Source organism: Streptomyces sp. NBC_01460 (genome assembly GCF_036227405.1).
In the GTDB taxonomy this organism is placed as follows: Bacteria; Actinomycetota; Actinomycetes; order Streptomycetales; family Streptomycetaceae; genus Streptomyces.
The window spans coordinates 4633356-4689927 of sequence record NZ_CP109473.1 but is presented as its reverse complement, the minus strand read 5'-3'; the positions used below and the strand labels follow the sequence as shown (position 1 = coordinate 4689927).

The 56572-nt window shown below is 71.9% G+C and carries 53 protein-coding genes, 1 tRNA gene and 1 riboswitch (1 of these 55 running past the window's edge); of the genes, 22 read left to right on the top strand and 32 right to left on the bottom strand.

The genetic code is table 11. The features are described from left to right. Window positions 1-647, bottom strand: partial view of an MFS transporter gene (locus OG488_RS21040; RefSeq protein ID WP_329231378.1) — the beginning only. The gene continues 787 nt to the left of window position 1, outside the view; only the first 647 of its 1434 coding nucleotides appear in the window; the start codon lies at window positions 645-647; its stop codon lies off the left edge, out of view. A gap of 109 nt (window positions 648-756) precedes the next feature. On the opposite strand from OG488_RS21040, the gene OG488_RS21035 reads away from it, so the two are divergent. After that, the gene (locus tag OG488_RS21035; protein WP_329231376.1) at window positions 757-1350 is read left to right on the top strand and encodes a TetR/AcrR family transcriptional regulator; all 594 of its coding nucleotides are present in this window, start codon (window positions 757-759) and stop codon (window positions 1348-1350) included. A gap of 41 nt (window positions 1351-1391) precedes the next feature. Next, window positions 1392-2330 (top strand): SDR family NAD(P)-dependent oxidoreductase, encoded by a 939-nt coding sequence (locus OG488_RS21030; RefSeq protein ID WP_329238874.1) that lies wholly within the window; start codon window positions 1392-1394, stop codon window positions 2328-2330. A 136-nt stretch (window positions 2331-2466) separates the two neighbouring features. Here OG488_RS21030 and groL read toward each other — a convergent pair whose 3' ends face one another. The 4 genes from groL to thrC all read right to left on the bottom strand — a co-directional run bounded on the left by groL (window position 2467) and on the right by thrC (window position 6680). After that, window positions 2467-4089: a chaperonin GroEL gene (groL, locus tag OG488_RS21025; protein WP_329231375.1), complete on the bottom strand. Its 1623-nt coding sequence runs from the start codon at window positions 4087-4089 to the stop codon at window positions 2467-2469. Window positions 4090-4420: 331 nt separating this feature from the next. Continuing rightward, window positions 4421-4627 (bottom strand): cold-shock protein, encoded by a 207-nt coding sequence (locus OG488_RS21020; RefSeq protein ID WP_003967346.1) that lies wholly within the window; start codon window positions 4625-4627, stop codon window positions 4421-4423. Between the two features lie 450 nt (window positions 4628-5077). Beyond that, complete coding sequence (locus OG488_RS21015) at window positions 5078-5353, bottom strand: MoaD/ThiS family protein (RefSeq protein WP_329231372.1); 276 nt, start codon at window positions 5351-5353, stop codon at window positions 5078-5080. Window positions 5354-5381: 28 nt separating this feature from the next. Next, window positions 5382-6680 carry a threonine synthase gene (gene thrC / locus OG488_RS21010; protein WP_329231370.1) on the bottom strand — a complete coding sequence of 433 codons (1299 nt, stop codon included), beginning with the start codon at window positions 6678-6680 and terminating at the stop codon, window positions 5382-5384. Between the two features lie 18 nt (window positions 6681-6698). Continuing rightward, a riboswitch (SAM riboswitch) is annotated at window positions 6699-6826 on the bottom strand. A 153-nt stretch (window positions 6827-6979) separates the two neighbouring features. Between thrC and OG488_RS21005 the strand changes: the two genes are divergently transcribed. Both OG488_RS21005 and OG488_RS21000 read left to right on the top strand, forming a co-directional pair. After that, window positions 6980-7930 carry a glucosyl-3-phosphoglycerate synthase gene (locus tag OG488_RS21005; protein ID WP_329238872.1) on the top strand — a complete coding sequence of 317 codons (951 nt, stop codon included), beginning with the start codon at window positions 6980-6982 and terminating at the stop codon, window positions 7928-7930. 69 nt (window positions 7931-7999) lie between these two features. Next, window positions 8000-9391 carry an alpha,alpha-trehalose-phosphate synthase (UDP-forming) gene (locus OG488_RS21000; protein WP_329231368.1) on the top strand — a complete coding sequence of 464 codons (1392 nt, stop codon included), beginning with the start codon at window positions 8000-8002 and terminating at the stop codon, window positions 9389-9391. Here the strand turns inward: OG488_RS21000 and otsB are convergent. The 3 genes from otsB to OG488_RS20985 all read right to left on the bottom strand — a co-directional run bounded on the left by otsB (window position 9378) and on the right by OG488_RS20985 (window position 11852). Further along, window positions 9378-10226: a trehalose-phosphatase gene (otsB, locus tag OG488_RS20995; protein WP_329231367.1), complete on the bottom strand. Its 849-nt coding sequence runs from the start codon at window positions 10224-10226 to the stop codon at window positions 9378-9380. The genes OG488_RS21000 and otsB overlap by 14 nt on opposite strands. Window positions 10227-10299: 73 nt before the next feature. Beyond that, the gene (locus tag OG488_RS20990) at window positions 10300-10560 is read right to left on the bottom strand and encodes a DUF3263 domain-containing protein (protein WP_329231365.1); all 261 of its coding nucleotides are present in this window, start codon (window positions 10558-10560) and stop codon (window positions 10300-10302) included. 14 nt (window positions 10561-10574) lie between these two features. After that, window positions 10575-11852 carry an ABC transporter substrate-binding protein gene (locus tag OG488_RS20985; protein WP_329231363.1) on the bottom strand — a complete coding sequence of 426 codons (1278 nt, stop codon included), beginning with the start codon at window positions 11850-11852 and terminating at the stop codon, window positions 10575-10577. Between the two features lie 188 nt (window positions 11853-12040). Here OG488_RS20985 and OG488_RS20980 point away from each other — a divergent pair, with 188 nt between their 5' ends. From OG488_RS20980 to OG488_RS20970, 3 genes are all read left to right on the top strand, one after another. Further along, window positions 12041-12973 carry an ROK family protein gene (locus tag OG488_RS20980; RefSeq protein ID WP_329231361.1) on the top strand — a complete coding sequence of 311 codons (933 nt, stop codon included), beginning with the start codon at window positions 12041-12043 and terminating at the stop codon, window positions 12971-12973. After that, window positions 12973-14127, top strand: a complete 1155-nt coding sequence (gene nagA / locus OG488_RS20975; protein WP_329231359.1) for an N-acetylglucosamine-6-phosphate deacetylase — start codon at window positions 12973-12975, stop codon at window positions 14125-14127. Before OG488_RS20980 ends, nagA begins: the two co-directional genes overlap by 1 nt. Before the next feature lie 150 nt (window positions 14128-14277). Then, on the top strand, window positions 14278-15210 hold the full coding sequence (locus OG488_RS20970; RefSeq protein ID WP_329231358.1) for a 1-phosphofructokinase family hexose kinase: 933 nt from the start codon (window positions 14278-14280) through the stop codon (window positions 15208-15210). 73 nt (window positions 15211-15283) lie between these two features. On the opposite strand, the gene OG488_RS20965 is transcribed toward OG488_RS20970, so the two are convergent. After that, a complete protein-coding gene (locus OG488_RS20965) occupies window positions 15284-16279 on the bottom strand; it encodes a carbohydrate-binding protein (protein ID WP_329231357.1) in 996 nt (331 codons plus the stop codon). 132 nt (window positions 16280-16411) lie between these two features. Beyond that, complete coding sequence (cdgB, locus tag OG488_RS20960; RefSeq protein ID WP_329231355.1) at window positions 16412-18064, bottom strand: diguanylate cyclase CdgB; 1653 nt, start codon at window positions 18062-18064, stop codon at window positions 16412-16414. A 347-nt stretch (window positions 18065-18411) separates the two neighbouring features. Between cdgB and OG488_RS20955 the strand changes: the two genes are divergently transcribed. After that, on the top strand, window positions 18412-18918 hold the full coding sequence (locus tag OG488_RS20955) for a flavin reductase family protein (RefSeq protein ID WP_329231353.1): 507 nt from the start codon (window positions 18412-18414) through the stop codon (window positions 18916-18918). A gap of 200 nt (window positions 18919-19118) precedes the next feature. Here the strand turns inward: OG488_RS20955 and arfB are convergent, their stop codons facing one another. Continuing rightward, on the bottom strand, window positions 19119-19553 hold the full coding sequence (arfB, locus tag OG488_RS20950) for an alternative ribosome rescue aminoacyl-tRNA hydrolase ArfB (RefSeq protein ID WP_205018118.1): 435 nt from the start codon (window positions 19551-19553) through the stop codon (window positions 19119-19121). 172 nt (window positions 19554-19725) lie between these two features. On the opposite strand from arfB, the gene OG488_RS20945 reads away from it, so the two are divergent. The 3 genes from OG488_RS20945 to OG488_RS20935 all read left to right on the top strand — a co-directional run bounded on the left by OG488_RS20945 (window position 19726) and on the right by OG488_RS20935 (window position 23716). Beyond that, a complete protein-coding gene (locus OG488_RS20945; RefSeq protein WP_329231352.1) occupies window positions 19726-20301 on the top strand; it encodes a TerD family protein in 576 nt (191 codons plus the stop codon). Window positions 20302-20477: 176 nt separating this feature from the next. After that, window positions 20478-21977 carry a hypothetical protein gene (locus tag OG488_RS20940; RefSeq protein WP_329231350.1) on the top strand — a complete coding sequence of 500 codons (1500 nt, stop codon included), beginning with the start codon at window positions 20478-20480 and terminating at the stop codon, window positions 21975-21977. A 149-nt stretch (window positions 21978-22126) separates the two neighbouring features. Further along, the gene (locus OG488_RS20935) at window positions 22127-23716 is read left to right on the top strand and encodes a M4 family metallopeptidase (RefSeq protein WP_329231349.1); all 1590 of its coding nucleotides are present in this window, start codon (window positions 22127-22129) and stop codon (window positions 23714-23716) included. Between the two features lie 65 nt (window positions 23717-23781). Here the strand turns inward: OG488_RS20935 and OG488_RS20930 are convergent, their stop codons facing one another. Both OG488_RS20930 and OG488_RS20925 read right to left on the bottom strand, forming a co-directional pair. Beyond that, window positions 23782-25203 (bottom strand): M1 family metallopeptidase, encoded by a 1422-nt coding sequence (locus OG488_RS20930; RefSeq protein ID WP_329231348.1) that lies wholly within the window; start codon window positions 25201-25203, stop codon window positions 23782-23784. Between the two features lie 85 nt (window positions 25204-25288). After that, window positions 25289-25846, bottom strand: coding sequence for a GlcG/HbpS family heme-binding protein (locus OG488_RS20925; protein ID WP_329231346.1), 558 nt, complete (start codon window positions 25844-25846; stop codon window positions 25289-25291). Between the two features lie 395 nt (window positions 25847-26241). Between OG488_RS20925 and OG488_RS20920 the strand changes: the two genes are divergently transcribed. The 3 genes from OG488_RS20920 to OG488_RS20910 all read left to right on the top strand — a co-directional run bounded on the left by OG488_RS20920 (window position 26242) and on the right by OG488_RS20910 (window position 28719). Beyond that, window positions 26242-27495 (top strand): sensor histidine kinase, encoded by a 1254-nt coding sequence (locus tag OG488_RS20920; RefSeq protein ID WP_329231344.1) that lies wholly within the window; start codon window positions 26242-26244, stop codon window positions 27493-27495. After that, entirely contained in the window at window positions 27492-28127 is a 636-nt protein-coding gene (locus OG488_RS20915; RefSeq protein ID WP_329231342.1) for a response regulator transcription factor, read from the top strand. The genes OG488_RS20920 and OG488_RS20915 overlap by 4 nt, the downstream gene beginning before the upstream one ends. A gap of 94 nt (window positions 28128-28221) precedes the next feature. Next, window positions 28222-28719 carry a hypothetical protein gene (locus OG488_RS20910; RefSeq protein ID WP_329231340.1) on the top strand — a complete coding sequence of 166 codons (498 nt, stop codon included), beginning with the start codon at window positions 28222-28224 and terminating at the stop codon, window positions 28717-28719. 55 nt (window positions 28720-28774) lie between these two features. On the opposite strand, the gene OG488_RS20905 is transcribed toward OG488_RS20910, so the two are convergent. Beyond that, entirely contained in the window at window positions 28775-29473 is a 699-nt protein-coding gene (locus tag OG488_RS20905) for a pentapeptide repeat-containing protein (protein WP_329231339.1), read from the bottom strand. A gap of 123 nt (window positions 29474-29596) precedes the next feature. Between OG488_RS20905 and OG488_RS20900 the strand changes: the two genes are divergently transcribed. Continuing rightward, a complete protein-coding gene (locus OG488_RS20900) occupies window positions 29597-30586 on the top strand; it encodes a zinc-binding dehydrogenase (protein WP_329231337.1) in 990 nt (329 codons plus the stop codon). 12 nt (window positions 30587-30598) lie between these two features. On the opposite strand, the gene OG488_RS20895 is transcribed toward OG488_RS20900, so the two are convergent. Next, entirely contained in the window at window positions 30599-31075 is a 477-nt protein-coding gene (locus OG488_RS20895; RefSeq protein WP_329231336.1) for a GNAT family N-acetyltransferase, read from the bottom strand. 37 nt (window positions 31076-31112) lie between these two features. Next, window positions 31113-32021 (bottom strand): aminoglycoside phosphotransferase family protein, encoded by a 909-nt coding sequence (locus OG488_RS20890; protein WP_329231334.1) that lies wholly within the window; start codon window positions 32019-32021, stop codon window positions 31113-31115. Window positions 32022-32084: 63 nt separating this feature from the next. Between OG488_RS20890 and OG488_RS20885 the strand changes: the two genes are divergently transcribed. After that, window positions 32085-33476, top strand: coding sequence for an NAD(P)/FAD-dependent oxidoreductase (locus tag OG488_RS20885; RefSeq protein WP_329231333.1), 1392 nt, complete (start codon window positions 32085-32087; stop codon window positions 33474-33476). 124 nt (window positions 33477-33600) lie between these two features. Here the strand turns inward: OG488_RS20885 and OG488_RS20880 are convergent, their stop codons facing one another. Next, window positions 33601-33759, bottom strand: coding sequence for a hypothetical protein (locus OG488_RS20880; RefSeq protein ID WP_329231332.1), 159 nt, complete (start codon window positions 33757-33759; stop codon window positions 33601-33603). 369 nt (window positions 33760-34128) lie between these two features. Between OG488_RS20880 and OG488_RS20875 the strand changes: the two genes are divergently transcribed. Both OG488_RS20875 and OG488_RS20870 read left to right on the top strand, forming a co-directional pair. Continuing rightward, entirely contained in the window at window positions 34129-34824 is a 696-nt protein-coding gene (locus tag OG488_RS20875; RefSeq protein ID WP_329231330.1) for a TNT domain-containing protein, read from the top strand. Between the two features lie 76 nt (window positions 34825-34900). Then, window positions 34901-35266 carry a hypothetical protein gene (locus OG488_RS20870; RefSeq protein ID WP_329231328.1) on the top strand — a complete coding sequence of 122 codons (366 nt, stop codon included), beginning with the start codon at window positions 34901-34903 and terminating at the stop codon, window positions 35264-35266. Between the two features lie 61 nt (window positions 35267-35327). Here OG488_RS20870 and OG488_RS20865 read toward each other — a convergent pair whose 3' ends face one another. Both OG488_RS20865 and OG488_RS20860 read right to left on the bottom strand, forming a co-directional pair. Then, window positions 35328-35834 (bottom strand): pyridoxamine 5'-phosphate oxidase family protein, encoded by a 507-nt coding sequence (locus OG488_RS20865; RefSeq protein ID WP_329231326.1) that lies wholly within the window; start codon window positions 35832-35834, stop codon window positions 35328-35330. 84 nt (window positions 35835-35918) lie between these two features. Further along, complete coding sequence (locus OG488_RS20860; RefSeq protein ID WP_329231325.1) at window positions 35919-37388, bottom strand: MFS transporter; 1470 nt, start codon at window positions 37386-37388, stop codon at window positions 35919-35921. Between the two features lie 170 nt (window positions 37389-37558). Here OG488_RS20860 and OG488_RS20855 point away from each other — a divergent pair, with 170 nt between their 5' ends. After that, the gene (locus OG488_RS20855) at window positions 37559-38482 is read left to right on the top strand and encodes a LysR family transcriptional regulator (RefSeq protein ID WP_329231323.1); all 924 of its coding nucleotides are present in this window, start codon (window positions 37559-37561) and stop codon (window positions 38480-38482) included. A gap of 99 nt (window positions 38483-38581) precedes the next feature. On the opposite strand, the gene OG488_RS20850 is transcribed toward OG488_RS20855, so the two are convergent. The 3 genes from OG488_RS20850 to OG488_RS20840 all read right to left on the bottom strand — a co-directional run bounded on the left by OG488_RS20850 (window position 38582) and on the right by OG488_RS20840 (window position 41225). Further along, window positions 38582-40039, bottom strand: coding sequence for an FG-GAP repeat protein (locus OG488_RS20850; protein WP_329231322.1), 1458 nt, complete (start codon window positions 40037-40039; stop codon window positions 38582-38584). A 436-nt stretch (window positions 40040-40475) separates the two neighbouring features. Continuing rightward, window positions 40476-40985, bottom strand: a complete 510-nt coding sequence (locus OG488_RS20845; RefSeq protein WP_329238869.1) for an NUDIX hydrolase — start codon at window positions 40983-40985, stop codon at window positions 40476-40478. Window positions 40986-41150: 165 nt separating this feature from the next. After that, a tRNA-Thr gene (locus OG488_RS20840) sits at window positions 41151-41225 on the bottom strand. Between the two features lie 177 nt (window positions 41226-41402). On the opposite strand from OG488_RS20840, the gene OG488_RS20835 reads away from it, so the two are divergent. The 3 genes from OG488_RS20835 to OG488_RS20825 all read left to right on the top strand — a co-directional run bounded on the left by OG488_RS20835 (window position 41403) and on the right by OG488_RS20825 (window position 43960). Then, window positions 41403-42539, top strand: coding sequence for an ABC transporter ATP-binding protein (locus OG488_RS20835; RefSeq protein ID WP_329231320.1), 1137 nt, complete (start codon window positions 41403-41405; stop codon window positions 42537-42539). A gap of 241 nt (window positions 42540-42780) precedes the next feature. After that, window positions 42781-43194 carry a hypothetical protein gene (locus tag OG488_RS20830; RefSeq protein WP_329231318.1) on the top strand — a complete coding sequence of 138 codons (414 nt, stop codon included), beginning with the start codon at window positions 42781-42783 and terminating at the stop codon, window positions 43192-43194. A 46-nt stretch (window positions 43195-43240) separates the two neighbouring features. Beyond that, a complete protein-coding gene (locus OG488_RS20825; protein WP_329231316.1) occupies window positions 43241-43960 on the top strand; it encodes a nucleotidyltransferase family protein in 720 nt (239 codons plus the stop codon). A 128-nt stretch (window positions 43961-44088) separates the two neighbouring features. Here the strand turns inward: OG488_RS20825 and OG488_RS20820 are convergent, their stop codons facing one another. The 10 genes from OG488_RS20820 to OG488_RS20775 form a co-directional block, all read right to left on the bottom strand. Further along, the gene (locus OG488_RS20820) at window positions 44089-45681 is read right to left on the bottom strand and encodes a DoxX family protein (RefSeq protein ID WP_329238866.1); all 1593 of its coding nucleotides are present in this window, start codon (window positions 45679-45681) and stop codon (window positions 44089-44091) included. A gap of 688 nt (window positions 45682-46369) precedes the next feature. Then, a complete protein-coding gene (gene rlmB / locus OG488_RS20815; RefSeq protein ID WP_329231314.1) occupies window positions 46370-47326 on the bottom strand; it encodes a 23S rRNA (guanosine(2251)-2'-O)-methyltransferase RlmB in 957 nt (318 codons plus the stop codon). A 105-nt stretch (window positions 47327-47431) separates the two neighbouring features. Further along, on the bottom strand, window positions 47432-48832 hold the full coding sequence (cysS, locus tag OG488_RS20810) for a cysteine--tRNA ligase (protein WP_329231312.1): 1401 nt from the start codon (window positions 48830-48832) through the stop codon (window positions 47432-47434). Window positions 48833-48892: 60 nt separating this feature from the next. Then, window positions 48893-50149, bottom strand: a complete 1257-nt coding sequence (locus OG488_RS20805) for an MFS transporter (protein WP_329231310.1) — start codon at window positions 50147-50149, stop codon at window positions 48893-48895. After that, window positions 50146-51858 (bottom strand): ABC transporter permease subunit, encoded by a 1713-nt coding sequence (locus OG488_RS20800; protein ID WP_329231308.1) that lies wholly within the window; start codon window positions 51856-51858, stop codon window positions 50146-50148. Before OG488_RS20800 ends, OG488_RS20805 begins: the two co-directional genes overlap by 4 nt. Before the next feature lie 4 nt (window positions 51859-51862). Then, window positions 51863-53380: an ABC transporter substrate-binding protein gene (locus OG488_RS20795; RefSeq protein ID WP_329231306.1), complete on the bottom strand. Its 1518-nt coding sequence runs from the start codon at window positions 53378-53380 to the stop codon at window positions 51863-51865. Window positions 53381-53407: 27 nt separating this feature from the next. Beyond that, window positions 53408-54001: a GNAT family N-acetyltransferase gene (locus OG488_RS20790; RefSeq protein WP_329238863.1), complete on the bottom strand. Its 594-nt coding sequence runs from the start codon at window positions 53999-54001 to the stop codon at window positions 53408-53410. Between the two features lie 174 nt (window positions 54002-54175). Further along, the gene (gene ispF, locus OG488_RS20785) at window positions 54176-54691 is read right to left on the bottom strand and encodes a 2-C-methyl-D-erythritol 2,4-cyclodiphosphate synthase (protein ID WP_329231304.1); all 516 of its coding nucleotides are present in this window, start codon (window positions 54689-54691) and stop codon (window positions 54176-54178) included. Then, on the bottom strand, window positions 54681-55445 hold the full coding sequence (ispD, locus tag OG488_RS20780; RefSeq protein WP_329231303.1) for a 2-C-methyl-D-erythritol 4-phosphate cytidylyltransferase: 765 nt from the start codon (window positions 55443-55445) through the stop codon (window positions 54681-54683). The genes ispF and ispD overlap by 11 nt, the downstream gene beginning before the upstream one ends. A gap of 396 nt (window positions 55446-55841) precedes the next feature. After that, window positions 55842-56324: a CarD family transcriptional regulator gene (locus OG488_RS20775; RefSeq protein WP_006380568.1), complete on the bottom strand. Its 483-nt coding sequence runs from the start codon at window positions 56322-56324 to the stop codon at window positions 55842-55844. Window positions 56325-56572: the final 248 nt, after the last annotated feature.

The following is a 56572-nucleotide window of genomic DNA, read 5'->3' as shown; positions in this document are numbered from 1 at the left end:
GCCCCGTCCACGGTGACGGCCGGGTCGGCGTTGTCGCGGGGCAGGATCCGGGCGGCCAGGACGACGCCGACGGTACCCAGGAGCAGGTTGACCAGGAAGATCGGCCGCCAGGACAGCCCGGCGAAGTCGGCGTCGATGACGAACCCGGCCAGAACCGGGCCACCGATCGTGGCGATGCCCAGCAGCGGACCGAACAGGTTGAACGACGTACGTCGCATGTCGGGCGTGAAGTGGCGGGTGATGATCGCCATGCCCTGGGGGATGAGGAGCGCACCGAAGGCGCCCTGCAGGATCCGGGCGGAGATCATCACGCCGGATCCTCCGGCCAGCCCACAGGCCGCCGAGGCGAGGGTGAAGCCGCTCATGCCGATCAGGAAGAGGCGGCGCTGTCCGTAGCGGTCGCCGAGGCGTCCGCCGATGACGAGCAGGACGCCCATGGCCAGGGCGTAGGACGCTCCGAGCCATTTGATCAGGCCGTCGCCGCCGCCGACGTCGCCCACGATCGTGGGCGCCGCGATGTTGGTGACGGTCGCGTCGATCATGTCGAGCGCGTCGGCGAGCAGGACCAGGAGCAGGACGGCCCACATCGCGAGCTTGCCCAGCCGTGCCGCTCCCGTCGGAGGCCCGGTTTCCGTGGTGATGGTCATGACGACTCCAAGACTGAACAGTATGGGATTTACGACTCAGACTGAAACACAACTATGGCCAAAACTGCAATGAGTAGGGTTTTGAAGTACGTGGTGCTATCTTTCCGTCATGGCGACCACTGGAGCCGCGCCCGGCAGGCGCGAACGCAAGAAGGCGGCAACCCGCAAGGCCCTGGCCGACGCGGCCCTGGAGCTCTTCCTGGAGCACGGCTACGAGAAGGTGACGATCGCCCAGATCGCCGAGGCCGCGGACACCGCGACCACGACCCTGTTCGCGCACTTCCCGGCGGGCAAGGAAGCCCTGATCCTCGACGACAGCGGGGAGCGGGAGGCATCCCTGGTCGACGCGGTCCGCAACCGGCCCGAAGGCAGCTCGCCCCTGGACGCCCTGCACGCCTTCTTCGCCGGCCGTGCCCCCTTCGCCGACGAACGCGACCTGCCCGAGCGCTACCGGCGCGCGGCAGAACTGATCATGGACACTCCCGCGCTGTGGCCCTACGCACGTCAGGTCTGGGTGGCCTGTCAGGAGCCGCTCGCCCGCCTGCTCGCGGAGGCCGCCGGCCGGAGCGAGCCCGACGAATCCCACCGCCTCCTGGCCCGCTACGTGCTGGAGACCCCCGACCTGGCATCGAGCCGCCCCGACCGCAAGGCCGCCCTCGCCGAGGCGTTCCGCCGCCTCCACATGGGCTGGCCCGAACTCTGACACCGCCCCCGCCGCCGCCTGCGGACCCCACCGGCGGCCCCCTGCAAGGAGCCCCCGTGGCCTGGAACGTACACAAGCCCCCGCGCGCCGACGGCACCACCGTGCTGGTGACCGGCGGCAACGCCGGCATCGGCTACTTCGTCGCCGAGCAGCTCGCCGCCGCCGGAGCAACCGTCATCATCGGCAGCCGCAACCCTGCGAAAGCCGCCGCCGCCGTGGAAGCCCTCACCGCCCGCGTCAGCGGGTCCCGTGTGCGGCACATACCCCTGGACCTGGCCGACCTCGCCTCCCTGAGGGCGTCCGCCGGCCGGCTGGACACCGACGCCCTGGACGCCGTGGTCCTCAACGCGGGCATCGCACTGGACGAACCGCCCCGCGAGCAGAACCACCACGGCCACGAACTCATGTTCGCCACCAACCACCTCGGCCACTTCGCCCTGGTGCACTGGCTGGCCCCCTGGCTGGAGGCGGCTCCGGCGGCCCGGATCATCACCATGGGCAGCTTCGCCGCCCGCTCCGAGCGCCTCGACCTCGACGACCTGCAATCCGTACGCGACTACGACCCCAAGCGCACCTACGGCCGCTCCAAACTCGCCCAGATGGCCTTCGCCCTCGAACTCGACCGCCGGCTGCGCGCCGCGGGCAGCACCTGCATGAGCGTGATCGCCCATCCCGGCGGCGCCCTGGACGCCCTCACCCCGCCCCGGCCCGGCATCCACCAGCGCTCCGGACCCCGACAACTCCTGGCCCTCCCCGCGAGAGCCCTTCTCCAGGGCAAGGACGCCGGCGCCTGGCCCGCCGTCCGGGCCACCCTCGACCCGGACGTCCGAGGCGGCCAGCTGTGGGGCCCCAGCAGGTTCGGCCTCAGCGGCAAGCCCCACCTCGAAACACCCCACCCCCACATGGCCGACCGGCCCACCGGCCAAGCCCTCTGGGCAGCGAGCACCCGACTGACCGGCGTGGCCCCCTTCACCCCCTGACGCTCCACAGCAGCGGTCGTCGATGGCGCGGAGCGGGGCGCCACGGCGCACGACGACGCCGGCCCCCGGGAAGGAATCCCGGGGGCCGGCGTCGTACAGGTACTGCGGGTACTGCCAGGAGCTGCTGATCCGAGGATCAGAAGTCCATGTCACCGCCCGGCATGCCGCCCGGAGCGGCCGCAGAGGCCTTCTCCGGCTTGTCGGCGATGACGGCCTCGGTGGTGAGGAAGAGCGCGGCGATGGACGCGGCGTTCTGCAGGGCGGAGCGCGTGACCTTCGCCGGGTCGATGATGCCCTCGGCGATCATGTCGACGTACTCGCCGGTCGCGGCGTTGAGGCCGTGACCGATCGGCAGGTTGCGCACCTTCTCGACGATGACGCCACCCTCGAGACCACCGTTGACGGCGATCTGCTTGAGCGGGGCCTCCAGCGCGAGCTTCACGGCGTTGGCGCCCGTGGCCTCGTCACCGGTCAGGTCGAGCTTCTCGAAGACGGCCGTGGCCTGGAGCAGAGCCACGCCACCACCGGCGACGATGCCCTCCTCGACGGCGGCCTTGGCGTTGCGCACCGCGTCCTCGATGCGGTGCTTGCGCTCCTTGAGCTCCACCTCGGTGGCGGCGCCGGCCTTGATGACGGCCACGCCGCCGGCCAGCTTCGCGAGACGCTCCTGGAGCTTCTCGCGGTCGTAGTCCGAGTCGGAGTTCTCGATCTCGGCGCGGATCTGCTTGACGCGACCCTGAACCTGGTCGCTGTCACCGCCGCCGTCGACGATCGTCGTCTCGTCCTTGGTGATGACGACCTTGCGGGCGGTGCCGAGCAGGTCCAGGCCGGCGTTCTCCAGCTTGAGACCGACCTCCTCGGAGATGACGGTGCCACCGGTGAGGATGGCGATGTCGCCGAGCATGGCCTTGCGGCGGTCACCGAAGCCCGGAGCCTTGACGGCGACGGACTTGAAGGTGCCACGGATCTTGTTGACGACCAGCGTCGACAGCGCCTCGCCCTCGACGTCCTCCGCGATGATCAGCAGGGGCTTGCCCGACTGCATGACCTTCTCGAGCAGCGGAAGGAGGTCCTTCACGTTGCTGATCTTGGAGTTGACGATGAGGATGTACGGGTCGTCGAACGACGACTCCATGCGCTCCATGTCGGTGGCGAAGTACGCCGAGATGTAGCCCTTGTCGAAGCGCATACCCTCGGTGAGCTCGAGCTCCAGACCGAAGGTCTGGGACTCCTCGACGGTGATGACGCCTTCCTTGCCGACCTTGTCCATCGCCTCGGCGATCTTGGCGCCGATCTCGGTGTCGGCAGCGGAGATGGAGGCCGTCGAAGCGATCTGCTCCTTGGTCTCCACGTCCTTCGCCTGCTCCAGCAGAGCGGCGGAGACGGCCTCGACGGCCTTCTCGATGCCACGCTTGAGAGCCATCGGGTTGGCACCCGCGGCGACGTTGCGCAGGCCCTCGCGGACGAGCGCCTGGGCGAGAACGGTGGCGGTGGTCGTACCGTCGCCGGCGACGTCGTCCGTCTTCTTGGCGACCTCCTTGACCAGCTCCGCACCGATCTTCTCGTACGGGTCCTCGAGCTCGATCTCCTTGGCGATGGAAACACCATCGTTGGTGATCGTGGGCGCGCCCCACTTCTTCTCGAGGACGACGTTACGGCCCTTGGGGCCGAGGGTGACCTTGACGGCGTCGGCGAGCTGGTTCATCCCGCGCTCGAGACCGCGCCGTGCCTCCTCGTCGAACGCGATGATCTTGGCCATGTGAAGTGGTCCTCCCGGACAGGGGTGGATTTCTCCGGACCGAGAGGCGCCCGCGACGGACGGCCAGCGTGCTCAGTGGTTCCTTGCCCCACTGGGCCTGCGGGCCTCACCGGCCCGGTCCAAGTTTCTGTCACTCTCACCTGGAGAGTGCTAACGCCAATGATTAGCACTCGACCCCTGCGAGTGCAAGCGTCGTCCTCGGGATGTGGACAACCACCGGGGGCGAACAGAGGAGCGACAGGGCAGGCCGGGGACGCACGAGAGGCCCGCACCCCGGTGGGGGTACGGACCTCTCGCGCGTGAGTAGTGTCGTTGGCCGACCGCGCCGAGCTCAGCCGACGGCGAGCTTGACCATGTCCGCCTGCGGCCCCTTCTGGCCCTGCGAGATCTCGAATTCAACTCGCTGACCCTCTTCGAGGGTGCGGTACCCGTCCATCTGGATCGCGCTGTAGTGGACGAAAACATCCGCACCACCGTCGACCGCGATGAAGCCGTACCCCTTCTCCGCGTTGAACCACTTGACGGTGCCCTGAGCCATGCCTAACTCCCCTATTACTGGCCCTTGCACGAGCACCGCACTTCGCGGGCCCGGGTCAGAACTCACCCTCCGACAGGAGAGGGTGGCGTGCGCCGGAACGCGTCGACCGCGGCCGAATGTATCTGCCCAACTGCCCTCTGCAACAGGTCAATCGGACGAGAATTCTGGGCGCACGCGAGCGCACGGATAGGCGGAATTCATGGGATTCCAGGGCAAGTCGGGCCTGACAAAGGCCACTTATGCCTCAAGGGGTTCACGTACTTTGGCTACTTCTTGTCGCGGCCAGGCGCATTCTCATATGCGGGCGGCGCGGGTAGCTGCGGGGACTTCCCCAACTGTACCGCGCTCAACCATGCAGAATGCCCCCCTCCGCTTCTCTCGCGGAGGGGGGCATTCTGCTCACTCTGTGGAACCGGGCGGCCGAGCCGGCCCGTATCGCGCCTGCGGCGGTCAGCCTCCGGCGACGGCCGGGATGATGGAGACGCCGGCGCCGTCCGGGGTGGCCGCGTCCAGACCGCCCTCGAAGCGCACGTCGTCGTCGTTGACGTACACGTTGACGAAGCGGCGCAGCTTGCCCTGGTCGTCGAGGACACGGGCGCCGATGCCCGGGTGGTTCTGCTCCAGGGACGCGATGACCTCGGAGAGGATCGCGCCCTCCGCCGAGACCTCGGCCTGACCGTCCGTGTAGGTGCGGAGGATGGTGGGGATACGGACCTTGACGCTCATGTGGGTGCCTTCCTTCGGTCTCGGGTGGTCAGTTGGCGGCGGCGAGGCCCGCGTCGCGGAACGCGTCCAGGCTGGGCCGGATCGTCGCCGACAGGCCGGTCGTGGGGGCGACCGCGTCGAGCGTCTTGAGGCCGTCACCGGTGTTCAGGACCACGGTTGTCAGCGTCGGGTCGAGCAGGCCGGCGTCGATCAGCTTCTTCGTGACGCCGACGGTCACACCGCCCGCGGTCTCCGCGAAGATGCCCTCGGTCCGGGCCAGCAGCTTGATCGCGTCGACGACCTGCTCGTCATTGACGTCCTCCACGGCACCGCCGGTGCGCCGGGCGATGTCCAGGACGTACGGGCCGTCGGCCGGGTTGCCGATCGCCAGGGACTTGGCGATGGTGTTCGGCTTCTGGGGCCGCACGACGTCGTGGCCGGCCTTGAAGGCGGTGGAGACCGGGGAGCAGCCCTCGGCCTGGGCACCGAAGATCTTGTACGGCTTGTCCTCGACGAGGCCGAGCTTGATCAGCTCCTGCAGACCCTTGTCGATCTTCGTGAGCTGCGAGCCGGACGCGATCGGGATGACGAGCTGGTCGGGCAGCTCCCAGCCGAGCTGCTCACAGATCTCGTACGCCAGGGTCTTGGAGCCCTCGCCGTAGTACGGCCGGAGGTTGACGTTGACGAAGCCCCAGCCCTCGCCGAGCGGGTCGCCGATGAGCTCCGAGCAGAAGCGGTTGACGTCGTCGTAATTGCCCTCGATGCCGACCAGCTCGCCGCCGTACACCGCGGCCATGACGACCTTGCCCTGCTCCAGGTCGTGCGGGATGAACACGCAGGAGCGGAAGCCGGCGCGAGCGGCGGCGGCACCCACCGCGCCGGCGAGGTTGCCGGTGGAGGAGCAGGAGAGTGTGGTGAATCCGAAGGCGCGGGCGGCCTCGACGGCGATGGCGACGACACGGTCCTTGAAGGAGTGCGTCGGGTTGCCGGAGTCGTCCTTGACGTACAGGCCGCCGGTCACACCCAGCTCGCGGGCGAGGTTGTCGGCCTTGACCAGCTTCGTGAAGCCGGGGTTGATGTTGGGCTTGTCCGCGACGTCGGAGGGGACCGGCAGCAGCGGCGCGTAGCGCCAGATGTTGTTCGGACCCTCGGCGATTCGCTTCTTCAGCTCTTCGGGGGAGCCGCTCGGCAGGTCGTACGCCACTTCGAGCGGCCCGAAACAGGACGCACAGGCGAAAATGGGTCCGAGCTCGAAACGCTCGCCGCACTCGCGGCAGGAAAGCGCCGCGGCGGGACCGAGGTCCACGGCGGAAGAATTGGTGTTCGCTGCAACTGTCTGCACGGCCATGATGGCGGAGGCCCTTTCTCCTCATCTTCCTTGCGACGTATTTCGCCACAAGACGGAATTGGCACCTTCCCCACCGTGACCTCGCGGTCGGCAGGAGGGTTGCCGGGACTTCAACGGGCCGTTCCCTCAGTCCCTCTGGATGAGCGCTATGGCACCGGACCATGGATCCGGGCGTTTATTCGCGGACCGACCCCGACATGCGAGGGTCATCCGCGTTGTTCAAGACTGTAACCGAAGCACCGGACGGTTGAGATAGACGTCCGAACCGCGAGATGGATCACATACAGGGAGTATCGACCGTGCTGGAAGAGGTGGAACGCTGGCTGACCAGGCGTTCCTGGTCGGCTGCCGACCGCCCGCTGGACCGCCTCACGGCAGCGCGGGCGACGGATCCGCACCGCGCGCGGGTGAGCGTCGTCCTGCCCGCGCTGGACGAGGAGGCGACGGTCGGGGCGATCGTCGCGGAGATCCGGCGCGAGCTGATGGAGAAGGTCCCGCTCGTCGACGAGCTGGTGGTGATCGACTCCGGATCCACCGACGCCACCGCCGAGGAGGCGCGCCGGGCCGGCGCCCGGGTCGTGCACCGCGACGCGATCCTCCCCCGGATCCCCGCCCTGCCGGGCAAGGGCGAGGTCCTGTGGCGCTCGCTGCTGGTGACCAGCGGCGAGATCGTCTGCTTCGTCGACGCGGACCTGAAGGACTTCTCCGCGGACTTCGTCTCCGGCATCGTCGGACCGCTGCTGACCGACCCCTCGGTGCACTTCGTCAAGGCCATGTACGACCGCCCGCTCGGCGACGCGGCAGGACAGGGCGGCCGGGTGACCGAGCTGGTGGCCCGCCCGCTGCTCAATCTGCACTGGCCGCGGCTGGCCGGCTTCGTCCAGCCGCTGGGCGGCGAGTACGCGGTGCGGCGCTCCCTGCTGGAGCGGCTCCCCTTCCCCGTCGGTTACGGAGTGGAGCTCGCCCTGCTCGTCGACGCGCTGCACACGGTCGGCCTGGACGCGCTGGCGCAGGTCGACGTCGGTGTCCGCAGGCACCGCCACCAGGACGGCCAGGCCCTCGGCCGGATGTCGGCCGCGATCTACCGCACGGCGCAGCTGCGGCTCTCCCGGGGACCGCTCGTACGGCCCGAGCTCGTCCAGTTCGAGCGAGGACCCGGCGGTTTCGTCCCGCGCACCCACGCGGTGGACACCGAGGAGCGGCCGCCGATGCGGGACATCGCGGAGTACGCCTCCCGGGACGCGGCGTGACGCTTCTCCCGCCCGGCTCCACACCCGCTTCACGTTTGGCGGCTTCCCGAACGGGCTAGGTTCGGGTACATGGTCTCCGAGCACGCTGCCCAGGTCCTCGTCGCGTCCAATCGCGGCCCGGTGTCGTACGCACGGCGGGAGGACGGCACGCTCGACTCGAAACGGGGCGGGGGCGGGCTGGTCTCCGGCCTCAGCGCCGTCGACGACAAGCTGTGGGTGTGCGCCGCCCTCAGCGACGGCGACCGCGAGGCGGTGCGGCGCGGGGTGTCCGAGCCCGGCGTCCGGATGCTCGACATCGACGCGGAGGTCCACGCGGACGCGTACAACGGCATCGCGAACTCGGTGCTCTGGTTCGTCCACCACATGATCTACCAGACGCCGGTGGAGCCCGTCTTCGACGCGGAGTTCCGCCGCCAGTGGGCCTCCTACGAGGCGTACAACCGGGCCTTCGCCGAGGCGCTCGCCGAGGAGGCGGCCGAGGGCGCCGCCGTCCTCGTGCAGGACTACCACCTCTCGCTGGTCCCCGGCATCCTGCGCGAGCTCCGCCCCGACCTGCGGATCGGCCACTTCTCGCACACCCCCTGGGCGCCCGTCGACTACTTCCGGCTGCTTCCCGACGACATCGGCGAGCAGCTGCTCAAGGGCATCCTGGGTGCCGACCGCGCCGCGTTCCTGACCCGCCGCTGGGCCGACGCCTTCATCAGCTGCTGCACGGAGATCCTCGGCGGCACCGGCCACACCCGGATCGGGGTGCACGGACTGGGCGCCGACGCGGACTTCCTGCGCCGCCGCTCCCGCGAGGACGACGTGGACGAGCGCATGGAGATCCTCCGGGGCCAGGTGGGCGCGGACCGGCGCACGATCGTGCGGGTGGACCGCACCGAGCTCTCCAAGAACATCGTCCGCGGTCTGCACGCCTACCGGGCCCTCCTGGAGGAGCGCCCCGAGTGGCGCGAGCGCGTGGTGCACGTCGCCTTCGCCTACCCCTCACGGCAGGACCTCTCGGTCTACCGCGACTACACGGCCGAGGTCCAGCGGGTCGCCGACAGCATCAACGCGGAGTACGGCACGAAGGGCTGGACCCCGGTCCTGCTCCACGTCGACGACGACTTCGCCCGCTCCCTGGCGGCGTACCGGCTGGCGGACGTGGCGCTGGTCAACCCGATCCGCGACGGCATGAACCTGGTCGCCAAGGAGGTCCCGGTCGTCTCCGACCACGGCGTCGCGCTCGTGCTGTCCCGCGAGGCGGGGGCCTACGAGGAGCTGGGCGAGGACGCGATCGTGGTCAACCCGTACGACGTGTCGGCCACGGCGGCGGCGCTGCACGAGGCGCTGACGATGGACGCCGACGAGCGGGGCGCCCGCACGAAGCGCCTGGCCGCCGCCGCGACGGCGCTCCCGCCGCAGCAGTGGTTCCTGGACCAGCTGGACGCGCTGCGGGACGCCCCTAGCCCTGGGTGAGGTGCTGGGCGAGGGAGTGGAGCAGGTCCGCCACCGCTGCCGGGCCCGGGAGCACCAGGTCGGCGCGCTCGGCGAGTTCGGGGACCTCGGTGCCGCTGCAGACGAGCAGGCCCGCGACGCCCTCGGTGCGGAGCTTCTCGACGGCGGCGTACGCGGCGAGGTCGCCGAGGTCGTCACCGGCGTACAGCACCGCCTCGGCGCCGACCTCCTTCACGTAGCCCTCCAGCGCCACGCCCTTGTCCATGCCGGACGGGCGCAGCTCCAGGACCAGCCGACCCGGTTCGACGATCAGGCCGTGGCGCGCGGCGAGGCCGGCCAGCGGGGCGCGCAGGGCCTCGAAGGCGGCCTGCGGGTCGGCGGCGCGGCGGGTGTGCACGGCGACCGCGCGGCCCTTCTCCTCGATCCAGGTGCCGCTGTCGGCGCCCGCCTCCGCCAGCACGGCGGGGAGCTCCGCCCGGACGGCTTCGACGCCGGGGTCCTGGGCGGGGGCGTGGGCGGACCCGGTGGCGGCGTCCCAGCGTTCGGCGCCGTAGTGCCCGAGGACGACGAGGCGGTCCAGGCCACGCGCCCCGGCGAAGCCGCCGTACCGCACGGCGGTGTAGGCCGGCCGGCCGGTGATCACGGCGACCGCGGCGACCCGGGGGGCGAGCGCGGAGAGGGCCGGAACCACCCGGGGGTCGGCGCGCGACTGCTCCGGGTCCGGGACGATGTCGGCGAGCGTGCCGTCGAAGTCCAGCGCGACCACCGCGCGGCCGGGGCGGGCGAGGAGTGCGGCGAGGCCTTCGCGGCCGGCCTGGGTGGACGGGGACGGGAGGGGGTGTGCCGGGTTGCCCATGCGGGTGAGCGTAGCGGGCGGGCCGCCCGGCCGCGCGGCTTCCCGCCCCGGGGCACCGGCCCCGGACAGGGCCTCAGCGGCGGCCGCGCCTCGCTTCGCGGACCCGGCGCAGGCGGTTGACCGTGACCGGGTCCTCCTCCAGCGCGCGGCGGTCGTCCAGGAGTGCGTTGAGCAGCTGGTAGTAGCGGACCGGTGAGATGCCCAGCTCCTCCCGGATCGCCCGCTCCTTGGCGCCGGGGCCCGCCCAGGAGCGCCGCTCCAGGGCCAGGACCGCACGGTCCTGGCCGGAGAGCGGGGCGGTGGGGTCAGCGGGGTCGGGCGGGCCGGCGGTCATGCCGACCAACCTACCTACTCCGCGCTCTCCGCCTGCCGGGCCTTGGCCGCGATCTCCACGAGCACGCCCTCCGGGTTGCCGCCGGGCTCGACCGCGGAGCCGATCCTCTCCTTGACCGTCTCGCTGACCTGCGCCCACGACGTCTTGCCGAAGGGGGGCAGCTGCGAGTTCGGCAGCGCCGTCAGGAACGCGTGGAGCGACTTGTGCTTGCTGTCGGCCTCCATCGCGGCGGACGCGCTGCTGGTCACGGGGAGCAGGTCGTACTGGTCGGCGAAGGCCGTCACGTTGTCGTCCTTGTAGGCGAAGTCGAGGAACTTGCCTATCTGCGTCCGGTGGCCGTTCTGCTTGAAGCCCATCATCCAGTCGGCCACGCCCATGGAGCCCTTGGTCGGCCCGTCCACCCCGGGCAGCGGGACCATGCCGACGTCGACGCCGTTCTTCTCGGCCTCCTGCATCAGGGTCGGGTGGCCGTTGAGCATGCCGACCTCACCCTTGGTGAACGCGTCGAAGGCCTTCGCCCGGTCGAGCTTCGCGGGGGCGACTGGGCCGGTGAGGCCCTTGCCGACGAGGTTGTTCGTCAGCCAGCGGAAGGTCGCGATGTTGGCCGGGGAGTCGATGTCGTAGTTGCCGACCTCGTCCGTGTAGCCGCCGCCCCCGCTGAGCAGCCACATCAGGGTCTCGGCCTGGGACTCCTCCTGGCCGAGCGGCAGGGCGAAGGGGTACGTGACGCCGCGCTGCTTCAGCGTGGTGGCGTCGGCCTGGATGTCGTCCCAGGTCTGCGGGGCGCCGAGGCCCGCCTTGGCGAAGAGGTCCTTGTTGTAGAAGAGGAGCCGGGTGCTGGCCACGAACGGCAGGCCGTACAGGTTGCCGTCGACCTGGCCCGCGTCGGTGAGCGAGGGAAGGAAGTTGGACCCGGTGCGGATGGCTATCATCTCGTCGGCCGTGTAGAGCTTGCCCGCCTCGGCGTAGTCGGCGTACGCCCCGATCTGCGCGATGTCGGGGGCCTTTCCGGCCTTCACCATCTCGGCGACCTTGCGGTCGACGTCCTTCCAGGAGTAGACGCTGACCTCGACCTTGATGCCGGGGTTGTCCTCCTCGAACTTCCCGGCGACGTCGTCCCAGTACTTCTGGGAGCTGTTCTCCGCACCGGTGCCGTAGTCGGCCGCGACCATCCGCAGGGTGACGTCGCCGGAACCGGTGTCCGAACCACACCCCGACAACGCCGCCGTCATACCGAGTGCGGCCACCGCCGCGGTCAGACCCACAAAGCGCCGCTGCACAGCCCTGTCCATCCCTACATTGTCCGACGTGGATGTCATCGCTCCGGCGATGAACCCGCGATCCTGCCTCACGTCCGCACGGAGGTCTACACCACCGGTGTATCGATTCGGCAATCTAGCAGGGCCGTTTTGTATGGGTGCTCAACAAACCTCGATAGTGGACTAGACCTTTTAGGGGTCGACGGGCGAAACTGTCTTCCGTGAGACACGTCATCGCCCTCGATGTGGGCGGCACAGGAATGAAGGCCGCTCTGGTCGGGGCCGACGGCACCCTGCTCCACGAGGCGCGCCGGGCCACCGGCAGGGACCGCGGCGCCGAGGCAGTCGTGGAGACGATCCTGGGCTTCGCCGCGGATCTGTACGCCTACGGCGAGGAGCACCTCGGCGAAGGCGCCGTGGCCGCCGGGGTCGCCGTGCCCGGCATCATCGACGCGGAACGCGGGATCGCCGTCTACGCCGCCAACCTGGGCTGGCGCGACGTGCCCCTGCGGAAGCTGCTCGGCGAACGGCTCGGCGGCATCCCCGTCGCGCTCGGCCACGACGTCAGGACCGGCGGCCTCGCCGAGGGACGGATCGGGGCCGGCCGGGGCGCGGACCGCTTCCTGTTCGTGCCCCTGGGCACCGGGATCGCCGGCGCCATAGGCATCGCGGGCACCATCGAGGCGGGCGCCCACGGCTACGCGGGCGAGATCGGCCACGTCGTGGTCCGGCCGGACGGCCCGGACTGCGGCTGCGGGCAGCGCGGCTGCCTGGAGACCCTCGCCTCGGCCTCCGCCGTCTCCCGGGCCTGGGCCACCGCGTCCGGCGACCCCGATGCGGACGCCGCGGACTGCGCGAAGGCCGTCGCCTCCGGCGACCCGGCCGCCCTGCGCGTCTGGGCGGACGCCGTCGACGCGCTCGCCGCGGGCCTGGTCACCGCCCTCACTCTGCTGGACCCCCGCACGCTCATCATCGGTGGCGGTCTTGCCGAGGCAGGGGAAACCTTGTTCACACCACTGCGTGCGGCTGTCGAGGAACGGGTCACGTTCCAGAAGCTGCCTCACATCGTCCCGGCGGCCCTCGGGGACACCGCCGGATGCCTGGGCGCAGGGCTGCTCGCCTGGGATCTACTCTCCACGGAGGTATCCGCCTGATGGCCGGACGCGCAGACAGCACGGTTCTCGCAGGTGCCCGGGTGGTGCTTCCCACCGGGACCGTCGAGAACGGCCGGGTGATCGTCGAGGGCACCCGGATCGCCGGCAGCACGCCGGAGGGCGCCCGGACCGTCGACCTCTCGGGCCACTGGGTGGTCCCCGGATTCGTGGACATGCACAACCACGGCGGCGGCGGCGCGTCCTTCGCCACCGGCACCGCCGAGGACGTCCTGGCCGGAGTACGGACGCACCGCGAGCACGGCACGACGACCGTCGTCGCCTCCACCGTCACCGGCGAGATGGACTTCCTGGCCCGACAGGCGGGGATCCTCTCCGAGCTGGTCGAACAGGGCGAGCTCGCCGGGATCCACTTCGAGGGCCCCTTCATCTCCCCGTGCCGCAAGGGCGCCCACAGCGAGGGGCTGCTCCGCGACCCCGACCCCGCCGAGGTCCGCAAGCTCCTCGACGCGGCGCGCGGCAGCGCCAGGATGGTCACCCTCGCCACCGAACTCCCGGGCGGCATCGAGTCCGTACGGCTGCTCGCCGAGCACGGAGTGATCGCCGCCGTCGGCCACACGGATGCGACGTACGAGCAGACCGTCGAGGCGATCGACGCGGGCGCCACCGTCGCCACGCACCTCTTCAACGCGATGCCCGCCCTCGGCCACCGCGCCCCGGGCCCCATCGCGGCGCTCCTGGAGGACGAGCGCGTCACCGTCGAGCTGATCAACGACGGCACGCACCTGCACCACGCCGCCCTGGAACTCGCCTACCACCACGCGGGCGCCGACCGGGTCGCGCTGATCACCGACGCCATGGACGCGGCCGGTGCCGGCGACGGCCACTACGAGCTCGGACCGCTCGCGGTCGAGGTCAAGGACGGCGTCGCGCGTCTGGTCGAGGGCGGCTCGATCGCGGGCTCCACCCTCACCCTGGACACCGCGTTCCGCAGGTCCGTGACGATCGACAGGATCCCCGTCGACGACGTCGTCCGGTCCATCTCCGCCAACCCGGCCCGGCTCCTCGGCCTGTACGACAGGGTCGGCTCGCTCGACCCGGGCAAGGACGCCGACCTGGTGGTCCTCGACGCGGACTTCGGGCTCAAGGGCGTCATGCGCCGGGGCGAGTGGATCGTGAAGCCCGCCGCCGTCTGACGGGCAGCCGGCGAGAGAACACGTAACGAAGAGACGGCGGTTGTCCCGGGCATCTGGGACGGCCGCCGCCTCTTTGGCATGATCACCAGGGGCCGCGCCGCAGGGAGACGGCGCGGGAGCGGACCACTAAGGAACCGGGGGCCGGTACAGGTGATACTGACCGTCACGCTGAACACGGCACTCGACCTGACCTATGCCGTCCCCGCACTGGTCCCGCACCGCAGCCACCGCGTCCACGACGTGACCGAACGCCCCGGCGGCAAGGGCGTCAACGTGGCCAGGGTGCTCGCCGCGCTCGGCCACGACACCGTGGTCACCGGCTTCGCCGGCGGCGCCACCGGGGCCGTCGTGCGCGAACTCCTCGGCTCGCTCCCCCACCGCCCCACGGACGCCCTGGTGACCGTCGCGGGGAACACCCGCCGCACCCTCGCGGTCGTCGACCGCTCCACCGGCGACACCACCCAGCTCAACGAGCCGGGCCCGCACATAGGCGCGGACGAATGGGCGGCCTTCCTCGGGACCTTCGGGGAACTGCTCCCCGGCGCCTCGGCGGTCGCCCTCTGCGGCAGCCTGCCGCCCGGCATCCACGTCGGCGCGTACGCGGAGCTGGTCCGCCTCGCCCGCTCGGCCGGCGTACCCGTACTCCTGGACACCGACGGCGAGCCCCTGCGCCGTGGCATCGCCGCCCGCCCCGACCTCGTCAAGCCGAACGCCGACGAACTCGCCCGGCTCACCGGCGCCCGCGAACCCCTGCGCGCCACCCGCGACGCCCGACGCCGGGGCGCGCGCAGCGTCGTCGCCTCGCTCGGCGCCGACGGGCTCCTCGCCGTCACCCCGGACGGCACCTGGAAGGCCGCGCCGCCCTCTCCCGTGCGGGGCAACCCGACGGGCGCCGGGGACTCCGCGGTGGCCGGGCTGCTCTCCGCCCTGGCCGAGGGCCTGGACTGGCGGGACCGGCTGGCGCGCGCGGTGGCCCTGTCGACGGCGACCGTGCTGGCGCCCGCCGCCGGGGAGTTCGACCGCGCGGCCTACGAGGACCTGCTGGGGCGCGTCACCGTCGAGGAGCACGCACCAGCCGCCTGACCGGCCCGGACAACACCGCGTCCCGGCTCGCTGGGCGATGACCGGGACGACGGTGGAGCTGGATTCCTGCGGGCTAGTCCTTGACGTGACCCGACTTCAGCGACAGCTGGTCGAGGTTGGCGTCGCACGAGTCGCCCTCGTTGCACGAGAGCATCAGCGTGTTCGACCCCTTCTCGAGCTGGACGTACGCGAACGTCCTGGTCCAGCCCTTCTCCAGATCACCCTCCGCGGCGTGCGCAAAGTTCGTCATGTTGATGGACCGGGGCGCCTCGGCGTTGACGGTCAGGGACGTCTTGGCGTCCCTGCCCGGCACGCCGTACGTCACGAACAGCGTGTACGCGCCGCTGCGGGGCACGTCGACCGTCCAGGTCGCCGACCGGCCGACCTCGTTGAGGCTGATGTACTGGCCGTTGGCGCTCTTGGCGCCCTTGACCGTGTTGTCCAGCGAGGCCGTACCGCCGAGCGTCAGCGTCGCCGCGTCCTGCTCGGGCAGGTCGACGGGCTTCTTCGACGGCTTCGTGGACTTCTCCGGCTTCGGGGACTCCTGGACCTCGTCGGCCGGACCCGCCGACGAACCGGCCTCGTCCTTCTTGCCGTCGCTGTCGTCACCCGTCATCAGGGCGGCGCCGATGCCGATGAGTACGACCGCGACCACGGCGACCGCCGCGATCAGCAGCGCCTTCGTGTTGGGTCCGCCACGGCCGGGACCGCCGTTCCGGCCGCCGCCGCCCGGCACCGACCCGTGCTGCGCGGTCACCGCGCCGCCGGGGTAGGTCTCCGGGGCCGCGTACTGCGGGTTCGGCCGGCCGTACTGCTGGGGCTGCTGGCCGTACTGCGGCGGGGCCTGCTGCCCGTAGGCCTGCTGCGGGACCTGCCCGTACTGGCGCTCGCCGACCGTCCGCACCTGGTTGTACGACGTCCTGGGCACACCGGGCTGCGCGGCCGGACCGGGGTAGCCGTAACCACTCTGCCCGGGCGGCTGTGCGCCTGCCGCCCGCCCGTCCTCGTACAGATAGCCGAACGGATCGTCGTCCTCGGGCTTGCTCGCGCCGTTGTTTCCGGCCGTCATCCCTGGGTCACTCCTCACCATGTCGCCAGCCGTCGCCGACCGGCCGAGCCTACCCCGAACGGAGCACGCGTCGAATTGCCCTCGGTCCCCCGGAAAACCGGGCGGTGCACGGGAACAGCCAGGGCGTGAACGTCAGCCGGCTCTGCGGTGAACCTTCGACCGGGACCGCTTCTCCACGTACATCCGCTGGTCGGCGGAGTGCAGGACCTCTTCCTCGGTCATGCCGCACTCGGCCCAGCCGATACCGAAACTCGCCCCGACCCTGACTGCCCGGCCGTCCACCCGGATGGGCGGAATGATGGCGTTACGCAAGCGTACGGCCAGATCCGCGGCATCTGCCGCCCCGAGGCCGTCCGCGAGGACGACGAATTCGTCACCCCCGAGCCGCGCGACCGTGTCACCGTCCCGTACGCAGGTCGTGAGCCGCCTGGCGACCTCGATGAGAACCGCGTCACCCGCGTGGTGCCCGAAGCGGTCATTGATGGACTTGAAGCCGTCGAGGTCGCAGAAGAGCACCGCGAGCCCCTTCGTCCCGTCGTCGCGGTCCGGGTCGGGAGCCACGACGTGCACATGGTGGTCGTAGGGGCCGACGCCCGGCGCGACCTCGCCCTCGTAGCCGTCCGCCCGGTAGCCGTGCACCGCGCTCTCGACGTCCCCGTACGCCGCGTCCAGCGCCTCGATCGCGGAGGAGGTGACGGAGTGAGGCCTCTCACACAGCCGCGCGCCGAGCCGGGAACGCAGCTCGGCACTGTTGGGCAGGCCGGTGAGCGCGTCGTGCGAGGCACGGTGCGCGAGGTTCAGCTCGTTGCGCTTGCGCTCCTCGATGTCCTCGACGTGGGTGAGCAGGAAGCGCGGGCCGTCGGTGGTGTCGGCGACGACGGAGTTGCGCAGCGAGACCCAGAGGTACGTGCCGTCCCGGCGCCCGAGCCGCAGCTCCGCGCGTCCCCCCTCGGCGGAGGTGCGGAGCAGGGTGCCGATGTCCTCGGGGTGGACGAGGTCGGCGAACGAGTAGCGGCGCAGGACGGAGGCGGGGCGCCCCAGGAGCCGGCAGAGCGCGTCGTTGGTGCGCAGCAGCCTGCCGTGCTGGTCGCCGCCCATCTCGGCGATGGCCATGCCGCTGGGGGCGTACTCGAAGGCCTGGCGGAAGGATTCCTCACTGGCCCGCAGCGCCTGCTGTTCGCGCTCCAGCCTCACCAGTGCACGCTGCATGTTTGCTCGGAGGCGAGCGTTACTGATCGCAATGGCCGCCTGGGAGGCGTACATCTGGAGGGCCTCACGGCCCCAGGCGCCGGGGCGGCGGCCGTTGCGCGGCCTGTCGACCGATATGACCCCCAGGAGGTCCAGACCTCCACCGGAGGCGTACATGGGGGCATAGAGGCGGTCCAGGGGGTGCCATTCGTCCTCGAAGCGGGGCTCCGGGCCCTCGGTGTGCCACTGGGGGACGTCGTCGTCGAGGAGCACCCAGCCCTCGGTGTGGGGTATGAACCGGAGCTCGTCCCACGCCTCGCCCATCGAGAGCCTGCGCTCCCAGGACCCACGGGAGCCGACACGGCCGGTGATCAGGGATTCCGCGGCGCTGTTGCCGGCGAACGCGGCGACCACGAGGTCACCGTCGGGGCGGACGACGTTCACGCAGCCCAGCTCGTAGCCGAGGCCGGTGACGATGCCGTCGGCCACGGACTGCAGCGTGTCCGCCAGGCTCCGTGCCGTGTTGAGATCAGCGACGGCCTGGTGCAGCTGCCGCATGGTCGCAAGACGGACGTACGGCTCCGACTCGGCCTCCATTGCTCGCACTCCCTGAGACCTCGACAGCAACTCCAGGTTTCATATCGACGTACTTGTTGCACTGTCACGGCCACTGAATCACAGTGAGCTGTGCACCCGGTACACAGGGTCAACAAATATTGCTCTCTGTGACTCAAGTCACAACAGATGGTAAAGGCCGCTCGAAAGGCCTCCAGGGGCTGGTGTTGTTCACCGAACGCAAACCGGGACGCCTGGTTCCCGGGTCCTAGGACCCGGCTGGTCCCCTGGCCCGATGCGACGGCGCGCCTCGCGGCACTAGCGTGCCCGGTGTGCTGCAGAAGACTCCCCCCGCCCCGCGCCCCGAAGCCGTCCCCCATGCTGAAGGGGTGAGCAACGACGAATTCCGCGCCGCCCTGTCCCGCCTGGCCGCGGGCGTGGTGCTGATCACCGCCCAGGAGCCCCCGCTCGACGAGCACGGGCGGGGCGAGGACGTCGGGATGACGGCGACCGCCTTCATGTCCGTCTCGCTGGACCCCCCGCTGGTCATGGTGAGCCTGCGCAACGACTCCCGGATGGACGACCTGCTGGCCGAGCAGCCGCTGTGGGCGGTCTCGGTGCTGACGGAGAGTCAGCGCACCATCGCCGGGCGGTTCGCCATGAAGGGCCGGATCAGCGACCGGCTGCTGTTCGAGGACATCCCCTACCTGCGGGGCGAGATCACCGGCGCACCCCTGGTGGGCGGCGCGCTGACCACCCTGGAGTGCCGGACCGAGCAGCGCGTCCTGGCCGGGGACCACACGCTGGTGATCGGCCGGGTCCTGACGGCGACCCTGCCCAGCGCGGACGGCGAGCCGCTGACGTACTACAAGGGGCGCTACCGGCAGTTGGGCTGACCCACGGATCCCCGCGCCGACCTCGGGTGGGGCGGCCGGCGGGGTGGAGCGACTGACAGGGGTTGAACGGCCGACGCAGGTGGAGCGGCCGACGCAGGTCGGGCGGCTGACGCAGGTCGGGCGGCTGACGCAGGTCGGGCGGCTGACGCAGGTCGGGCGGCTGACGCAGGTCGGGCGGCTGACGCAGGTCGGGCGCTCCGCTACCAGTCGCGTCCCGAGCGCCCGCGCTTCGTGTCGCCGCGCTGCTTCTTCTCCCGCAGGCGCCGCTCGTTGATGCCGCGCGGGATCTTCTTCTTCAGGCGCGGCTTGGGAGGCGGCGCCGTGGCCTCCGCCAGCAGTGCGGCGAGCCGCACGGCGGCCGTCTCGCGGTTGCGCCACTGGGAGCGGTGCTCCGACGCGCGCACGGACACCACACCGCCGACCAGCCGGCTCGCCAGCCGCTCCAGGGCCCTGGCCTTCCACACCTCGGGCAGGGACTCGGTCGCCGCGAGGTCGAAGCGGAGCTCCACCTGGGAGTCGCTCGTGTTGACGTGCTGCCCGCCCGGCCCGGAGGACCGCGAGAAACGCCACATGAGCTCGGCCTCCGGCAGGGAGACCGAACCGCGGATGACATAGGGCCCGGACATGACACCCATGTTCCCTGGCGTACGACCGGTTCGTCACCTTGTTTTGCGAGCGTTCGCCCAGAAGTTCGGCAAAGAAAGTAAAGCGAGCAGGAACCTCGTGGTCTCTTGTCTGCGTTAGGACGGGTGACGGTAGCTTTCGTGATGGCACGAAGCCCGCACATGACGAGGAAAGGGACTTCCCATGGCTGTAAGCCTGTCCAAGGGCGGCAACGTCTCGCTCACCAAGGAGGCCCCGGGCCTGACCGCCGTCACGGTCGGCCTCGGCTGGGACGTCCGCACCACCACCGGCACCGACTTCGACCTCGACGCCTCGGCGATCGCGGTCAACAACGCCGGCAAGGTCTACTCCGACGGCCACTTCGTCTTCTTCAACAACAAGGCGACGCCGGACCAGACCATCGTCCACACCGGTGACAACGTCACCGGCCAGGGCGAGGGCGACGACGAGCAGATCAACGTCAACCTCGCGGGCCTCCCGGCGGACATCGACAAGATCGTCTTCCCGGTCTCCATCTACGACGCCGAGACGCGCAGCCAGAACTTCGGCCAGGTGCGGAACGCCTTCATCCGCATCATCAACCAGGCCGGCGGCACCGAGATCGCCCGCTACGACCTGAGCGAGGACGCCGCCACCGAGACCGCCATGGTCTTCGGCGAGCTCTACCGCAACGGCGCCGAGTGGAAGTTCCGCGCGGTCGGCCAGGGCTACGCCTCGGGCCTGCGCGGCATCGCCCAGGACTTCGGCGTCAACCTCTGACGTCAGGCTTTCCCCCCGGGAGCCCCCGCCCGACTCCGGTCGGACGGGGGCTCCCGTGCGTCCGTTCCGTCCGCGCGGTCCTCACCGGTCGGGCCAGGTCCGCGGAGGGGCGTGGCCGGTAAGATCACGGCCCGGCAGGCCCGACGGGGCCGGTCGACACACGGGGGGTGTGACACATGCCTACGCCTGAAGACATCTGGGCGGACGCCGATCTGCCTGCGCGTCGCCTCGCCGGCGTCGCTCTGAATCCGTCCTCGCCGGACGACGTCCTGCTGCGGCTGCTCGCCGACGGTCCGGAGGCGGTGCGGATGGTGCTGTGCCGGGACCGCATCCTCCCCGACGCCGTCGTCGAGGCCGTGCTCCAGCACCCCGACACCCGGACCCGCTCGTTCTTCGCCCGCAACCCACACGCCGATCCCGCGCAACGGGCGCGGCTGGTGGACGATCCGGAATGGTTCGTCCGCGCGCACCTCGTCCAGCCTCCGCGGCTGCCTCACGGCGGCCCGCACCGGCCGCTGCCCGACGAGACCGTCGTACGGATGCTCAGCACGTACGACAACGACACCCTCGACCACAGCCTCTACCAGCAGATCTCCCCCGGCTTGCGCCGGGCCATGCCCACGCATCCGGTCGCGGAGGTCCGCGCCCTGGGGGTCGGCGAGTGGGGTCTGCTGACCGCCGGAACACGGGCCGCGCTGCTGGCGGACCCCGACGACGAGGTCAGGGACCGTGCGGAGAGACACGCACGTCTCGAGGACCCGGCGTGGGTGGAGCGCGCACTGCCCGACCGGCCGTGCCACGCGCGCTGGGACCTGCTGATGAACCAGGCCCTCAGCAGAACCGTCGTGGACGGCGTCCTCACCGCTCCGGTCTCCGAGGGAGAGCGGGCGGCGATCGCCGGCAACCCCAGCCTGCCGGCCGACGTGGTGGTCCTCCTGGCCACCGATCCGGACCCGGAGGTGCGCGCGAAGATCGCCGGCCGTGCGGACCTCGGCCCCGCCGAACGCCGCGCGCTCGCCGTGGACCCCGACCCTGAAGTCCGGCTGACCCTGTCCGTGCACCCCGAGCTGACCGAGGAGGAGCGGGCCGCGATCGACTACGCGATCCCGGTGAACGACTACTTCGACGTGCTGCCAGGGCGGCCCTCCGTGCCCCGGGACCCCCAGGACGTCCGCCGGGACGCGACCTCCGGCCACCCCTTTCTGCGCCAGCGGGCGGCCCAGGACCAGTTCCTGCCGCCCGACCTCATGGAACGCCTGGCCGCCGACGACGATCTCGGCGTACGCGTCCTGCTGGCACAGCACCATCCGGACGCCCCGGGGCCCCTGCTGCTGCGCAGCTTCCTGGAGTACGAGGGCCCCGGGCGGGCGCACCTCACCACCCGGCCGAACTTCCCCACCGCCGGGCTGTCCGCCTTCGCCGACCACGCCGACCCCGAGGTCCGCGCCCTGGCCGCCCGCGACCCCCACACCGCACCGGCGACCGTGGAGCGGCTCACAAGGGACCCGGACCCGGCCGTGCGAGCCGCGCTGGCACGCCACCCGAATCTTCCGCCGCTCCGGCTGTCGGAGCTCCTCGACGACGAGGAGCTGGCCCACGCGGCCGCGGCGAACCCGGCTCTGGGCTCCGAGGTCATGCACCAGCTGCTGGCTACGCGCGGACAGCGGCACGCGTAACCCTCCGTCAGGAGTCGGGCCCGCGACCGCCGGACCGGCAAGAACTGGTCAAAAACTTGTGAGGCAATTGTCGGCGTCCCGTCAAAATCGTTCATTCGATGGCACGCTCTCCGCTCGTACCCCCCACAGGAACGAGCAACGGAGAAGGCATGACCCCCCACATGAACACCCGTCGCGCGGCCGCCCTGGCCGCAGTCGCCGCGATGGTCGTCGTAGGTGTCCAGACCGGTACGGCCGCGGCAGGTCCCCACACCGCCGACGACACCTCTTCGTCCTCCCGCTCCACGGCCGGAGCCTCGGCCCTCGGCGTGAACACCTCGGCCGCCCGCGCCACCGCCCTGCAGACCGCGCAGGCCGACGCCCCGGCCGCCGCCGAGTCCCTGGGACTCGGCAGCCAGGAGAAACTGATCGCCCGTGACGTGATCAAGGACGCCCACGGCACCGTGCACACCCGCTACGAGCGCACCTACGCCGGGCTGCCCGTCCTCGGTGGTGACCTCGTCACCCACACCGCCGCCGACGGCACGTCCAAGGGTGTGGACAAGGCGACCACGGCCCGCATCTCCGTGCCCTCCACCCAGCCGAAGCTGAAGGCCGCCGCGAGCGCGCGCACGGTCGTCTGGGCGGGCAGTGGGAAGCCCGCCCTCGCCTTCGAGACCGTGAAGGCCGGGGTCCGGAAGGACGGCACGCCCAGCAAGCTGCACACGATCACGGACGCCACGACCGGCAAGCGGCTGCACAGCTTCGAGGCCGTGGAGACGGGCACCGGGAACAGCCAGTACAGCGGAGAGGTCACGCTGTCGACCACCAAGGGCGGTTCGGGCTTCGAGCTGACCGACGGCGACCGGGGCGGCCACAAGACCTACGACCTGAATCAGGGCCAGACCGGCACCGGCACCCTCGTCACCGACGCCGACGACACCTGGGGCGACGGCACCGGCGCCGACCGCCAGACCGCCGCCGTCGACGCCCACTACGGCGCCGCGAAGACCTGGGACTTCTACAAGTCCGAGCTGGGCCGCGACGGCATAGCCGGCGACGGCAAGGCCGCGTACTCCCGCGTCCACTTCGGCACCGGCTACGTCAACGCCTTCTGGGACGACAGCTGCTTCTGCATGACCTACGGCGACGGGGCCGACGACAAGAGCGCGCTCACCGCGATCGACGTCGCCGGCCACGAGATGAGCCACGGCCTGACCGCTGCCACCGCCAACCTCGACTACGCGGGCGAGTCCGGCGGCCTCAACGAGGCGACCAGCGACATCTTCGGCTCCTCGGTCGAGTTCTTCGCCGGCAGCACGGCCGACCCCGGTGACTACCTCATCGGCGAGAAGATCGACATCAACGGCGACGGCACCCCGCTGCGCTACATGGACAAGCCGAGCAAGGACGGCGGCTCGGCGGACTACTGGGACGCCAACGTCGGCGACCTCGACGTGCACTACTCCTCCGGAGTCGCCAACCACTTCTTCTACCTGCTGGCCGAGGGCAGCGGCGCCAGGACGATCGACGGGGTCGACTACGACTCCCCGACCGCCGACGGCTCCACGGTCACCGGCATCGGCCGCCAGAAGGCCTACCAGATCTGGTACAAGGCGCTCTCCGTCTACATGACGTCGACCACCGACTACGCGGGCGCGCGCGTCGCGACCGAGAAGGCGGCGACCGACCTGTTCGGGGCCGGCAGCGCCGAACTCGCCGCCGTCGACGCCGCCTGGACCGGGGTCAACGTCAAGTAACCGCAGGGCACCTCACGTCACAGCACTCATGTCGCGTCGTGTTGCGTCGTGTCACAGGGAGCCGGTCAGCCCACGGGCGGCCGGCTCCCGCCGTCGAGCCAGGTGTCCCACAGCTCCGTGAGGTCCAGGCCGGACTCCTCCTCGACGTAGGCGGTGAAGTCCGCCGTCGAGGCGTTGCCGTGCCGGTGCGCCGACAGCCACCCCCGGACGATGCCGAAGAAGGCCTCGTCGTCGTCCACCTCCTGCCGGACGCGGTGGACGACCATCGCGCCCCGGCCGTACACCGGCGGCCGGGAGAGATCGGCCGGGCCCGGCGGACGGGACGCGGGAAAGGCCCAGTTGGCCTCGTCGGCGTACGCCTTCCGGAAGCTCTCCGCCACGGGGACGCCGTCGTGGTCCTCGCTCCAGAGCCACTCCGCGTACGTCGCGAAGCCCTCGTTGAGCCACATGTCCCGCCAGCTCTCGGGCGTGACCGAGTCGCCGAACCACTGGTGGGCCAGCTCGTGGACGAGCAGCCCGGTGTCCGGAGGGCCGGGGAAGAACGGCCGGTTCTGGGTCTCCAACGCGTATCCGGCGTCACCCCGCCGGCCCACGACCGCCCCGGCCGAGGAGAAGGGGTACGGGCCGAACCGCTCCTCGCCCCACGCCACGACCTCGGCGATCCGGTCCGGCACCCCGGCGCTCGCCCGGTCCACCGCCGGGTCGACGGCGGTGATCACCGGCAGGCCGTCCTCCGTGGCCGTTGTCCGGACGTTGTAGCGGCCGACCGCGACGGTCGCGAGGTAGCTCGCCATGGGTTCGCGGGTGCGCCAGTGGAACGTGGTGCGCCCCCCGTCCGTACGACGGGACACCAGCTCACCGTTGGAGACGGCGCTCCGCCCCTCGGGCACGGTGACCCTGATGTCGTAGGCGGCCTTGTCGCCCGGGTGGTGGTTCCCGGGGAACCAGGTCAGGGAACCTGCCGGCTCCCCCAGCGCCACCGCCCCGTCCGCGGTCCGCAGCCAGCCCTCCTCGGAACCGTCCGCGTCGGTCACGGTCCGGGGTGAGCCGGCGTAGCGCACGACGGTGCGGAAGGTGCCGCCCGTACGGAGGTGGTCCGCGACCGCGCGGTCCGGACGCAGCGTCAGCTCCGAACCCGCCCGGCTCACCGCGGCCGGCCGGCCCTCCACGGTCACCGACCGGACCTCCAGTCCGGCGAGGTCCAGGTGGAACGCGCTGAGGTCCTGGGTCGCCCGGGCGGTGATCACGGCCGTCGCGCTCAGCCGCTCGGCCGTGGCATCGACATCGAGGGTCAGGCCGTAGTGCGTGACGTCGTAGCCGCCGTTGCCCAGCCGGGGGAAGTACGGGTCGCGCACCCCGGCCGCACCCGGGGTGCCCATGCTCCCGCCGAGGCCTGCCGCGCAGCCCGCGAGCAGGGCGAGCAGGGCCGGCAGCAGGACGGCGGCGTGAGCGGTGCGGCGTACGGCCGCCGCTGTCGGGTGATCCACGCCGTCGATCCTAAGGACGCTCCGGCGGCCGGGCGCCCTCCGCCGTTCCCGACGGCGGTGGCGCCCGCGCCCCGCGCCCGTGCCGCTACTTGGTGACGGCCGCGACACCCGCCGCGGCGAACTTCTCGTCGAGGTCGCCGCTCGGGGCCCCCGCGACACCGATGCCCGCCACCGGCGCGCCCTTGACCTGCACGGGCGAACCGCCGGCCAGGAACAGGGTGCCGGGGATGTCCTTCAGGTTCGGAGCCTGCTCCAGACGCTTGACCAGCTCGGAGGTGGGCGCGTTCCAGGAGACGGCGGTGTACGCCTTCTTCACGGCGGACTCGGGGGACTGCGGGCCCGCACCGTCACCGCGCAGGGTGACCACGGTGTTGCCGTTGCGGTCGACGACGGCCACCGAGACGCGCTGGTTCTCCTTCTTCGCGGCGTCCAGAGCGGCCTGCGCGGCCTTGGTGGCGGCGGCGACGGTCAGGTGGGTGGACTGCTGGAGGTTCCGGTCGGCGGCGTCGGCCTTCACGGCCGCGGCGGGCACGGCGGCCGGGGCGGTCGCGTTCGCGGACACCGCGCCGAACGTTCCGGCGCCCAGGGCCGCGGCAGCGACGGCACCGGTCAGGACACGGGTGCGCAGCGACATCTTCTTCATGGTGGGCTCCTCGGGTGAGTGCGGCCCGGCCTCGGACCGGGTGGCTTCCGCTATCGATCCTCCGGCCGGATCCGGGCCCGTACCGTCGGCGTACCGGATGGAAGCCGCCGCCGTGTCGGCCGACGGCACCGTCAGCCGATCGGTTGATGCGGAGGTGGCCCCGAGGGGTGACCATGGGGGTGTCCCCGCAGGTCAGCAATGGCCCGGTGGTGCGGCAGCACGGGCCGACAGGGCCGCGAGGTCAAACGGGGGTCGGCGGCGTCAACGGTCGAGGGAGCGCGGGGTACGAGGTGCGGCGGAACGGAACCGGCCCGGACGCGGAGCGGCCGTCACCGGCGGACGGCCCGGAACGGCCGTCACCGGCGGGCGCGGCTGACACGGAAGGGCCGGTCGCGGTGGCCGGCGATCCGGACGCCCGGTGGCTGGCCCTCCTCATGCACGCCGCGTTCTTCCTGCTGCTCGGTGCCTCGCTCGCGCGCTTCCTGATGCGCCACCCCGGCGAGACCCGCACCCCCTGGATCATCGCGCTGTCGGCCGTGCTCGCCGTCCTCTACCTCCTCGGTCCGGTGCTCGGCTCCCGGCCGACACCACGCCGGCTCACCTGGCTCGGCGTCCTCGTGGTGGTCTGGATGGTCCTGGTCGTCCTCGCGCCGAGCTTCGCGTGGTGCGCCGTCCCGCTCTTCTACACGGGCCTGCGGATCCTGCCGCCGCGCGCCGCCCTGGCTCTCGTCGCGCTGCTCACCCTGTTCGTCGTCGCCGCACAGCTTCGGCTCGCCTCCGGCTTCGACCCGAATCTCGTCCTGGCCCCGCCCGCGGTCGCCGCCGTCGCCACCGCCGTGTTCGTCCACATGCAGCGTCAGGCCGTACGCCAACGGGACCTCGCCGGACGCCGGCGCGAGCTGATCGACGACCTGCTGCGCACCCGGCGGGAACTGGCCGCCACCGAACGCCGGGAAGGCACCCTCGCCGAACGCCAGCGGCTGTCCATGGAGATCCACGACACCCTGGCCCAAGGCCTCTCCAGCCAGCAGATGCTGCTCCAGGCGGCCGACCGCTCCTGGGACACCGACCCGGCCACCGCCCGCCGCCACGTCCTGACCGCGACCGGCATCGCGGAGCGGAACCTCGCCGAGGCCCGCCGCTTCGTGCACGACCTGGCCCCCGCCGACCTGGCCGAGGGCGGCGGGCTGGAGGCGGCGCTGGACGCACTCGCCGCCCGGGAGACCGCCCAGGCGCGCGGCGGCCTCACCGTCCGCTGCCATGTGGAGGGCGCCCCCGCCGCGCCTCTTCCCGACCGGGTGCAGTCGGCGCTGCTGCGGATCGCGCAGGGCGCCCTCGCGAACGTCACCGAGCACGCCGGGGCGACCGTCGCCGCCCTGACCCTGACCCACCTCGACGACCGGGTCGTCCTCGACATCGCCGACAACGGCCGGGGCTTCGGCCCCGACCGGCCCGCACCCCGCCCGCCCGAGGGCGTACGCGGCCACGGACTGCCGGCGATGCGTGCCCGGCTCCAGCAGCTCGGCGGCACCCTGACCGTCGAATCCGCGCCGGGCGAAGGCACGGTCCTCTCCGCCGCCGTCCCCCTGCCCCACACCGCCGCCCCAGCCGCCCCAGCCGCCCCAGCCGCCCCGGAGGAACGCGCATGACCCCGCCCGTACGGATCCTGCTCTGCGACGACCACGCCGTCGTACGGGCCGGACTGCTCGCCCTCCTCGGCGGCGAGCCCGACATCGAGGTCGTGGGCGAGGCGGGCAGCGGCGAGGAGGCCGTCGCCCTCGCCGCCCGCCTCGGCCCCGACGTCGTCCTGATGGACCTCCAGCTGGGCCCGGGGATCGACGGGGTCGAGGCCACTCGCCGCATCACCGCCGGGACCGGGACCGGCACCGTCAACGTGCTCGTCCTCACCACGTACGACACCGACGCCGACATCACCCGTGCCATCGAGGCGGGGGCCACCGGCTACCTCCTGAAGGCCGAACGCCCCGAGGAGCTCTTCGCCGCGATCCGAGCCGCCGCCCAGGGACGCACCACACTCTCCCCGCCGGTCGCCAGCCGTGTCATGGCCCGGATGCGCAGCCCCAGGCCCACCCTGACGGAACGCGAACGCGACATCCTGGGCCAGCTGTCACAGGGGCTCGGCAACCGTGACATCGCCCGCGCCCTCTTCATCAGCGAGGCCACCGTCAAGACCCACCTGGGCCGGATCTACGAGAAGCTCGACGTGGACACCCGGGCGGGGGCGGTCGCCGTGGCCAAGGAACAACGGCTGCTCCCCTGACGGCAGCCGTGACCGACCGCACTACGCCACGGCCCGGACCGGCGGCCGCCGCCGCCCGGCGCGGGACGCTCGCGGGGCATGACACCATCGAACCGTGCTCGACATCGGCTACTCCCTCTCCCGGCGCTTCCCGGACCCCCCGCAGACCGACTACCGCCGCGCGGACGTCCGCGCCCTGCGGCACGACCTGTTCTCCGGGGACGTCTACCTCGCCGACACCAAGGCCGACCGCGAAGTGTCCACAGCCTGGGGATGGGTCCCCGTCCTCGACTTCGCCTGGGCACTCTGCGACATCGTCGAGCAGATCGACCGCGACCCCCGGGGCAGCCGCTCGCACCGCAGGCAGTTCGCCGAGCTCGACTTCACCGAATCGTCGGACCGGATGCTCTTCGAGCGCCGCTTCGGCTGGGTGGACGTCGAGGCCGACTGGATGCCGGGCGAGGAGCCCCCGCTCACCTTCAGCCACTCCCTGCTGCGCCGCGAGGCCCGCGACTTCCTGCACGACCTGATCGCCGACCTGGCCGACATGCACGAAGGCCTCGCCGACAACCCGGTCGTCTGGGACCTCCAGGCCCGCTTCCCCCGCCTCTGACAGCGCCCGTCCACCGAGGTCGCACAGGCCACGGACGTCATGGAGCCCACCGCGTTCACCCCTCCACCCGCACCCCGATCTGCGCCGCGAAGGCCGGGGCCAGCTCCATCAGCTGCGACGGACTGATCACCGCACCCGCCAGCCGCTCCACCCCCCGCGCGATGTCGAGCTCCGCGACCGTCCGCAGATCGACGGACTCCATCCGCACGGCACTGAAGTCGGCACGCTTCAGCACACAGTCCCGGAACTCCACCCGGACCAGCTGCGCCTCCCCGAAATCCGGCTCCGAGAGCACACACCCCTCGAACACGACGTCCTTCAGCCGCGCCTTGCGAAGATTCAGGTAATCGATCTTCCCGCCCCGCACGAGCACCCGCTCCAGCACCGCACCGTGCAGCTGCACCCCGCCCAGTCGCGCGTCCACGACCTCCACGTCCCGCAGCGACGCCCCCGCGAGATCGGTGCCCACACCGCGCACGCCCGTCAGCACCGAGTCGATGAATCGGGCCCGCACCAGCTCCGTGCGGTCCAGCGCGCACCCCCGCAGCTCGCAGTCCATGAAGCGCGCGCCGGGGCCCGACGCGTCCGCGAGGTCCGTGCCCTCGAACCGCACACCGTCGTAGTCCCCGTCCGGCTCCAGTCCCTCCCCGTCGTACTCCACCAGCGGCGGAAGCCGGACCTCCGGACGCCGTGCCTCGGCCACCCCGTCCTTCGCGCCCGCGCCCTTGCCGCTCCTGCTGCCTGTACGTGCCATGCCCCCATCGTGACGCACACCACTGACATCGCCCAGGGAGCTCTTGACCTCAACCGCACCTGAGGTCGGAGGGTGGGGGCACCGGCCGTCGGCCGGCTCCTCACCACCCTCGGGAGATCCGCCATGCTCGCCATCCGCCTCCACGCCTTCGGCCCCGCGGAGAACCTCGTCCACGAGCGGACCGAGGACCCCGTGCCCGCCCCCGGCCAGGTCCGTGTCGCCGTGGCCGCGGCCGGGGTGCACCTCCTCGACACCCACCTGCGCGAAGGCAGACCCGGCCCCTACCGGTCCACCGCCGCCCGGCTGCCGACCGTCCCCGGCCGTGAGGTCGCGGGCACCGTCGAGTCCCTCGGAGAGGGCACCGACCCCGGCTGGCTCGGCCGCGAGGTCGTCGCCCACCTCGGCGCGGCCCCCGGCGGCTACGCCGAACTGGCCGTCGTCGACGCCGAGAAGCTCCACCCGATCCCCGACGGGCTCGACGCCGCCGAGGCCGTCGCCATGATCGGTACGGGCCGCACCACCCTGGGCATCCTGGGTTTCACCGACCTCGGCCCCGGATCCGTCGCCGTCGTCACCGCCGCGGCCGGCGGCATCGGCACACTCCTCGTCCAGCACGCGGTGAACGCCGGAGCCGAGGTCATCGGCCTGGCGGGCGGGCCCGCGAAAGTCGCCCGCGTCGCGGCGAACGGAGCCGGCCTCGCCGTCGACTACACCCTGCCCGACTGGCCGCGCCGCGTCCGCTCCCGCCTCGAAGCCCTCGGCCGCCCGGCCACCGTCGTCTTCGACTCGGTCGGGGGGATCACCGCCCGCGCCGCCGTCGACCTCCTGGGCAAGGGCGGCGAACACCTGGTCTACGGCAGCTCCGGCGGCCGGGCGCTCTCCTTCGGCGCGGAGGAGCTTGCCGAGCGCGGCATCACCTCCCGGAACGTCCTCGGCCCCGCCATGATCGAGAAGGGCGGCGGCATGCGGGCCCTGGAGACCCGCTCCCTGGCCGAGGCCGCCGCGGGCCGCCTGCGCCCCGCCGTCCAGCTCTTCCCGCTGGCCGAAGCGGCGGCCGCGCACCGGGCGCTGGAGACCCGGGGCACGACGGGGAAGGTCGTCCTCGTACCGTGAGGCCGCGCCGCCTCAGGCCCCGCCGAGCTCCGCCAGCGCCCCGTCCGTGAGCCGGTACACCGTCCACTCGTCCTGGGGGCGTGCGCCCAGCGACTCGTAGAACGCGATGGACGGGGCGTTCCAGTTCAGCACCGACCACTCCAGGCGCCCGTAACCGCGCTCCACACAGATCCGCGCCAGCTCCGCCAGCAGCGCCTTCCCGTGACCACCGCCGCGCCGCTCCGGGCGCACGTAGAGGTCCTCCAGATACACGCCGTGCACCCCGCGCCACGTCGAGAAGTTGAGGAACCACAGCGCGAAGCCGACCACTTCGCCGTCGTCGTCCGACACCGCGATGTGCGCGTACGCGGCCGGCCGCTCGCCGAACAGGGCCTCGTGCAACTGCTCCTCGGTGGCGTTCGCCTCGTCGAGCGCCTTCTCGTAATCGGCTAGCTCCCGGACCATGGCGTGGAGGGCAGGGACGTCTTCAGGGGTGGCTACGCGAATCATGAGGGCAGCCTAGACAGGCGGGCCGACCCCGTGCTCCTCAATTGCGCCCCAGCAGCCGCCGGGCGATCTCCGCATGGTCCGGCGCCAGCCTCACCATGCCCGGCGCACCCCACAGCCCGTTCTGCAGCACCCGCCCCAGCGTCCAGGCCCGCGCCCGCTCCCGGTCCAGCCCCAGCACCCCGGACAGCAGGTCGAACCTCCACAGCACCTCGGACGCGTCGAACCTGTTGTCGAGTGCGGGGAACAGCTCGAACCCCGGATCACCGCTCAGCGGCTTCGGGTCCAGCACCACCCACTCCCCCGCCCGGCCCTCCTCCGCGCGCCCGGCCAGGATGTTGTCGTAGTGCAGGTCCCAGTGCAGCAGCCGGTCTCCCGGCTCCCCCGCCACCTCCCGCACCGCCGCCGCACAGTCCAGCAGCAGCCGCCGCTCGCCCTCGTCCGCCAGCTCCGCCGCCGCCCCCGGCGCCGCCTCCAGCATCCGCGCGGCCGCGTCCTCCAGGCTCCGCATCCCCGCCGGAGCGGGCACTCCGGCCAGCCGGGCCAGCGAATCCGCGAGCACCCGCACCGCCGCCCGGGCGTCCTCGACGCCGGTCAGCGGACGCCGCTCGTCGAGCCGTTCCAGCAGCATCGCCCCGGTCGTCGTGTCATGCTCCAGCAGCGCCACCGTCCCGGCGCCGGCCGCGCCCCAGATCCGCAGCGCGACGGGCTCCCCCGCCGTCTCCTCGTCGACCATCTGCAGCTTCAGCGCGGCCCGGCGCCCGTCCGCCTCCCGCACCACCGGCAGCACCAGCGCGCACATCCCGGACATCGCGGCCCCGTCGGGCCGCAGCCCCCACTCCTCCAGGAACCTCCCGGCGAGCCCCGGCAACGCGGCGGCGAACGCCTCTCCCGCCGTACCGCTGTAGGTCCTCAGATTCACCGTCAGGTCATCCGGTACGTCGATCACACCGCGAGCCTAGAGGTACCGTCCCTCCAGCGACTCGGCTGCACACGGACAAGCAGGGGACACATGAACACCGTCAACGGCGGCATCTCGTTCTGGTACGCGCACGAGGGCACCCCCTCTCCACGCGAACCCCTGCCCGGCGACAGCTCCGCCGACGTCTGCATCGTCGGCGGCGGCTACACCGGGCTCTGGACGGCGTACTACCTCAAGAAGGCCGTCCCCTTCCTCAACATCACCGTGCTGGAAGCCAAGTTCTGCGGTTACGGCGCCTCCGGCCGCAACGGCGGCTGGCTGTACAACGGCATCGCGGGCCGCGCCCGCTACGCCCAGCTGCACGGCCACGACGCCGCCGTCCGTCTCCAGCAGGCCATGAACGAGACCGTCGGCGAGGTCATCCGCGTCGCCGGCGAGGAGGACATCGACGCCGACATCCACCACGGCGGCGTCCTCGAGGTCGCCCACACCCCCTCGCAGCTGGCCCGCCTCAAGGACTTCCACTCCGTCGAGATCGCCTTCGGCGAGACCGACCGCGTCCTGCGCGGCGCCCGCGAGACCGCCGAACGCATCCGCGTCAACGGAGCCGTCGGCTCCAGCTGGACCCCGCACGGCGCGCGCCTGCACCCGGCCAAGCTGGTCAAGGGCCTCGCCGACGCCGTCGAAGCCCTCGGCGTCACGATCCACGAGTCGACCCCCGTCACCGAGATCAAGCCCAAGCACGCCGTCACCCCGTACGGCACCGTCCGCGCCCCCTACGTGCTGCGCTGCACCGAGGGCTTCACCGCGGGCCTCAAGGGCCACCGCCGCACCTGGCTCCCGATGAACTCCTCCATGATCGTCACCGAGCCGCTGCCCAAGGCCCTCTGGGACACCATCGGCTGGGACGGCCGAGAGACGCTCGGCGACATGGCCCACGCCTACATGTACGCGCAGCGCACCGCCGACGACCGCATCGCCCTCGGCGGCCGGGGCGTCCCCTACCGCTACGGCTCCGCGACCGACAACGACGGGCGCACCCGGCCCGAGACCGTCGAGGCCCTGCGCGACCTGCTCGTCCGCTTCTTCCCCACCACCGCCGGCACCCGCATCGACCACGCCTGGTCCGGGGTGCTCGGCGTCCCCCGCGACTGGTGCGCCACCGTCACCCTGGACCGCAGCACCGGCCTCGGCTGGGCGGGCGGCTACGTCGGCTCGGGCGTCGCCACCGCCAACCTCGCCGCCCGCACCCTGCGCGACCTCATCCAGCAGGACTCCGGCCAGGCCGGTCCCACGGACCTGACCGCCCTCCCGTGGGTCAACCACCGGGTCCGCCGCTGGGAGCCCGAACCCTTCCGCTGGCTGGGGGTCCACACCCTCTACGCCGCCTACCGCGCCGCCGACCGCCGCGAGGCCGCCTCACCGCACCTCGGCACCGACCGCATCGCGAAGGTGGCGGACCGCATCTCCGGACGCCACTGACCGGGCGGAGACCCGCCAGGACGAGCTGGGGGCGCCGGATCCGTCGCCGGGTCCGGCGCCCACCGTCGTCAGGAGCGGCGACGGCGGCGACAGCGGTGGCGGAACCCTGCCGCAGGCAGAACGCTCAATTCCGCTCCGTGCCCGGCCCACCCGATCCCTTCTTGGCGTCGCGGATCCGCCAGATGCCGAGTCCCACCGTGATGACGGTGATGAGGACGAGCATCACCGCACCCGTGGGCCAGAAGTCGGTCTTCCTCCGAGCGGCGAGACGGAGAAGTTCCACGGGTCCTCCCTCTGCTGTCCGTACGCGATCAGGGCCGGTTCTCACCGCCGGTCGCGGCACCTCCGTGTACCCGTCGAACCCGCAGTCCACTCGACGCGATACGGCACCTGGTCGCCGGCCGACGCAACGCCCCGAGGTGCGGTGCAGGGCACGCCAGCCCGGCGTGATCCGAACGAGCCCTGGGCCAAACAGGAGAACGTGCGACTCCGTGCGGGTGACAGCACGCATCCCTGCCTGCGCGCGTGCCCCCACTCCCCTTTGACTGGCGGTCACCACATCACGGCGCCCTCTCGCGGGGCGCCTTCGCACGACCTCGACGTCCGCGTGCCGGTCCTGGCCGGCGCGGGCAATGAGAAGGGACCGAATGCCATGCGGGTGCTGCGGAACATCGCCTGGAGCGCGATCGCCTCGCTCCTCCTCCTCGTCGGCCCGGCGCCGGCGGCCCACGCCGACACCGGCACGGGCACCGGCACCGCGGCCCGCCCCGGAGCCCAGTGCCCGACCGACGGCCGGACGCGAGGCATCTCCGGAGCACCCAACCCGGCGCTGGAGCAGTACTACCTCGACGACTGGCGGCTCGGCCCCCGGGTCCTGCCGAGGACCGGCGCCATCGGCACGATGCTGCGGGGTTACGACCGCACGGGACCGACCTCGGCGTACTGGTTCCTCGGCTGCTACTGGCAGACCAACCCGGTGACGGGCGAGTCCGGTTGGTGGTACCCGGACAACGACGGCTTCGTCCTCGACCGCTCCGGCGATCCCGTGAAGAAGACCCTGACGCTCCGCGTCGGGCAGCTGGTCGACCTGTTCGGCAGCGGGCGCGGCAACTTCCTCGCCCCCGCCGGGACGCCGTACGCCAAGCGCGCCATCCCGCCGAGCAACCTCGTCAGGTACACCGACGACTACCCGTACAGCTACCACCTGTACAGGGTGGAGGAGGCGTTCACCGTGGAGGCGGGCCGCATCCGCCCCTGGTTCGGGCAGCCCGGTCTGGGCATCCAGTACAAGACGGGCCAGCGGGTCTCGGAGCTGGTCACCGCGGACAAGCTCGAAGCCCTGAACTGATCACGGCACCACACTCCCGGGCGGGTTCCGGCACCACCGGAGCCCGCCCGGACGCATGCAGGGGGGAACCCGGACGATGAACACGGCGGAGCTCACCGAGCGTCTGCGCCGCGAGGGCGTCCCGGACGCGCTGTACGAGATCCCGGGCGTCCACGCCGTCCCCGTCCAGCTGGACGCCTACTACGTCCTGCGCCAGGAGGAGGACGCGTGGCCGGTCCTGCTCCGCCAGCGGGGCACGGACGAGGTGATCGTGCGCTTCGGTACCGAGGCGGAGGCCTGCCGCTACCTGTACGACGCCCTCACCGACGTCCCGCCGCCCGTCCCCGGCGGCCCCGAGCGGGTCGACCGCCTCCTGGCCGACGCCGACGAGATCCAGCGCAGGGCCGAGGAGGACTTCGAGCAGGCCCCCGGCCGGAACACCGGCGAACCACCGGGCGCCTGACCCGCACGATCTCCCTCGACGGAATGCCCGGCCGGGCATTCCGTCGACAGCGGTCAGTGCGTCACGCCGTCCTCTCCCGGCTGCCGGACGGCGCCGTCCAGACGGTGCTGCGCAGATCCGAACCGCGGACCAGCTGCACGCGCCAGGGGTCGATGCGGATCACGTCGTACCCGGGATCCTCGACGCCGCCCCGCCAGTAGTGGACCGGGTCGTAGCCCACGCCCGGTGGACTCCCCTGGACGTAGAGGTCCCAGGCGTGACGCTTGTCGGCCTCCGATGCGGCCCAGGTGGAGACGGCGTCGATGTGGAGGGCGTTCTGACGGGGGCTCCAGTAGGAGTACGTCGTGTGCGGATTGGCGGCCAGGTGAGCTGACTTGACGGGTGTCCGGTACGACGCCAGCCAGCCGACGGGACGGTCGTCGACCACCTCCCAGACGGGGAGCAGCACCCGTGCGCGAGGCCGGTTCCTGCGGTCGACCGTGACCATCGTGGCGTACGTGATGTCGCGGATGTAGCTGAAGAAGGGGTCCTGGACGTCGGTGAAACGGCCGGCCACGGTGGTGGGCATGCGGTGTACTCCTTCGCAGGGCGCACGGGCTGGATGTCGGTGGAGGACGTCGCGGGGTGCCGGCGGGGTGCCGGGGCCCGGGTGTCAGCGGGCGGCGGGCAGTTCCGCCGCCCGGTCGTCGGCCGGCGGTTCACCCGTGACGATCACCTGCCCGTCGGCGGCCCGGCGGGAGCGCAGTCCGAGACCGCTGATGAGCGTCGCGAGCAGGGCCGCGACGAGCGGCACCCAGAGCGCCGCCCGGTATCCGTCGAGCAGCGCGCCGGGCGAATCCGACGCGGTGGCCGCGACGTTGACGGTCGCGGCGGCCGAGAGGCCGAGCGCCGCACCGAACTGGAACGCGGTGTAGAGCAGACCGCCGGCCAGCCCCTGTTCCTCCTCCTTCACGCCTTCGGTGGCGACGATGGTGAGCGGACCGTAGGCCAGCGAGAAGGCGACGCCGAGGAGCAGCAGGCTCGGGAGCATGGCCGCGTAGGTCCAGTCGGCGCCGACGGGCAGGAAGAGGGCGTACGACAGGGAGGCGAGGAGCAGTCCGCCGACGATCAGTCTGGCGTTGCCGAAGCGGGCGACCAGTCCGGGCACGAGGACCGGGGAGAGGATCGCGTCGATCCCGATGACGATCATCGCGAAGCTGGTCTCCAGCGTGGACCAGCCGCGCAGTTCCTGGAGGTAGAGGACGACCAGGAACTGGAAGCCGAAGAAGCCCGCGGCGAAGAGCAGTCCGACCAGGTTGGCGCGCACCAGTGCGGCGTTTCGGAAGATGCCGAGGCGGACCAGGGGAGCCGGTGAGCGGCGTTCGACCGCGACGAACGCGGCGAGCGCGGCGAGACCCGCGCCGAGCGTGCCGAGGGTCCAGGCGAGCGACGTGTGACCGGCGCGTTCGACGCCGACGACCAGCAGCAGGATCGCCGCGGTGATGGTGAGGCCGCCGGCGAGGTCGAGACGCCCGCCCGGACGGTCGGACCGCGGCGACCTGGGTACGAACACGAGCGCGGCCAGCAGGATCAGGGCCGAGAGCACGACCGGGGCGAAGAACACCCAGCGCCAGTCGACCGAGGCGAGCAGGCCGCCCACGACCAGCCCGATCGAGAATCCGCCCGCCGCGGTACCGGAGTAGATGAGCAGGGCCTTGTTGCGCCGCGGGCCCTCCTCGAAGCCGGTGGTGATGATGGACAGACCGGCCGGGGTCATGAAGGCGGCCGCGACGCCGGTCACGAACCGGGCCGTGACGAGCATCCAGCCCTCCGTGGCGAATCCGCCGAGCCCGGAGAAGACGAGGAAGACGGCGAGCCAGAGGACGAACATCCGGCGCCGCCCGAAGAGGTCGGCGGCACGTCCGCCGACCAGCATGAAGCCGCCGTACCCGAGGACGTAGGCGCTCATGACCCACTGCAACGAGCCGGTGGACAGGCCGAGATCGGCACGGATGGAGGGCAGGGCCACGTTGAGCATGGCCACGTCGATGCCTTCCAGGAAGATCGCGCCGCACAGGACGAGCAGCACGCCCCAGTCACGGGCACCGAGCGGGGCATCGACCGCTGCCTTCTGCTCACTCATGTCGGTTCAGCTCCTGAGTAACGAGGATGGTGGAAGGGGTGGCGCCGCGGTGCCGGAGGCCTCCGTCGGCGGCACCTTCACCCTCGGCCAGGACACCTGACCGGAACAACGGCGAAGATCTGCACGTTCGTTCAGTCAGGCTTACCGATCCGGTTCATCTGGGGGAACTGATGGAACGCGACGAGATCGAGTGCTTCCTGCTGCTCGCCGACGAGCTGCACTTCGGCCGCACGGCCGACCGGATGCGGCTCTCCCGCGCGCGCGTGAGCCAGCTGGTGCAGCGCCTGGAGCGACGCGTCGGCGCGCCGTTGTTCGTACGCACCAGCCGTCGCGTCGCCCTCACCTCCCTGGGGCGGCAGTTGCGCGCGGACCTCGAACCGCACCACCGCGCGATGGAGGCCGCCCTCACCCGGGCCGTCGCCACCGCGCGGGGCATCGACACCGTGCTGCACGTCGGGTTCTCCAACCCGCTGACCGGCGAGATCGCGCTCAGGGCGGCGGAGGCCCTGCGGGTCAGCCACCCCGGCCTCGCCGTGGAGATCTGCGAGGTCCCGATGTCCGATCCGTTCGGACAGCTGCGCAGCGGCGCGTTCGACGTCCAGCTCCAGGAGTACCCGGTGCGCGAGGACGACCTCTCAGGCGGTCCTGCGCTCATCGCCGAGGCGCGCGTCCTCGCCGTCTCCTCGGCGCACCCGCTCGCCGCGCGGGAGTCGGTGTCCATGGAGGACCTCGCCGGCGTACCGCTGCTCACGATCGAGGGCGAGCTGCCGGACTACTGGCTGGAACACCACGTCCCCACGCACACACCAGGAGGACGGCCGATCGGACGCGGCCCGGCCGTGACCCAGATGCAGGAGGCGTTGACGCTGGTCGCGGGCGGCAGGGGCGCCCTGCTCACGGCCGCGCACACGACGACGTACTACACGCGCCCGGGCATCGTGTACCTCCCCTTCGTCGACGCCGAACCGGTCGGCTACGGCCTGGTGTGGCGGTCCGGCGACGGCACAGGAGCACTGGAGGCCTTCGCCGGGGCGACCCGCGAGGTGGCGGGGAAGGTGGCCCAGGCGGACCGGCAGCCGGCACTGCCGGCCTGACCGCCCGCGGTGCGCGGTAGCGCCGTGTACCTGACCTGTGGCGTCGTCCGGGCACCTACGGGCGGTACGGCACCGGGGGACTGCCACCCGTATGGCGTGTCAGATCACCCAGAGCAGCCCGTTGCCGCCCAGGAGGGTGCCGTTCTGCTGGGTGAGGCCGACGGAGGACGCGGTGAACATGCGACTGCCCGCGGCTGTCGGTCCGGAGGTGCCGCCGGGGAGGACCCAGACGGCGCCCGTGGAGTTGTTCTCGCTGGCCGCTCCGACGAACAACTCGGCTTTGCCGTCCTTGTTCACGTCACCTGCGGCGACCGTCGTACCGAAGAAGTCGTCGACCTCCGAGCCGCCGGGGACACCTGCTGTGTCCTGAGTGAAGGCGTACGCCCCGGTGCCGAGGGCACCCGTGCGCCGTCCGGGGACGACGGTCACCTGCCCGGCCCGGCCGACCGTGCCGATGGCTTCGTACGGCGCCCCGACCACGATGTCGGCGAGCCCGTCACGGTTGAGGTCGGCAACCGCCAGAGCGCCGCCGAAGGCGTCGTACTTCTCACTCCCGCCGGGGACACCGGCGGTGTCCTGCGTGACCTGCACGGGTGCCGCGTCGGCCGCGATGCCGAGCGCCGAGCCGTACCAGACCAGGATGCGACCGCCCAGCGTGCCGTCGACCCCGGCGACTTCGGGTTCGTCCGGGTCGCCGACCACGAGATCGGCGAATCCATCGCCGTTGAGGTCGCCGGTCGCGGAGATGAGGCCGTTGCCCTTCTGGAGACCGGGTGACACACCAGGCTTGTGGACGTGGTTCTCGGGATTCACGAAGACCAGGCCACCGGAGAGACCACCGTAGCGGTAGGTGACGTTCACATGGTCCTGGGCTCCGTCCCCGTTGAAGTCGCCGAGCGCCACCGACTCGCCCCAGGACATGTCCGCCGGCATGGCCGCGTTGCCGAACGATCCGGTGCGACTGAAGGGGCCGCTGAAGCGGACGGTCCCGTGCCAGCCACCCGCCAGGACTTCGGTCCTCACTCCCGGGCCGGCGCTGACAGCAGCCAGGTCCAGGCCGTAGTAGAGCGGATCGCTCTCCGGTGTCGGGAGGTTGGTGCCTGTGGTGAGACCGGCGCTGCTCCCCCACAGCACCGTCACCGCCCCGGCATCGATCCCCTGGTCCGTGCCCTCGTAGGGCGACGAGACGATCAGGTCCGCGTACCCGTCGCGGTTCAGGTCCGCCGTGGCGGTGGCGGCACCGAACCGGTCGTACGCCTCGGCGGTGCCCGGCACGCCTGCGGTGTTCTGCGTAATGATCTTCCGCTGGGTCGTCGACAGTCCCGACTGCGCCCCGTACATCACGACGACCGCACCGGCCGCCTCCTTGCCCGCCACATCGGCGCCGGGGGCGGGCAGGACGGCGTCACGGTAGCCGTCGCCGTTGAAGTCACCGGGTACCGCCCCGTGCACGGCGGCCGCGGGAGTGGCCGGCAGCAACGTGCCGCCGATCAGACCGGCGACCAGAAGGGCAGCGGCTCTCCACCTGCGCCCGGTCAGAACACTGTTCGTTCTCAAGTTGAGCCCCCTCCGCCCCGGGCACACCTCCCGTGCACCCGAACAACGCGACGGAGTGTAAAGGCGTGCGGGGCGCTGTGGCCGGGCGGGGATACGGCAGAAGCCTTTTGAGACGATTGAAGCAGCGGTCGAAGGTGTTGAAGCGAGACACGTTCGCCCTGGACCTCTTCGTCCCGAAGCAACGGGGGTTGGGTGCTGCCCGTGAGTGGCCGATCCCGTCACCTGCGCCCTTGGTCCGGCGTGAAGGGTGAGCCCGGCTGGGCCACGCCTCGTGTGCGGCCGACGTGTCCTGGCCATGACCGTGACCAAGATGGCGGCCGTGGTCGTGAGCGTGCTCCACGTGCCCGTCACCGCCCTGGGCCTGGTCGTCGGCCTCGGCCTGGACACGGTCACGCACTACCGGGCGGACCGCCGCACGGGCTTGGCCCGCGACACCTCAGTGCTGGATCAGGCCGCGAATCGGGACAGGAGCGACGTGGCCGGTTGCCGGAACCGTCTGCGCCAGGGCGAGGCCGATGTCGACCAGCGATGATCGGCGGAGGCGGGCAACCTCGGGGATCGGAGTCCAGACCGACTCAATGGTCTCGCCGTTCGGCTCAGGCCGGAGCCGGCCGCCAGTGATCCGGACTTGGTAGAAGATGCCGACATTCTGATGCTCGATGCCCGCACGCGTCACGGCCGCGGGGATCACCCTGGAGTCCACGCCCATCAGGCGCTCGACCACCGCGGAGCAGCCGGTCTCCTCAGCAACCTCCCGGATCACCGCGTCGAACGGATCCTCCGCGTGCTCGACCCTACCGCCCGGAAGAGTCCAGTTGTCCGACGCGTGATGGGCGAGCAGCACCCGCCCGTCCTCGATGCACACGGCATAGGCCGCCAACCGGAAGCTTCCCCGCTGCGACTCGTCCGGGACCGCTTCGGCTGCACCGTCCGTCTCTTGGCTCATGGGATCCGGCATTGCCTACTCCTTCACGATGAGCCGGTCGTCCGGCCCCGGTCAGCACGGCTCCGCTCACGCAGGCAACGTCACGGCAACCCGGCCGTGCGACCTGCCGTACCGCGCCCAACAGAAAACCCCAGGTCACGGGCTATGTGACCTGGGGTTTCTCGGAGCCCCCTGTCGGATTCGAACCGACGACCTACGCATTACAAGTGCGTTGCTCTGGCCGGACTGAGCTAAGGAGGCGTGCGGGAGCAGTGTAACCAACGTGGGGAGCGGAACCTGCTCGATATTCGGGACCTCGGACTGCTGACAGATCCGAAAACGCCAGGTAGCGTCACCTCAGGTTCACTCCAGTGGACCACACCACTCCCTTACTCGGATCGTCCGGCACGTTCCTGCCGGTGGAGGAGAAGAATCGCCATGGCCAGTGTCACGTTCGACAAGGCGTCCCGCGTCTACCCCGGCTCCACCAAGCCGGCTGTGGACCAGCTCGAGATCGACATCGAGGACGGCGAGTTCCTCGTCCTCGTCGGTCCTTCCGGTTGTGGCAAGTCGACCTCCCTGCGCATGCTCGCGGGTCTCGAGGACGTCAACGGCGGGGCCATCCGCATCGGTGACCGCGACGTCACGCACCTGCCCCCGAAGGACCGGGACATCGCCATGGTGTTCCAGAACTACGCGCTCTACCCGCACATGTCCGTCGCGGACAACATGGGCTTCGCCCTCAAGATCGCCGGCGTGAACAAGACCGAGATCCGGGCGAAGGTCGAAGAGGCCGCCAAGATGCTGGACCTCACCGACTACCTGGACCGCAAGCCGAAGGCGCTCTCCGGTGGTCAGCGCCAGCGTGTGGCTATGGGCCGCGCCATCGTGCGTGAGCCGCAGGTCTTCCTCATGGACGAGCCGCTGTCGAACCTCGACGCCAAGCTCCGTGTGTCGACGCGTACGCAGATCGCCTCGCTGCAGCGCCGCCTCGGCATCACCACCGTGTACGTCACCCACGACCAGGTCGAGGCCCTCACCATGGGTGACCGCGTCGCGGTCCTCAAGGACGGTCTGCTCCAGCAGGTCGACTCGCCGCGCAACATGTACGACCGCCCGGCGAACCTCTTCGTCGCCGGCTTCATCGGTTCCCCGGCGATGAACCTCGTCGAGGTCCCGATCACCGACGGTGGCGTGAAGTTCGGCAACAGCGTCGTCCCGGTCTCCCGCGAGGCGCTCACCGCCGCCGCGAACCGTGGTGACACCACCGTCACGGTCGGCATCCGCCCGGAGCACTTCGACATCGTCGAGCACGGTGGCGCCGCCGCGACCGGCCTCTCCAAGGCCTCGTCCGACGCCCCGGCCGGCCTGGCCGTCTCCGTCAACGTCGTCGAGGAGCTCGGCGCCGACGGCTTCGTCTACGGCGCCGCGCAGGTCGGTGGCGAGCACAAGGACCTGGTCGTCCGCGTCGGCGGCCGCGCCGTCCCGGAGAAGGGCACCGAGCTGCACGTCGTGCCGCGCCCGGACGAGCTGCACGTCTTCGCCACGTCGACCGGTGAGCGCCTGACCGGCTGATCCGACCACCCCCGTCGGATCCACCTGATCCAGCCGCAACGGCCCCGCGTCCCCCGGACGTGGGGCCGTTCGCGTGTCGCGGGCAGGATCGGGTTTCGGATCCTGCGGGCGCCAAATACCCTGGCACTCCGGTCAATTCGCCCCGGTGCGTCAACGCTCGATTCGAAAAGGCCACTCGAACCATCCCCCGCAGGGGTGACGAAATGTCGCCGAACCATCACTGCCCGCTACGCTCGCCTGCGTGACCCACACCGCGCGCCGTATCGGCCGAACCCTCGCCCTCGTACTGCCCGTCGTCATGGTGCTGTCCGGGACCCTCGCGGTCACCCGTGTGCAGTGGTCGGGGCAGGACACCGAGACCCAGTTGCTGACCGCCGCCTCGGAGACCGTCTCCAAGCAGGCGAAGGCCCGGGCCCCCCAGGACATCCTGCGGGACAAGCTCCTGCTGGAGCTCCGCGAGAAGGACCCGGGTTCCGCGCTGACCAGCCTCCAGCGCACCGTCGAAGGACGCCCCTCGCTGGCGAAGCACTGCATGTCGATCGCCAGGGCGCTCGGCAAGGCCGCCGTCGACCAGTACGGCCCGACCCGCGCCCACCGCTTCTCCCGGCCGGTCTGCGACACCTCCTTCGCCTCGGGCGTCGCACAGTTCAGCTGAGCCGGGCACGTCCGGCCACGTCCGGGCACGGCATATCGTGCCTGGCATGCATACGTATCCGACGCAAGCCGTGATCCTGGCGGGTGGTCAGGGCTCGCGGCTGCGCCCGTACACCGATGACCGCCCCAAGCCGATGGTCGAGATCCCGGGGACCGGGACCCCGATCATCGGCCATCAGCTGTCCTGGCTGGCCGCCGAGGGCGTCACCGACGCCGTGATCTCGTGCGGCCATCTTGCCGATGTGCTGCGGGAGTGGCTGGACTCGGCCGATCTTCCGTTGCGCGTCACGACCGTCGTCGAGAACGAGCCACTGGGCCGGGGCGGCGGTCTCAAGCATGCCGCGGCGCGCCTGCCGGACCCGTCGGAGCCCTGGTACGCGACCAACGGCGACATCTGGACCCGCTTCTCCCTGCGGGAGATGGCGGCCTTCCACGCCGAGCGGGACGCGACCGCGACGCTCGCCCTCGCCCGCCCGCGGATCCCGTGGGGGGCGGTGGAGACGGACGCCTTCGGCCACATCACCGACTTCATCGAGTCGCCGCCGTCGCCCTACCTGATCAACGCCGGCGTGTACGTCTTCGCGCCCGCGTTCACCGCGATGCTGCCGGACCGCGGCGACCACGAGCGGACCACGTTCCCCCGGCTGGCCCGCGAGCGCCGGCTCGCGGGGTTCCCGCTGCCGCACGGGGCGTACTGGCGGGCCATCGACACCGCGAAGGACCTCACCGAGGCGGCGAAGGAGCTGGGCGCCCACGCGGGCGGCTGAGCCCGTCCGTGCACGTACGGCTGACCCGCGCGTGTGGCAGGCGCACCCACTCCCCCACGCTCCACGCACGTACGCGAGGGCGGCCACCGGATGTCCGGTGGCCGCCCTCGTGGTGTGCGGTGGCGGGGTCAGCCCAGCAGGCCGCCGATGGGGTTCTGGCCGGCTCCTCCGCCGGAGGTGGAGCCCCCGTCGGAGCCGCCGGTGGAACCGCCGCCGTCGGAACCGCCGGTGGGGCCGCCCGAGCCGGCGGATCCGGACGAGCTGGGACCCGCGTCCCCGGTCGGGGGCTCCTGCGGGGCCGGCTCCTGCGGGGGTGCCTGGCCGGTGCCCTGGCTCTGACTGGGCTCGCCCGTGCTCGCTCCGGCCGTCGGACCGGAGTCACGTGAGGACTCGGAGCCCGGTGTGGACTCCTCGGCCGACGGGGTACCGGGCGCGCTGGAGGACGACGTCTCGGGCGTGCGGTTCTCCGGGGTCATGGAGGGCTTGCGCTTCTTGCCCTTGCTCTCGCCGGGGAGCGGGGAGCCGGGCAGCTGGTTGGTCGGGTAGCTGTCGGGGCCCGGCACGGTGACGACCTCGGTGGAGCGGACGGCCCCGCCGAGCATCGAGCCGACCAGCAGGGTGAGACCGACGACGACGGTGGCGACCACGGTGCCGCGGCGCAGCACCCGGCGGCGGAGGTCCCAGATGTCGGAGCGCGGCCCGAGGGTGCGCCAGGCCTCACCCGCGAGGCGTCCGTCGAGGGAGTAGACGGGTGCGCCCGCGATGACGAGGGGGCTCCAGGCCGCCAGCAGGATGATGTCCGGGGTGTCGTAGGCGGCGGCGGTGCGCCAGCTGACCGTCACCAGGATGGCGGCGGAGAGCAGGACGCCGAAGGCCGCGGCGACCCGCTGCCACAGGCCGAGGACGGTGAGGACACCGATCACGATCTGGAGGAACGCGACGGAGAGCCCGGCGGCGACGGGGTGGGAGAGCGCGAAGTCACGCAGGGGTTCGGCCGCGGCCCAGGGGTGCAGCGAGGTCAGCCACTTGACCATGGAGCCGCGGTCGCCGCCGTCGAAGTAGGCGGGGTCGCAGAGCTTGCCCATGCCGGCGTAGATGGAGAGGAAGCCGAGGATGACCCGCAGCGGGAGCAGTACGACGCCGAGGTTCATCCGGCGGCCCGGGTAATAGGCGTGCCGGACGGTGTCGTTGGCGTGGCGTCGCTCCCCGGCGGAGCTGCCGTCCGGTCCCTCGGTACCGGGTTCGTCGTCGTAGGTGAGGTCGTACGCCTCGCGGGCCTGCGAATCGGCGGTGTCGTACGCGCCGACGGCCTGCCGCATGGGCGGCAGCAGCGGCCCGGAGCGCCCGCCTCCCGGCTGATGGGGTGCGGGGAGCACGGGGTTGGGCTGGGTCTCGTCGAGGCGCGGGATGACCTGGGTGCCGCCGCCCCCGTCGTCGTAGCCCGCTCCGAAGCCGCCGCCCGCACGGGTGTCGAGGTGGCCGGCGGTGGAGTTCCGTACGGCCTGCAGGAGTCCGGTCGCTCCGGGATCGCCCGGCTCGGACCTGCCGCTCCAGACGACGGGAGCCCGCCTGCGGCCCCCCGCCCCGCCCATGGCGGGGATCCTGACCGGCCCGGCGGAGCCCAGGGGGCGCAGACGGGTGCGCTGACCCGGGGCGAGCTGCACCCGGAAGCTGGCGTGGCTGACGATGACCTGCGCGGGGTCGCTGTCCACCTTCGTCATGCTCAGGGCGGGTTGGTCGTCGAACCGAGGCGTTCTGGTGTCCACACTCATCTAACCGAGTGATGTGTGATTAGGACACTGCCTTGACGCGTCCTGTGTCCGAGACCCGTCAACACCCCTGTGCACCGGGCGGATCCGCGCGCGCCGGGCCTCCGGGTCGCGAGCTCTTCGGGCCGGGGAAGTCGTGGGGCGGGGGCGCCTGCGGGCCGGCCGAGATCCGGGTCCGCGGTCCGCTCCCGCGCCGCCCGGCGTCCCCTCCGGGAGCGGGTGTCTGCGGAGGCCGGGTGCCGCATGGCGTCCGGCGCCTGCGGACAGGTGGCGTAGGCCGCCCGGCGGCGGTGGCGATCCGGCGGGCGCGCCCAGGGCTGGTACGAACGGCGGGTACGAACCGGCAGCGTGCGTTCCGGGCGCCGGCCCACGGCTGGGTGCGCTTCGGAGCGCCGACCCACGCCCGGGTGCGCTTCGGAGCAGCCCGGTCCGCCGCCGGGGTCCGCTTGCCTGCGGCGAACCGCGCCGGGGTCCGCTTCCCTGCGGCGAACCGCGCCGGGCGAGGAAAGCGCGGGACCGGGCGCTCCGGCGGAACGCCGCAGGGGCCCGGGGCTCCAGCCCCGGGTCCCTGCGGCACTTCACGGGGCTCAGGCACTGCTGCGCCGCACGGGCCCCGGGTCCCTGCGGCCCCTCACAGGGCTCAGGCCCTGCGGCGGGCCACCTCGTAGAGGACGATGCCCGCGGCGACACCGGCGTTCAGGGACTCGGCGCCGCCCGGCATGGAGATCCGGACCCGGTAGTCGCAGGTCTCGCCGACGAGACGGCCCAGCCCCTTGCCCTCGCTGCCGATGACGATGACGACGGGGCCCTCCAGGGCCTGCAGGTCCTCGACGGTGTGCTCGCCGTCGGCGGCGAGGCCGACCACGGTGAGGCCGGCCTTCTGGTAGCCCTCCAGGGCCCGGGTCAGGTTGGTGACACGGGAGACGGGCGTACGGGCGGCGGTGCCCGCCGAGGACTTCCAGGCTCCGGCGGTCATACCGGCCGCACGGCGCTCGGGGACGACGACGCCGTGGCCGCCGAAGGCGGAGACGGAGCGGACGATCGCGCCGAGGTTGCGGGGGTCCGTGACGCCGTCGAGGGCGACGATCAGCGGGTCCTCGTTGTTGTCGTACGCGGCGGCGGTGAGGTCCTCCGGGTGCGCGTACTCGTACGGCGGGACCTGGAGGACGAGGCCCTGGTGGTTCAGGCCGTTCGTCATCCGGTCGAGCTCGGGGCGCGGCGCCTCCATGAGGTGGATGTTGCCGCGCTCGCCGGCGAGCTGGAGGGCCTCGCGGACCCGCTCGTCGTTGTCGATGTACTGCTGGACGTAGAGGGTGGTCGCGGGCACGCCGTCACGCAGCGCCTCGAAGACCGGGTTACGGCCGACGACCATCTCCGACGTGCCCTTGGCGCCGCCACGGCGCGGGGCGGGACGGCGTGCCGCGGCCTGCTTGGCCGCGGCGTTCGCCACCCTGTTCTTCTTGTGTCCCTTACGGGCGGAGGCGGGCGGCGTCGGTCCCTTGCCTTCGAGAGCACGGCGTCGGTTACCGCCGCTGCCGACCTGCATGCCCTTCTTGTTGGACGTGCGGCGGTTCCTGCGCTGGCTGTTCCCGGCCATGACCTACCTGTTTCGTTGCTTCAGAAAAACGTCGTCAAGTGAAAGTGTGCCGCCCGGAAGGCCGGGCGGCACATTTGCGCTGCTCACGCAGGGCGCGAGGTCCGCTCAGCGCGGTCCGAGCGTCCACCGCGGTCCGCTGGGGCTGTCCTCGATGACGAGGCCGGACTGGTTGAGCTGGTCGCGGATCGCGTCGGCTGCGGGCCAGTCCTTGCGCGCCCGGGCCGACTGACGCTGGTCGAGCACGAGCCGTACGAGGGTGTCGACGACGCCGTGGAGATCCTCGCCGCGGTCGCTCTCGCCCGCCCAGTGCGGGTCGAGCGGGTCCAGGCCGAGGACGCCGAGCATCGCGCGGACCTCGGCGAGGCGGGCGACGGCGGCTTCCTTGTCGTCGGCGGCGAGGGCGGAATTGCCCTGCCGGACGGTGGTGTGGATGATCGCCAGCGCCTGCGGGACGCCGAGGTCGTCGTCCATGGCCTCGGCGAACGCGGGCGGCACCTCGGCGGCTGCCTCGACCGGTCCCCCGGTCTTCTCCACGACGCGCTGGACGAATCCCTCGATCCGCGCGAAGGCGGACTCGGCATCCCGCAGCGATTCCTCGCTGTACTCGATCATGGACCGGTAGTGCGGGGTGCCCAGGTAGTAGCGCAGGACGATCGGGCGCCAGGCCTTGACCATCTCGCTGACCAGCACGGAGTTGCCGAGGGACTTCGACATCTTCTCGCCGGACATGGTGACCCAGCCGTTGTGCACCCAGTACTTCGCGAACTCGTCGCCGAAGGCCTTGGCCTGGGCGATCTCGTTCTCGTGGTGCGGGAAGATCAGGTCGATGCCGCCGCCGTGGATGTCGAAGGCGGTGCCGAGGTACTTGTGCGCCATCGCGGAGCACTCCAGGTGCCAGCCGGGACGGCCGCGGCCCCACGGGGTCTCCCAGCTGGGCTCACCGGGCTTCGCCGACTTCCACATGGCGAAGTCGCGCTTGTCGCGCTTGCCCGTCTCGTTGTCGCCGGAGGGCTGCCGCAGGTCGTCGAGGTCCTGGTTGGAGAGCTCCAGGTATCCCTCGTACGAGCGCACGTCGAAGTAGACGTTGCCGTCGGCCTCGTAGGCGTGGCCGCGCTCGATGAGGCCGCGCATCATCTCGATCATCTCGGTGATGTGGCCGGTGGCCCGCGGTTCGTACGTGGGCGGGAGGCATCCCAGGGCGTCGTAGCCCGCGTTGAACGCGCGCTCGTTCTCGTAGCCGATGGCCCACCAGGGGCGGCCCTGCTCGGCGGACTTCCTGATGATCTTGTCGTCGATGTCGGTGACATTCCGGATGAACGTCACGTCGTAGCCGCGGTAGTCGAACCAGCGGCGCATGATGTCGAAGTTCAGCCCGGACCTGATGTGCCCGATGTGCGGGGCGGCCTGGACAGTCGCGCCACAGAGGTAGATCGAGACACAACCCGCTGTGAGCGGGACGAAGTCACGGATCTGCCGGGCGTCGGTGTCGTACAGGCGAATAGTCACCCCTCAAGGGTAGTGGGCCCGCACCAGTGCCCAGCGCCCCCTGTGGAAAACGTGTCACAACTAATCGGTGACGGTGGTAGCGGGCTCCGGCGCGCGCCGTCCGACGGCCAGGGTGAGGGCGAGCGCCGCGCCCGTGAGAGGGACGGCGGCGAGCACCGCCCACAGGACCGGACCGGGCGTGCCGAGGAGGGTTCCGGTGGCGGCGCTGCCCCCGAGGACGGCGAGACCGGAGACCGAGGACAGGGCACCGGTGGCGAGCCCGAGCCGGTCGTCGTCCACCAGGTCAGGCACGAGCCCCCGGACGGCCGGGACCAGCAGCATCTGGCCGAGCGTGAGCAGGACGACGAGCGACGCCGCCGGGAGCAGCCCGGCGGGCCCGTCCGGCGCGAGGGGCACCGCGGCGAATCCGGCGGAGACGACGGCGAGACCCGCGACGACGGCGGTCCGGGGCGCGATGCGGCGGGCGGACCAGCGGGTCAGCGGCAGCTGGGCGACGACGACGAGCAAGGAGGAGAGCGCGAAGAGCCCTCCGAGCGCGCCCTGCGAGCCGGTGGCCCGCTCCACCTCCTCGGGAAGGGCGAGATAGAGCTGGTTGTAGGAGACGAGGTAGGTGCTGAAGACGAGGCAGAGCACGAGGAAGCGCCCGTCGGTGAGGACGTGCCGAGCCGCGGCGGCGCCCTCTCCGGCGGTGCGGACCCGGCGCGGCCGGCGGGGCATGAGCCGGGCGTGTCCGGCGAGTACGCCGACGAAGACCACCGCCCCGGCGAGGCACGCCGTCCGGAACCCGCCGCCCAGGAACAGCAGCAGGCTGCCGAGCAGGGGTCCGAGGAAGGCACCGGCCTGGCCGGCCGCGGAGAACACGGCGAGTACCTGGGCACGCGGCGTCCCCGTCGCGCGCTCGTGGGCGACGGCGGTCCTGGCGGTCTCGGATTCGACGGCGGGTGAGAAGAGGGCGGCGGCGAAGCCGATGAGGAGCACGGCGCCGATGACGGTGGCGGTGGAGCCCGCCCCGGCGAGCCAGCAGAAGCCTGCGATGCGCAGCACGCAGCCGGCGAGGACGACCGGCCGGGGACCGTAGCGGTCGGTGAGGGCGCCGCCGACGACGAAGAGGCCCTGCTGGCTGAAGGTGCGCAGGCCGAGCACGAGCCCGACGAGCCACCCCGCCATGCCGAGTCCGTCGCCGAGGTGGACCGCGAGGTAGGGCAGGACCGCGTAGAAGCCGGTGTTGAAGGCGAACTGGGTGGCGGTCAGGAGGCGGAGGTAGGGCGTGAGGTCCGGCTGGGCGCCGGACCGGATGCCCGCCGGGGCCGTCGTCACCCGCGCCCCCTGCCGCGTACGGCCGCCGAGGTGAGCACCGCGAGGGCGCCGAGCACCGCGAGGGCGGCGGCGGGGGCGAGGACGGCCCAGGGGGCGCGCTCGGCGTACGGCATGTTCTCCGAGAGCATGCGGCCCCACTCCGGTGCGGGGGCGGGGGTCCCGAGGCCGAGGAAGCCGAGGGACGCGAGTGCCAGGGCGATGGCCGGGACGCGCAGGACGGCATGGCGCACGACCGGCGGTACGACGCCCGGCAGGACGTGGCGGCGCAGCCGGTGCCAGGGCCCGGCGCCCAGGGCGCGGGCGACGGCGACGTGCGGGGCGGCGCGTTCCAGGGCGAACAGCGCGGAGGTGTGGGCGGCGAGCGGGGCCCAGGCGACGGCGGCGACGGCCGCCGCCGCGCCCCAGGGGCCGGGGCCCACGACGCCCGCGACGACGAGGCCGGCCAGGACGGCGGGCAGTGCGTTGGCCGTCTCGGTGAGCGCTCCGGCGCGCACCGCTCCGGCGAGCAGCCCGAGGAGCAGGGTGACGGCGCCGACGCCGACCGCCGTGATCACGGTGGTCGCCGCCCCGTGGCCGAGCCGGGCGAGGATGTCGCGGCCCAGCGAGTCGGTGCCCAGCGGATGGGCCGCCGAGGGTGACGCGAGGCGGGCGGCGGTGTCGGCGTGCAGCGGGTCGCGCAGCAGCCCCGCGACGGCGACGGCGAGGAGGAGCGCCGCCAGGAGCACCGCGGCGACGGACACCGCGCGCCGGACGGGAAGGGAAGGCGCGACGAGCGGGGGAAGGGCGCCGTCGGTGCGGGCGGGGCCGAGCAGGGCCCTGGAGGCGAGCCGGGCCGCGAGTCCGGCGGCGACGCCGAGGAGGAGCAGGAGCAGCACGCAGGCCTGGAGTACGGGCAGGTCCTGGGCCAGGGCGGCGGCCAGGGCGGTACCGCCGAGTCCGGGGACGGCGTAGAGCGTCTCGACGGCGACCGCGCCGCCGGTCAGCCCGACGACCACGAGCCCGAGCTGGGGCAGCAGTGTGGGCAGGGCGCGGCGCAGGGCGTGGGCCGCGATCCGGCGGGCGGGCATCCCGTGGGCGGTGGCGGCGCGCGCCCAGGGTTCGGCGAACGCGGCGGGCAGCGCGTCGTCCAGCAGCCGTCCGAGCAGCGCACCGGCGGGGAGGCCCATGGCGAGCGCGGGCAGGACGGCCTGACCCGCCTCCCCCCAGCCGAGTGCGGGGAACCAGCCCAGCTGCACGGAGAGGACGGTGGCCAGGACCGCGGCGAGGAGGAATTCCGGCAGCGCGGCGAGCATGGCGGCGCCGACGCCCGCCCGGGTGGTGACGAGCCGCCGTCGGGCACCCCGTCGGAGTGTTCCGGCGGCGAGCGCGAGCGCCAGGAGGACGGCGACGGCGAGCGAGGCGCCCATGAGGGTGAGGGAGACCCCGAGCGCCGAGGTCACGTCGGGGCCGACCGGCTGTCCGGAGACCCAGGACTCCCCCAGGTCGCCGTGGAGCAGCCCGGAGGCCCAGGCGCCGAGGACGTGCGGCGGCCCGCCGTCGAGCCCGGTCTCGGCGCGGATCGCGTCGAGGACGGCCGGTGTGGGCGGACGGTCGGCGTAGCGGGCGTGCAGGACCGTCAGGGCCGGGTCGGTACGGGTGAGCCAGGGCAGCAGGCCGATGACGGCGACGACGGCCAGGAGCGCGCCGAGCCGTCCGGCCACGTACGTCACGCGGTCACCCGACGCGCGTGTCGGCGGTGATGAGGGTGCGTTCCATCGGGTCGAGCGCGACGCCTTCGACGCGGGCGTCGTCGTACCCCTGGACGAAGCGCTCGTGGACGAGCGGCACGAGGGCGTCGGCGCCGAGGACGGCGGCTTCGGCGGTCATCTCGGCCGCGTGGCGGGCGTCGGTGCCGGTCAGCGAGCCGGCCTTGTCCACCGCGGCGTCGACCCGCTCGTCGCACAGCTGGGAGATGTTGAAGCTGCCGTCGCAGGTGAAGTCGGAGGCGAGGTAGGAGAGGGGGTCGGCGGTGTCGAGCAGGGTGTTGCGGGCCTGGATGAACGCGTCGTACGTGCCGGCGAGCGCGTCGGCCTCCATCTGCGCGTAGTCGCGGACGACCTGCCTGACGGTGAAGCCGCGCTTCTCCAGCTGCTGCTGGACGAGGGTCGCGGCCTCGGGGAGCTCAGGGCGGTTGGTGTAGGTGGCGAGGACGATCTCCTTCGTCCCCTCGACCTCCGCGCGGCTCGCCGCCCGGGCCCGGCCGGTGGGTGCGGTCCGCTTGTCGGCGGCCCAGGGGACGCCGGGGCCGAGGAGCCCTCGCGCGGTGTCGGCGCGTCCCTCGTACACCCCGTCGACCAGGGCCTTCGAGTCGATGGCTTCGCGGGCGGCGGCACGCATGGCCGGGTCGGCGAAGACGCCGTGCCGGGTGTTGAGGGAGAGGCCGTTGGTCCGGGCGGACGGGAATGCGTGGACGTACGAGTCGCCGAGGAGCGAGGCCTGGGATATCGGTACGTACTCGGCGACGTCGACGGCCTTCGTGCGCAGCGCGTTGGCGCGGGCGGTGCCGTCCGCGGCGAACGTGACGTCGACGCCCGGGGCCTTCGCCTTGCCACCCCAGTAGCCGTCGTTGCGCTCCAGGGTGGCGGCCACCGCGCCCTTGACGTCGGTCAGGGTGAACGGGCCGGTGGCGTGCCCGGCGGGGTTCACCTTGCCGTTCTCGTAGGCACCGGCGGACAGGATCGTGAGCGACGGGTTGGCGAGCCGCTGCGGGAGCAGCGGGTCCGCCTTGCCGGTGACGATCCGTACGGTGTTCCCGCCTGTGGCCGTGGCCTTGAGAGTGGTGTCGGACAGGACCCTGGGCAGCGGGGACGCCTTGCCCGCGGCGGTGAGGGACCGCACGACCGCGCCGGCGTCGACCTTCGCGCCGTCCTGGAACAGGGCGTCGCGGAGGGTGAACGTCCAGGTGGTGGGGTTCTCCTGCTTCCAGGACGCGGCGAGCGCGGGCCGGGCGGCACCGTTCCGGTCGAGCGTGGTGAGGCCCTCGACGACGGCGAGCCTGCTCAGGGTGACGGCGTCGTCCCCGTACGGGGACATGGCCTGGGCGGGCGGGAAGGCCATGACGACCCGGAGCCGCTGCGCGTCGCCGGACGCTCCGGAGCCGCTCGACGAGGAACAGGCGGCGAGCGGGAAGAGCAGGGCGGCAGCGGCGGCGACGGCCGGCAGCGGGGAGCGGCGGCTTCGGGACGTAGGCATGACGAAGACCCTATATGAAAACGATTATCATCTGATATTCGGGGTGACGGAGCCCGGGGCGGACACCGGGACAGCCGGCATCGGCAGCTCGAAGTGGACGATGCCCTGACCGCCGCCCGGCAGCGCGCGTTCGTCGCAGACCTCGTGGGAGAGCGACCGCCAGAACGGCTCGGCGCCCGGCACGGCCGGATCGGTGTGCAGGTAGAGCGAGGTGTAGCCGCCCGCCCGCGCGGCGAAGTCCCCGAGCTCGCGCACCAGCCGACGGGCCAGACCGTGCCGGCGATGCTCGGGGCGTACGTAGATGCGGCACAGCTGGGCCGTCGAGCCGGAGGGGAAACGGTCCGCGACCCACTGCGGATTGGGCGGCGCCTGCGGGCCCCGGTCCCGTACCGCACCCGTCGCCACGACCTCGTCGCCCCGCACGACGACCAGGAGGGTGCAGCGCGCGGGGCGCAGGTAGGCGCCCTCGATGTCGATGATGTCGGCGTGCCAGCGGGGCACATAGCCCGAGCGCAGGTCGCGGTAGACGGTGTCCAGCATGACGGCCCGGGCGCCGCCGACGTCCTGGACGGTGGCGGTCCGCACGACGTACCCGTCGACACCGGTCGGCGCGTCCTGCATCGTCGTCGCCCCGACGGTCGCGCTCACCACGGACACTCACCCTCGCCCTCAGCCCCTACGGCACATCACTTGCCGCACCAGCGTACGTGCGAGTGATGTGCAATAAGGCGGCGGGGGTTCCGCACCGCTCTCCGCCGGGGACGGAGCGCCGTCCCCGGCGGGCGGACCCGCCGGTCAGCCTTCGGCGCGGTAGACCAGTGCGGTCGCGATGCCCGCGATGCCCTCGCCCCGGCCGGTGAACCCGAGGCCGTCCGAGGTGGCGGCGGAGAGCGAGACCGGCGCGCCGACCGCGTCGGACAGCACCTTCTGGGCCTCGTCGCGCCGCTTGCCGATCTTCGGCCGGAGACCGACGACCTGGACCGCCACGTTGCCGATGGCGAAGCCCTCGGCCCGTACGATCCGGGCGGCCTCGGTCAGCAGGGTCACACCGGCGGCCCCCGACCACTCAGGGCGGCCGGTACCGAAGTGCTGCCCCAGGTCACCGAGCCCGGCGGCCGAGAACAGCGCGTTGCAGGCGGCGTGCGCCACGACGTCCGCGTCGGAGTGCCCGGCCAGACCGGGGCCCTCGCCCTCCCACAGCAGCCCGGCGCACCAGAGCTCCCGGCCCTCCTCGAAGGCGTGGATGTCGGTCCCGATGCCGACGAGCGGAATCACGGGGGCCGGCTGCCGCTTCACTGCCTCAGAATCCATCGTTCGCCCTCCGGCGTGCGAGAACGGCCTCGGCCAGGACCAGGTCCAGGGGCCGGGTCACCTTGAACGCCTCCTCGTGCCCGGGCACGACGACGACCGGCGAGCCCAGCCGTTCGACCATGCCCGCGTCGTCGGTCGCCCCCTCACCGTCGACGGCGACGCTCCCGTGCGCCCGCACGAGCGTGGCCCGGTCGAAGCCCTGCGGGGTCTGGACCGCGCGCAGCCGTGCCCGCACGGGGGTCGAGAGGACGGGCTCCGGCGCCCCAGGCTCTCCCGGCTCGACCTCCTTGACGGTGTCGGCGAGAGGAAGCGCGGGAACGACGGCGGGAGCCCCGTCCCGTACGGCTTCGATGACGGCGTCCACGGTGTCGACCGGCACGAGGGGACGCGCCGCGTCGTGGACGAGCACGACGGAGACGTCGTCCGGCAGGGCGTCGAGGCCGAGGCTCACGGACTCCTGGCGTGTCGCACCACCGGCGACGACGACGTAGTCGGTGCGCTCCGGCAGCGCGTGCCCGTCGATGAGGTTCTTGACCTCGGGCGCGCCGTCCGGGGGCGCCACCACGACGACGAGCGAGACGGCGCGGGACGCGGCCATCGCCCGTACGGCGTGGATCAGCATGGGGGTACCGCCGAGCGCACGCAGCGCCTTCGGGGCACCCGGGCCGAGCCGGACACCGCGACCCGCTGCGGGGATCACCGCTGCGGTGCGGGAGGGGCTCGGTTCAGCAGGCGTCGGTGACATCGATGACATCCGTAGCACTCCGAAGCTTCGGCAGGTTTGTTTCCACGGCGGACGTGGGTATGGCCTGGGCGTGCCCCCGACCGTAGGTTGGGGGAGCCGGGCGCGACGCCTTGACCTGACCGGGACCCCTTCCGTGACCCCTGGTCGGCCAAGCCGCAGGGCTCGGTGGAGGGTCGTCGAAGGAGACGGCACAGGGGGGCGTCGGATCGTCTCCCGGGCAGGTCCATGTCCCGGACTTTCGGGCAGACCCTCGTCCGGATCCGGACAACGTCATGCGCGGATCCGAACATGCCGCAGCGCCCGACGACTCGCCGTCAAGACGGCTGGTCAGCGGGCACCGCGGCATATGTCGTACGACCGGATTCAGTTCGCCGGCGTCATCCGGTCAACCGGTGTGATCCGGTTTCAGGACGCGAGAACCTCGTCGAGCAGGGCCTCGGCCTTGTCCTCGTTCGTGTTCTCCGCGAGAGCGAGCTCGCTCACCAGGATCTGGCGGGCCTTGGCGAGCATGCGCTTCTCACCTGCGGAGAGTCCACGCTCGCGCTCGCGACGCCACAGGTCACGCACCACTTCGGCGACCTTGATGACATCGCCGGAGGCGAGCTTCTCGAGATTTGCCTTGTAGCGTCGGGACCAGTTCGTCGGCTCTTCGGCGTACGGCGCGCGCAGCACCTCGAAGACCCGGTCCAGCCCTTCCTGCCCGACTACGTCACGCACACCGACGAACTCCGCATTGTCCGCCGGCACACGAACCGTCAAGTCGCCCTGGGCGACCTTGAGCACCAAGTAGGTCTTGTCCACGCCTTTGATCTGGCGAGTTTCGATAGCCTCGATCAGCGCGGCCCCGTGATGGGGATAGACCACGGTGTCGCCAACCTTGAACGTCATGTGACAGGTACCCCTTCCGTGGCTATCCAGAGTAACACGAGAACGGCATCTCCTGAATGGCGTTTTCGCAGGTCAGGGCATATCTCGGGGCTTGACAACTGCAACACGAACGTGCTGCGCGAGCCTTCCGGAAGGCGATATTCGCAGGTCGGAGCGGGCGTACGGCCGAGCCGAAACACGTGCGTCACACATGCCGGAAGCCCTCCAGAAGGGGCCGAACGTCCCGTTTTGCCGGTTTCCGGATGGTG

Coding starts and splice junctions, on each gene's coding strand:
- OG488_RS21035 (WP_329231376.1), top strand. CDS start 757: ATGGCGACCACTGGAGCCGCGCCCGGCAGGCGCGAACGCAAGAAGGCG.
- groL (WP_329231375.1), bottom strand. CDS start 4,089: ATGGCCAAGATCATCGCGTTCGACGAGGAGGCACGGCGCGGTCTCGAG.
- OG488_RS21020 (WP_003967346.1), bottom strand. CDS start 4,627: ATGGCTCAGGGCACCGTCAAGTGGTTCAACGCGGAGAAGGGGTACGGC.
- OG488_RS21015 (WP_329231372.1), bottom strand. CDS start 5,353: ATGAGCGTCAAGGTCCGTATCCCCACCATCCTCCGCACCTACACGGAC.
- thrC (WP_329231370.1), bottom strand. CDS start 6,680: ATGGCCGTGCAGACAGTTGCAGCGAACACCAATTCTTCCGCCGTGGAC.
- OG488_RS21000 (WP_329231368.1), top strand. CDS start 8,000: ATGGTCTCCGAGCACGCTGCCCAGGTCCTCGTCGCGTCCAATCGCGGC.
- otsB (WP_329231367.1), bottom strand. CDS start 10,226: ATGGGCAACCCGGCACACCCCCTCCCGTCCCCGTCCACCCAGGCCGGC.
- OG488_RS20990 (WP_329231365.1), bottom strand. CDS start 10,560: ATGACCGCCGGCCCGCCCGACCCCGCTGACCCCACCGCCCCGCTCTCC.
- OG488_RS20985 (WP_329231363.1), bottom strand. CDS start 11,852: ATGGACAGGGCTGTGCAGCGGCGCTTTGTGGGTCTGACCGCGGCGGTG.
- nagA (WP_329231359.1), top strand. CDS start 12,973: ATGGCCGGACGCGCAGACAGCACGGTTCTCGCAGGTGCCCGGGTGGTG.
- OG488_RS20965 (WP_329231357.1), bottom strand. CDS start 16,279: ATGACGGCCGGAAACAACGGCGCGAGCAAGCCCGAGGACGACGATCCG.
- cdgB (WP_329231355.1), bottom strand. CDS start 18,064: ATGGAGGCCGAGTCGGAGCCGTACGTCCGTCTTGCGACCATGCGGCAG.
- arfB (WP_205018118.1), bottom strand. CDS start 19,553: ATGGGTGTCATGTCCGGGCCCTATGTCATCCGCGGTTCGGTCTCCCTG.
- OG488_RS20945 (WP_329231352.1), top strand. CDS start 19,726: ATGGCTGTAAGCCTGTCCAAGGGCGGCAACGTCTCGCTCACCAAGGAG.
- OG488_RS20940 (WP_329231350.1), top strand. CDS start 20,478: ATGCCTACGCCTGAAGACATCTGGGCGGACGCCGATCTGCCTGCGCGT.
- OG488_RS20935 (WP_329231349.1), top strand. CDS start 22,127: ATGACCCCCCACATGAACACCCGTCGCGCGGCCGCCCTGGCCGCAGTC.
- OG488_RS20925 (WP_329231346.1), bottom strand. CDS start 25,846: ATGAAGAAGATGTCGCTGCGCACCCGTGTCCTGACCGGTGCCGTCGCT.
- OG488_RS20915 (WP_329231342.1), top strand. CDS start 27,492: ATGACCCCGCCCGTACGGATCCTGCTCTGCGACGACCACGCCGTCGTA.
- OG488_RS20905 (WP_329231339.1), bottom strand. CDS start 29,473: ATGGCACGTACAGGCAGCAGGAGCGGCAAGGGCGCGGGCGCGAAGGAC.
- OG488_RS20900 (WP_329231337.1), top strand. CDS start 29,597: ATGCTCGCCATCCGCCTCCACGCCTTCGGCCCCGCGGAGAACCTCGTC.
- OG488_RS20895 (WP_329231336.1), bottom strand. CDS start 31,075: ATGATTCGCGTAGCCACCCCTGAAGACGTCCCTGCCCTCCACGCCATG.
- OG488_RS20885 (WP_329231333.1), top strand. CDS start 32,085: ATGAACACCGTCAACGGCGGCATCTCGTTCTGGTACGCGCACGAGGGC.
- OG488_RS20875 (WP_329231330.1), top strand. CDS start 34,129: ATGCGGGTGCTGCGGAACATCGCCTGGAGCGCGATCGCCTCGCTCCTC.
- OG488_RS20870 (WP_329231328.1), top strand. CDS start 34,901: ATGAACACGGCGGAGCTCACCGAGCGTCTGCGCCGCGAGGGCGTCCCG.
- OG488_RS20865 (WP_329231326.1), bottom strand. CDS start 35,834: ATGCCCACCACCGTGGCCGGCCGTTTCACCGACGTCCAGGACCCCTTC.
- OG488_RS20860 (WP_329231325.1), bottom strand. CDS start 37,388: ATGAGTGAGCAGAAGGCAGCGGTCGATGCCCCGCTCGGTGCCCGTGAC.
- OG488_RS20855 (WP_329231323.1), top strand. CDS start 37,559: ATGGAACGCGACGAGATCGAGTGCTTCCTGCTGCTCGCCGACGAGCTG.
- OG488_RS20845 (WP_329238869.1), bottom strand. CDS start 40,985: ATGAGCCAAGAGACGGACGGTGCAGCCGAAGCGGTCCCGGACGAGTCG.
- OG488_RS20835 (WP_329231320.1), top strand. CDS start 41,403: ATGGCCAGTGTCACGTTCGACAAGGCGTCCCGCGTCTACCCCGGCTCC.
- OG488_RS20825 (WP_329231316.1), top strand. CDS start 43,241: ATGCATACGTATCCGACGCAAGCCGTGATCCTGGCGGGTGGTCAGGGC.
- OG488_RS20820 (WP_329238866.1), bottom strand. CDS start 45,681: ATGACGAAGGTGGACAGCGACCCCGCGCAGGTCATCGTCAGCCACGCC.
- rlmB (WP_329231314.1), bottom strand. CDS start 47,326: ATGGCCGGGAACAGCCAGCGCAGGAACCGCCGCACGTCCAACAAGAAG.
- OG488_RS20795 (WP_329231306.1), bottom strand. CDS start 53,380: ATGCCTACGTCCCGAAGCCGCCGCTCCCCGCTGCCGGCCGTCGCCGCC.
- OG488_RS20790 (WP_329238863.1), bottom strand. CDS start 54,001: ATGCAGGACGCGCCGACCGGTGTCGACGGGTACGTCGTGCGGACCGCC.
- ispF (WP_329231304.1), bottom strand. CDS start 54,691: ATGGATTCTGAGGCAGTGAAGCGGCAGCCGGCCCCCGTGATTCCGCTC.
- ispD (WP_329231303.1), bottom strand. CDS start 55,445: ATGTCATCGATGTCACCGACGCCTGCTGAACCGAGCCCCTCCCGCACC.
- OG488_RS20775 (WP_006380568.1), bottom strand. CDS start 56,324: ATGACGTTCAAGGTTGGCGACACCGTGGTCTATCCCCATCACGGGGCC.